The 56,215-nt window shown below is 70.8% G+C and carries 56 protein-coding genes and 1 riboswitch (2 of these 57 running past the window's edge); of the genes, 32 read left to right on the top strand and 24 right to left on the bottom strand.

What is annotated here, in order from left to right; all coding sequences use genetic code 11:
* Both JOD51_RS12680 and JOD51_RS12675 read right to left on the bottom strand, forming a co-directional pair.
* A protein-coding gene (locus JOD51_RS12680) for a GntR family transcriptional regulator (protein ID WP_204609036.1) crosses the window boundary here: on the bottom strand, positions 1-359 show its 5' end (the start). 400 nt of this gene lie to the left of the window's left edge; 359 of the gene's 759 nt are visible here — the first part of the coding sequence; its start codon is at positions 357-359; its stop codon lies beyond the left edge, outside the window.
* A 154-nt stretch (positions 360-513) separates the two neighbouring features.
* The gene (locus JOD51_RS12675) at positions 514-1,176 is read right to left on the bottom strand and encodes an exonuclease domain-containing protein (protein ID WP_204609033.1); all 663 of its coding nucleotides are present in this window, start codon (positions 1,174-1,176) and stop codon (positions 514-516) included.
* Between the two features lie 47 nt (positions 1,177-1,223).
* Here JOD51_RS12675 and JOD51_RS12670 point away from each other — a divergent pair, with 47 nt between their 5' ends.
* From JOD51_RS12670 to JOD51_RS12655, 4 genes are all read left to right on the top strand, one after another.
* A complete protein-coding gene (locus tag JOD51_RS12670) occupies positions 1,224-1,778 on the top strand; it encodes a hypothetical protein (RefSeq protein WP_204609031.1) in 555 nt (184 codons plus the stop codon).
* 61 nt (positions 1,779-1,839) lie between these two features.
* Positions 1,840-2,913: a redox-regulated ATPase YchF gene (gene ychF, locus JOD51_RS12665; protein ID WP_204609029.1), complete on the top strand. Its 1,074-nt coding sequence runs from the start codon at positions 1,840-1,842 to the stop codon at positions 2,911-2,913.
* Between the two features lie 36 nt (positions 2,914-2,949).
* Positions 2,950-3,243 (top strand): hypothetical protein, encoded by a 294-nt coding sequence (locus JOD51_RS12660; protein WP_204609027.1) that lies wholly within the window; start codon positions 2,950-2,952, stop codon positions 3,241-3,243.
* 141 nt (positions 3,244-3,384) lie between these two features.
* Positions 3,385-4,278: an Abi family protein gene (locus tag JOD51_RS12655; protein ID WP_204609025.1), complete on the top strand. Its 894-nt coding sequence runs from the start codon at positions 3,385-3,387 to the stop codon at positions 4,276-4,278.
* Between the two features lie 23 nt (positions 4,279-4,301).
* On the opposite strand, the gene JOD51_RS12650 is transcribed toward JOD51_RS12655, so the two are convergent.
* The gene (locus JOD51_RS12650; RefSeq protein WP_204609023.1) at positions 4,302-4,766 is read right to left on the bottom strand and encodes a nucleotidyltransferase domain-containing protein; all 465 of its coding nucleotides are present in this window, start codon (positions 4,764-4,766) and stop codon (positions 4,302-4,304) included.
* A 185-nt stretch (positions 4,767-4,951) separates the two neighbouring features.
* Between JOD51_RS12650 and JOD51_RS12645 the strand changes: the two genes are divergently transcribed.
* Positions 4,952-5,293 carry a hypothetical protein gene (locus JOD51_RS12645; protein ID WP_204609021.1) on the top strand — a complete coding sequence of 114 codons (342 nt, stop codon included), beginning with the start codon at positions 4,952-4,954 and terminating at the stop codon, positions 5,291-5,293.
* 62 nt (positions 5,294-5,355) lie between these two features.
* Here JOD51_RS12645 and JOD51_RS12640 read toward each other — a convergent pair whose 3' ends face one another.
* Both JOD51_RS12640 and JOD51_RS12635 read right to left on the bottom strand, forming a co-directional pair.
* The gene (locus tag JOD51_RS12640; RefSeq protein ID WP_204609018.1) at positions 5,356-5,643 is read right to left on the bottom strand and encodes a hypothetical protein; all 288 of its coding nucleotides are present in this window, start codon (positions 5,641-5,643) and stop codon (positions 5,356-5,358) included.
* Positions 5,644-6,005: 362 nt separating this feature from the next.
* Entirely contained in the window at positions 6,006-6,782 is a 777-nt protein-coding gene (locus tag JOD51_RS12635; protein ID WP_204609016.1) for an isocitrate lyase/PEP mutase family protein, read from the bottom strand.
* A 190-nt stretch (positions 6,783-6,972) separates the two neighbouring features.
* Between JOD51_RS12635 and JOD51_RS12630 the strand changes: the two genes are divergently transcribed.
* The 3 genes from JOD51_RS12630 (at position 6,973) to JOD51_RS12620 (ending at position 8,822) form a co-directional block, all read left to right on the top strand.
* Positions 6,973-8,160, top strand: coding sequence for a MalY/PatB family protein (locus tag JOD51_RS12630; protein WP_239539873.1), 1,188 nt, complete (start codon positions 6,973-6,975; stop codon positions 8,158-8,160).
* Positions 8,161-8,241: 81 nt separating this feature from the next.
* The gene (locus JOD51_RS12625; RefSeq protein WP_204609012.1) at positions 8,242-8,445 is read left to right on the top strand and encodes a hypothetical protein; all 204 of its coding nucleotides are present in this window, start codon (positions 8,242-8,244) and stop codon (positions 8,443-8,445) included.
* Positions 8,442-8,822 (top strand): hypothetical protein, encoded by a 381-nt coding sequence (locus tag JOD51_RS12620; protein ID WP_204609010.1) that lies wholly within the window; start codon positions 8,442-8,444, stop codon positions 8,820-8,822. The genes JOD51_RS12625 and JOD51_RS12620 overlap by 4 nt, the downstream gene beginning before the upstream one ends.
* A 36-nt stretch (positions 8,823-8,858) precedes the next feature.
* On the opposite strand, the gene JOD51_RS12615 is transcribed toward JOD51_RS12620, so the two are convergent.
* The 3 genes from JOD51_RS12615 to JOD51_RS12605 form a co-directional block, all read right to left on the bottom strand.
* Entirely contained in the window at positions 8,859-9,065 is a 207-nt protein-coding gene (locus tag JOD51_RS12615; RefSeq protein WP_110823655.1) for a hypothetical protein, read from the bottom strand.
* A 44-nt stretch (positions 9,066-9,109) separates the two neighbouring features.
* A complete protein-coding gene (locus JOD51_RS12610; protein ID WP_204609008.1) occupies positions 9,110-10,009 on the bottom strand; it encodes an SDR family oxidoreductase in 900 nt (299 codons plus the stop codon).
* Positions 10,010-10,222: 213 nt separating this feature from the next.
* Positions 10,223-10,720: a GNAT family N-acetyltransferase gene (locus JOD51_RS12605; protein ID WP_204609006.1), complete on the bottom strand. Its 498-nt coding sequence runs from the start codon at positions 10,718-10,720 to the stop codon at positions 10,223-10,225.
* A gap of 69 nt (positions 10,721-10,789) precedes the next feature.
* On the opposite strand from JOD51_RS12605, the gene JOD51_RS12600 reads away from it, so the two are divergent.
* A complete protein-coding gene (locus JOD51_RS12600; protein ID WP_204609003.1) occupies positions 10,790-11,674 on the top strand; it encodes a LysR substrate-binding domain-containing protein in 885 nt (294 codons plus the stop codon).
* Between the two features lie 86 nt (positions 11,675-11,760).
* Here the strand turns inward: JOD51_RS12600 and JOD51_RS12595 are convergent, their stop codons facing one another.
* The 4 genes from JOD51_RS12595 to JOD51_RS12580 all read right to left on the bottom strand — a co-directional run bounded on the left by JOD51_RS12595 (position 11,761) and on the right by JOD51_RS12580 (position 13,715).
* Positions 11,761-12,030, bottom strand: a complete 270-nt coding sequence (locus JOD51_RS12595; protein ID WP_204609001.1) for a hypothetical protein — start codon at positions 12,028-12,030, stop codon at positions 11,761-11,763.
* Positions 12,027-12,509, bottom strand: a complete 483-nt coding sequence (locus JOD51_RS12590) for an FBP domain-containing protein (protein WP_111075686.1) — start codon at positions 12,507-12,509, stop codon at positions 12,027-12,029. The genes JOD51_RS12595 and JOD51_RS12590 overlap by 4 nt, the downstream gene beginning before the upstream one ends.
* A gap of 80 nt (positions 12,510-12,589) precedes the next feature.
* Positions 12,590-13,327, bottom strand: a complete 738-nt coding sequence (locus tag JOD51_RS12585) for a M56 family metallopeptidase (RefSeq protein ID WP_204608999.1) — start codon at positions 13,325-13,327, stop codon at positions 12,590-12,592.
* 13 nt (positions 13,328-13,340) lie between these two features.
* Complete coding sequence (locus tag JOD51_RS12580; protein ID WP_166779676.1) at positions 13,341-13,715, bottom strand: BlaI/MecI/CopY family transcriptional regulator; 375 nt, start codon at positions 13,713-13,715, stop codon at positions 13,341-13,343.
* 112 nt (positions 13,716-13,827) lie between these two features.
* Positions 13,828-13,935: riboswitch (glycine riboswitch) on the top strand.
* Positions 13,936-14,112: 177 nt separating this feature from the next.
* Here JOD51_RS12580 and gcvT point away from each other — a divergent pair.
* The 7 genes from gcvT to JOD51_RS12545 all read left to right on the top strand — a co-directional run bounded on the left by gcvT (position 14,113) and on the right by JOD51_RS12545 (position 24,404).
* On the top strand, positions 14,113-15,228 hold the full coding sequence (gene gcvT, locus JOD51_RS12575; protein WP_204608997.1) for a glycine cleavage system aminomethyltransferase GcvT: 1,116 nt from the start codon (positions 14,113-14,115) through the stop codon (positions 15,226-15,228).
* A gap of 5 nt (positions 15,229-15,233) precedes the next feature.
* Complete coding sequence (gene gcvH, locus JOD51_RS12570) at positions 15,234-15,611, top strand: glycine cleavage system protein GcvH (RefSeq protein WP_204608995.1); 378 nt, start codon at positions 15,234-15,236, stop codon at positions 15,609-15,611.
* On the top strand, positions 15,608-18,541 hold the full coding sequence (gene gcvP, locus JOD51_RS12565; RefSeq protein WP_204608993.1) for an aminomethyl-transferring glycine dehydrogenase: 2,934 nt from the start codon (positions 15,608-15,610) through the stop codon (positions 18,539-18,541). Before gcvH ends, gcvP begins: the two co-directional genes overlap by 4 nt.
* 389 nt (positions 18,542-18,930) lie before the next feature.
* Positions 18,931-20,565, top strand: coding sequence for a peptide ABC transporter substrate-binding protein (locus JOD51_RS12560; protein WP_204608990.1), 1,635 nt, complete (start codon positions 18,931-18,933; stop codon positions 20,563-20,565).
* A 230-nt stretch (positions 20,566-20,795) separates the two neighbouring features.
* Positions 20,796-21,725 (top strand): ABC transporter permease, encoded by a 930-nt coding sequence (locus JOD51_RS12555; RefSeq protein ID WP_204608988.1) that lies wholly within the window; start codon positions 20,796-20,798, stop codon positions 21,723-21,725.
* Positions 21,715-22,665, top strand: coding sequence for an ABC transporter permease (locus JOD51_RS12550; RefSeq protein WP_204608985.1), 951 nt, complete (start codon positions 21,715-21,717; stop codon positions 22,663-22,665). Before JOD51_RS12555 ends, JOD51_RS12550 begins: the two co-directional genes overlap by 11 nt.
* Entirely contained in the window at positions 22,662-24,404 is a 1,743-nt protein-coding gene (locus JOD51_RS12545) for a dipeptide ABC transporter ATP-binding protein (RefSeq protein ID WP_204608983.1), read from the top strand. Before JOD51_RS12550 ends, JOD51_RS12545 begins: the two co-directional genes overlap by 4 nt.
* 179 nt (positions 24,405-24,583) lie before the next feature.
* Here JOD51_RS12545 and JOD51_RS12540 read toward each other — a convergent pair whose 3' ends face one another.
* The 3 genes from JOD51_RS12540 to JOD51_RS12530 all read right to left on the bottom strand — a co-directional run bounded on the left by JOD51_RS12540 (position 24,584) and on the right by JOD51_RS12530 (position 27,683).
* Entirely contained in the window at positions 24,584-25,165 is a 582-nt protein-coding gene (locus JOD51_RS12540) for a PH domain-containing protein (RefSeq protein WP_204608981.1), read from the bottom strand.
* Positions 25,166-25,344: 179 nt separating this feature from the next.
* Positions 25,345-25,824, bottom strand: coding sequence for a peroxiredoxin (locus tag JOD51_RS12535; RefSeq protein ID WP_204608979.1), 480 nt, complete (start codon positions 25,822-25,824; stop codon positions 25,345-25,347).
* A 179-nt stretch (positions 25,825-26,003) separates the two neighbouring features.
* Positions 26,004-27,683: an ABC transporter family substrate-binding protein gene (locus tag JOD51_RS12530; RefSeq protein WP_204608977.1), complete on the bottom strand. Its 1,680-nt coding sequence runs from the start codon at positions 27,681-27,683 to the stop codon at positions 26,004-26,006.
* A 144-nt stretch (positions 27,684-27,827) separates the two neighbouring features.
* On the opposite strand from JOD51_RS12530, the gene JOD51_RS12525 reads away from it, so the two are divergent.
* Genes JOD51_RS12525 through JOD51_RS12515 form a run of 3 tightly spaced genes read left to right on the top strand, consistent with a single transcriptional unit; the run spans position 27,828 to position 32,059 of the window.
* On the top strand, positions 27,828-28,811 hold the full coding sequence (locus JOD51_RS12525) for an ABC transporter permease (RefSeq protein ID WP_204608975.1): 984 nt from the start codon (positions 27,828-27,830) through the stop codon (positions 28,809-28,811).
* Position 28,812: 1 nt separating this feature from the next.
* Positions 28,813-29,823 carry an ABC transporter permease gene (locus JOD51_RS12520; RefSeq protein ID WP_204608973.1) on the top strand — a complete coding sequence of 337 codons (1,011 nt, stop codon included), beginning with the start codon at positions 28,813-28,815 and terminating at the stop codon, positions 29,821-29,823.
* Positions 29,824-29,851: 28 nt separating this feature from the next.
* Positions 29,852-32,059, top strand: coding sequence for a dipeptide ABC transporter ATP-binding protein (locus tag JOD51_RS12515; RefSeq protein ID WP_204608971.1), 2,208 nt, complete (start codon positions 29,852-29,854; stop codon positions 32,057-32,059).
* A 126-nt stretch (positions 32,060-32,185) separates the two neighbouring features.
* Here the strand turns inward: JOD51_RS12515 and JOD51_RS12510 are convergent, their stop codons facing one another.
* The 3 genes from JOD51_RS12510 to JOD51_RS12500 form a co-directional block, all read right to left on the bottom strand.
* Positions 32,186-32,863, bottom strand: a complete 678-nt coding sequence (locus JOD51_RS12510; RefSeq protein ID WP_204608968.1) for a hypothetical protein — start codon at positions 32,861-32,863, stop codon at positions 32,186-32,188.
* Positions 32,860-34,692, bottom strand: coding sequence for an alpha/beta hydrolase (locus JOD51_RS12505; protein WP_204608965.1), 1,833 nt, complete (start codon positions 34,690-34,692; stop codon positions 32,860-32,862). Before JOD51_RS12505 ends, JOD51_RS12510 begins: the two co-directional genes overlap by 4 nt.
* A 98-nt stretch (positions 34,693-34,790) precedes the next feature.
* On the bottom strand, positions 34,791-35,540 hold the full coding sequence (locus tag JOD51_RS12500) for a CPBP family intramembrane glutamic endopeptidase (protein WP_204608963.1): 750 nt from the start codon (positions 35,538-35,540) through the stop codon (positions 34,791-34,793).
* A gap of 150 nt (positions 35,541-35,690) precedes the next feature.
* Between JOD51_RS12500 and typA the strand changes: the two genes are divergently transcribed.
* The 7 genes from typA (at position 35,691) to JOD51_RS12465 (ending at position 43,829) form a co-directional block, all read left to right on the top strand.
* Positions 35,691-37,613 (top strand): translational GTPase TypA, encoded by a 1,923-nt coding sequence (gene typA, locus JOD51_RS12495; RefSeq protein ID WP_111075669.1) that lies wholly within the window; start codon positions 35,691-35,693, stop codon positions 37,611-37,613.
* A 105-nt stretch (positions 37,614-37,718) separates the two neighbouring features.
* Positions 37,719-38,912 carry an amidohydrolase gene (locus JOD51_RS12490; protein WP_204608961.1) on the top strand — a complete coding sequence of 398 codons (1,194 nt, stop codon included), beginning with the start codon at positions 37,719-37,721 and terminating at the stop codon, positions 38,910-38,912.
* Positions 38,913-39,030: 118 nt separating this feature from the next.
* Positions 39,031-39,579 carry a hypothetical protein gene (locus tag JOD51_RS12485; protein ID WP_204608958.1) on the top strand — a complete coding sequence of 183 codons (549 nt, stop codon included), beginning with the start codon at positions 39,031-39,033 and terminating at the stop codon, positions 39,577-39,579.
* 39 nt (positions 39,580-39,618) lie between these two features.
* Positions 39,619-40,875, top strand: a complete 1,257-nt coding sequence (locus JOD51_RS12480) for a PIG-L family deacetylase (RefSeq protein WP_204608956.1) — start codon at positions 39,619-39,621, stop codon at positions 40,873-40,875.
* A gap of 39 nt (positions 40,876-40,914) precedes the next feature.
* Complete coding sequence (gene fdxA / locus JOD51_RS12475; RefSeq protein ID WP_110903275.1) at positions 40,915-41,229, top strand: ferredoxin; 315 nt, start codon at positions 40,915-40,917, stop codon at positions 41,227-41,229.
* 3 nt (positions 41,230-41,232) lie between these two features.
* Positions 41,233-42,351, top strand: a complete 1,119-nt coding sequence (dapC, locus tag JOD51_RS12470; protein WP_204608954.1) for a succinyldiaminopimelate transaminase — start codon at positions 41,233-41,235, stop codon at positions 42,349-42,351.
* Between the two features lie 179 nt (positions 42,352-42,530).
* Positions 42,531-43,829: a citrate synthase gene (locus JOD51_RS12465; protein WP_204611206.1), complete on the top strand. Its 1,299-nt coding sequence runs from the start codon at positions 42,531-42,533 to the stop codon at positions 43,827-43,829.
* A gap of 171 nt (positions 43,830-44,000) precedes the next feature.
* On the opposite strand, the gene JOD51_RS12460 is transcribed toward JOD51_RS12465, so the two are convergent.
* Together JOD51_RS12460 and dapD are read right to left on the bottom strand one after the other, a co-directional pair.
* A complete protein-coding gene (locus tag JOD51_RS12460) occupies positions 44,001-45,884 on the bottom strand; it encodes a M60 family metallopeptidase (protein ID WP_204608951.1) in 1,884 nt (627 codons plus the stop codon).
* 833 nt (positions 45,885-46,717) lie between these two features.
* Positions 46,718-47,701 carry a 2,3,4,5-tetrahydropyridine-2,6-dicarboxylate N-succinyltransferase gene (gene dapD / locus JOD51_RS12455; RefSeq protein WP_204608949.1) on the bottom strand — a complete coding sequence of 328 codons (984 nt, stop codon included), beginning with the start codon at positions 47,699-47,701 and terminating at the stop codon, positions 46,718-46,720.
* A 172-nt stretch (positions 47,702-47,873) separates the two neighbouring features.
* Between dapD and dapE the strand changes: the two genes are divergently transcribed.
* From dapE to JOD51_RS12435, 4 genes are all read left to right on the top strand, one after another.
* Positions 47,874-48,956 (top strand): succinyl-diaminopimelate desuccinylase, encoded by a 1,083-nt coding sequence (gene dapE / locus JOD51_RS12450; RefSeq protein ID WP_204608947.1) that lies wholly within the window; start codon positions 47,874-47,876, stop codon positions 48,954-48,956.
* The gene (locus JOD51_RS12445) at positions 48,953-50,200 is read left to right on the top strand and encodes a putative hexosyltransferase (RefSeq protein ID WP_259557689.1); all 1,248 of its coding nucleotides are present in this window, start codon (positions 48,953-48,955) and stop codon (positions 50,198-50,200) included. Before dapE ends, JOD51_RS12445 begins: the two co-directional genes overlap by 4 nt.
* A gap of 106 nt (positions 50,201-50,306) precedes the next feature.
* Positions 50,307-50,477 (top strand): DUF3117 domain-containing protein, encoded by a 171-nt coding sequence (locus tag JOD51_RS12440; RefSeq protein WP_017887054.1) that lies wholly within the window; start codon positions 50,307-50,309, stop codon positions 50,475-50,477.
* 229 nt (positions 50,478-50,706) lie between these two features.
* A complete protein-coding gene (locus JOD51_RS12435; protein WP_204611197.1) occupies positions 50,707-51,378 on the top strand; it encodes an AAA family ATPase in 672 nt (223 codons plus the stop codon).
* A 2-nt stretch (positions 51,379-51,380) separates the two neighbouring features.
* Here the strand turns inward: JOD51_RS12435 and JOD51_RS12430 are convergent, their stop codons facing one another.
* A complete protein-coding gene (locus tag JOD51_RS12430; RefSeq protein ID WP_204608945.1) occupies positions 51,381-52,013 on the bottom strand; it encodes an O-methyltransferase in 633 nt (210 codons plus the stop codon).
* 63 nt (positions 52,014-52,076) lie between these two features.
* Here JOD51_RS12430 and JOD51_RS12425 point away from each other — a divergent pair, with 63 nt between their 5' ends.
* Complete coding sequence (locus JOD51_RS12425) at positions 52,077-52,451, top strand: twin-arginine translocase TatA/TatE family subunit (RefSeq protein ID WP_204608943.1); 375 nt, start codon at positions 52,077-52,079, stop codon at positions 52,449-52,451.
* A 45-nt stretch (positions 52,452-52,496) separates the two neighbouring features.
* On the opposite strand, the gene JOD51_RS12420 is transcribed toward JOD51_RS12425, so the two are convergent.
* The 3 genes from JOD51_RS12420 to JOD51_RS12410 are packed head-to-tail and all read right to left on the bottom strand — an operon-like array spanning position 52,497 to position 55,588.
* Positions 52,497-53,657 carry an Mrp/NBP35 family ATP-binding protein gene (locus JOD51_RS12420; RefSeq protein ID WP_204608941.1) on the bottom strand — a complete coding sequence of 387 codons (1,161 nt, stop codon included), beginning with the start codon at positions 53,655-53,657 and terminating at the stop codon, positions 52,497-52,499.
* Positions 53,650-54,210 (bottom strand): DUF1003 domain-containing protein, encoded by a 561-nt coding sequence (locus JOD51_RS12415; RefSeq protein ID WP_239540524.1) that lies wholly within the window; start codon positions 54,208-54,210, stop codon positions 53,650-53,652. Before JOD51_RS12415 ends, JOD51_RS12420 begins: the two co-directional genes overlap by 8 nt.
* Positions 54,211-54,256: 46 nt before the next feature.
* Positions 54,257-55,588 carry a magnesium transporter MgtE N-terminal domain-containing protein gene (locus JOD51_RS12410; protein ID WP_204608939.1) on the bottom strand — a complete coding sequence of 444 codons (1,332 nt, stop codon included), beginning with the start codon at positions 55,586-55,588 and terminating at the stop codon, positions 54,257-54,259.
* A gap of 92 nt (positions 55,589-55,680) precedes the next feature.
* Between JOD51_RS12410 and JOD51_RS12405 the strand changes: the two genes are divergently transcribed.
* Positions 55,681-56,215 carry the start of a YflT domain-containing protein gene (locus JOD51_RS12405; RefSeq protein WP_204608931.1) on the top strand. It continues 590 nt past the right edge of the window, so only the first 535 of its 1,125 coding nucleotides appear in the window; the start codon lies at positions 55,681-55,683; its stop codon lies off the right edge, out of view.

Here is a 56,215-nt window from a genome sequence, read left to right as displayed (position 1 = left end):
TCGGTCCGGTCGAGCAGCTTCGTCGTCGGCTGCTGCGACCCCTGCGTCAGATCGTCGTACAGGCTGGTCAGCTCGACCTTGCGGGTGACGGGTCCGTGCACGACCTGCGTGCCGATGCCGCGGCGGCGGACGAGGAGGCCCTTGTCGACCAGGTCCTGGATGGCCCGACGGATCGTGGGGCGGGACAGACCGAGGCGCTCACCGAGGGCGATCTCGTTCTCCAGGCGTGCGCCGGGCGGCATCGCGCCGTTGCGGATCGACTCCTCGATGCGCGAGGCGACCTGGTGGTACAGGGGCATCGGACCCGACCGGTCCAGGTCCATGAACAGGTCGGACGGCAGCTGGCCATCGTTGGTCATCGCGGTCCTTCGGAGGGGAGTACGAGCCCGAGGACGGGTGCCGGGCAGGTTGTCGTGACAATACCACCGGGCGCGGCGGCACCACCGGCCGCGCCGGCATCGGCCGCGCCGTCATCGACTGAGGCGGTGACCACGACGCGCCTGCGGGACTGCGTCAGTCGGAGAAGACCATCGGACGACGGGACAGCCGAGGCTGCGCTGCCGCCTTCGGCTTCTCGACGCGGGCGCGCACGGGGTTGATCGTCACCCGGGTCGCGGCACCGAGGGCCTCGACCGTCGGCACCCCGTGGAACCCGGCGGCGTGCACGACGATCGCGGCGCAGGCCTCGGCATCGGCAGCGGCGTCGTGGTGCTGGAAGCCCGAGAACCCGGCGGCCATCGCGGCCATCGGCAGGCGGTACGAGTCGAGCGTGTAGGTCTTGCGGGCGACCTGCAGCGAGCACATCGAGTGGTGCTCGGCGATCTCGATGCCCGTCGCCGCACACCCGCCCGCGATCACGCCCATGTCGAACCGGGCGTTGTGCGCGACGAGCACGTCACCCTCCGCGAAGGCCACGAGGTCCGGGTACTGCTGCTCCCACGACTTCGCGTGCGTGACGTCCGTCTGGACGATCCCGTGGATGCGGGTGTTCCACTCCAGGAAGTCGTCGTGGCCGGCCGGCGGACGGATGAACCAGGAGGCCCGGTCGACGACGCGACCGCCGCGCACCTTGACGAGTCCGACGGAACACGCGCTGGCGGGCGAGTTGTTCGCGGTCTCGAAGTCGATGGCGGTGAAGTTCAGCACGCCGTCGATCGTTGCACGGAGAACCGACATCACCGGAACCGGGCGCGGCGTGGTGCCCCCGCTCCTACCCTGAACAGATGGAGAACCCCGCGCAGATGGAGAACCCCGCGCCGCACAGCCCGCTCGTCCTGGTCCTCGCGGGTACGGGATACGGCCAGCAGGCGCCCCTGCTCTGGTGGACGGACGCCATCGTCCGGCAGGCCGGCTGCACCGTCGTCGCACCTCGGTGGACGGTCGACGACATCGCCGCAGCCGACCCGGTCCGCTTCGTCGAGCACGAACTGACGAGCGCGCTCGCGGGGCGCCGACCGGACCTCGTCGTCGCCAAGTCGTTCGGCTGCGCCGCCCTGCCGTGGGCGCTCGCCGAGGCGGTGCCCGGCGTCTGGCTCACGCCGGTCCTCACCAACGACGCCGTCCGCCAGGCGCTCGCCGCAGCCGACGACACCCACGTCGCGCTCGGCGGCGCCGCGGATCCCGTCTGGCGGCCGGACCTGGTGCGGGGGACGCGGGCGCGCCTCCAGACCATCGACCAGGCCGACCACGCGCTCGAGGTGTCGGGTGACTGGCGGGCGTCCCAGCGCCTCCAGGCCGACGTCCTGGCCGTCGTCGAGGAGCGCGTCGCCGCCATCTGAGCGTGCCGGCCTGGAGGCGCAGGTCGGCCCCGCCGGGCTGCCGCCGGTAGGCTGTCCTCCCGTGGCTCTCACCATCGGAATCGTCGGTCTCCCGAACGTCGGCAAGTCGACCCTGTTCAACGCCCTGACAAAGAACCAGGTGCTCGCGGCCAACTACCCGTTCGCCACCATCGAGCCCAACGTCGGCGTGGTGAACCTGCCCGACCCGCGCCTCGACCAGCTCGCCGAGCTGTTCCACTCCGAGAAGACCGTGCCCGCGCCGGTGTCGTTCGTCGACATCGCCGGCATCGTCAAGGGTGCGAGCGAGGGCGAGGGGCTCGGCAACAAGTTCCTCGCCAACATCCGCGAAGCCGACGCCATCGCGCAGGTCGTCCGCGGGTTCACCGACGACGACGTCGTGCACGTGGCGAACAAGGTCTCGCCGAAGGACGACCTCGAGGTCATCAACACCGAGCTGATCCTCGCCGACCTCGAGACCATCGAGAAGGCACTGCCCCGCTACGAGAAGATGCTCAAGCTGAAGCAGGCCGAGCCCGCCGTCCTCGAGGCGGCGACCGCCGCGAAGGCCGAGCTCGAGAAGGGTGTCCTGCTCTCGGCGAGCAAGGTCGACCTCGAGCCGATCAAGGAGCTCGGGCTGCTCAGCGCCAAGCCCTTCATCTTCGTCTTCAACGTCGACGAGGCGATCCTGACCGACGAGTCGCGGAAGGCCGAGCTCGCAGCGCTCGTCGCACCGGCGCAGGCCGTGTTCCTCGACGCCCAGGTCGAGTCCGAGCTCATCGACCTCGACGCGGAGGACGCCAAGGAGCTCCTCGAGTCGACGGGTCAGACCGAGTCCGGCCTCGACCAGCTCGCGCGCATCGGGTTCGAGACCCTCGGGCTGCAGACCTACCTGACGGCAGGGCCGAAGGAGTCCCGCGCGTGGACGATCGGCAAGGGGTGGAAGGCTCCCCAGGCTGCCGGCGTCATCCACACGGACTTCGAGAAGGGCTTCATCAAGGCCGAGGTCATCTCGTTCGACGACCTCGTCGCCACCGGCTCCATCGCCGAGGCGCGGTCGCAGGGCAAGGCCCGCATCGAGGGCAAGGAGTACGTCATGCAGGACGGCGACGTGGTGGAGTTCCGCTTCAACAACTGATGCTCGAGCACGCGTCGCCCTCCTAGGATCACGTGGGTGGGGGAACGCAGAACTGCAGCCGAGCGGTCAGACCAGGCGGATGAGTTGCCGACGGTCTTTCGTGCCGTCGCGGAGACCCGTCCCCCGCAATGGCTGCGGCGGCCGAAGCGTGCCATCCGCTACGAGGCCCGCTGGCCCGGCGGCCATGTCGAGACGGACGTCCACCTCGTCACGCTGATGTACCGCCGTGCTCCGGCGGACTACTCGGTGGTCACGCGGGTGATGGACGAGCACTGCCCCGAGACTGGTATTGGCCCCTGGGTCCTCTACCCGACGGGCGACCTGCTCTGACGTCAGACGGACCCCAAAACCGAGTACTCTTGCCACCCTCGCAGGACGGTGCTTCGGCTAGAGTGGAAGCAATCGACCCCCTCCCAAGCCTCTCGACGATGCTCAAATGGGAGGGGCCTTTTCGTTCGCGGGGGGATGCGCGTGAAGCCGAGTCTGTCTTGGGACGAGCAGGTTGCCCTTCTGCTCCGACGGGGGCTCGCGATCGGCGACGAGGCAGCTTGTCGTCGATTCCTGGCGGCATCGAACTACTACCGCTTCTCCGGCTACGCGCGGTACTTCCAGGTTGCCCCGCACCTCGGGAACAACGACTTCCACCCCGGCACGACGTTCGAGCAGGTCCGCGCTGTCTACGACGCCGACCAAGCCGTCCGGATCGCTCTCGTCCGACCGCTTGCGGAGGTAGAGCTGCTCCTCCGATCGCACACGGCTCGAGTCATCGCTGACCAGCATGGGCCGTACGTCCGCTACCTCGAGCGGGACTTCTACACAGACGTCCCCGGCCGGGAGCCGACCGTTGCATCCTGTCGTCGGGACATCGCTCGGAGCAGAGACCGCCACATCCTGCGCTATCGCCTCGAGACGGGCGAGCACTCCGACTACAGCAAGCTCCCCGTCTGGTCGGCAGTCGAAGCCCTGTCCTTCGGGACGCTGTCAAAGACCATCGAACGAGGTGGTCGAGGAACACTAGCCGGCGCGGTCGCCTCGAGTATCGGGATCGCGAAGTCGGGATTCGCTGCGCGCGTGAAGGCGCTCGTCTACCTCCGCAACCGTTGCGCGCACCAAAGCCGGATGTGGCATCACTCGGTGGTCGATGCAGGGCCCACCCCGAACAACGTCCGAAGCCGCGCCAAGAAGCTTGCCGGGCAGTTCGGTCCGAGATCTGTACTGGACGTCGTCGTGTCGCTCGACGACCTGACCAGCCGGACCGGCACCTCGGCGCCGATGTTGCCAGTGCTCGTCGAGCAGAACGCGTGTGAGTCTGATTTCTGGCGCGGTCTCACCGCTCCGGAGCGATCGCGCGACCATCGGAGTTGAGCAGCCGAACGGTACGGTCGCGGTCACAACGGGACGGCGTCGTCCCGCACGTGCGCGAAGTACTCATCGTCGAGCTGCTCCTCAGTCATCACATCGACGGGGAACCCGGTGAGCCTTTCGACGGCGACGACGAAGCCGCCGAGGTCGAACAGGTCCGCGCCCGGCTCGGTCCCGACGACCAGGTCGACGTCGCTCCGTGCGGTGTCGGTCCCGCGGACGACCGATCCGAACACCCGCACGTCGTGAAGACGATGACGTGTGGCTTCGGCTCGGATCCGGTCGGCGTGGACGACGAGCGGGATGCTCGGCCGCATCTCGGTCGCCGCGGTGATCAGTTGCAGTGTCTCGGGGTCTGGTGTCTCGGAACCGGCCTCGTGGGCCGCGATCGACGACGCCGCCGCACCGACGACGGCAGCCAGCGCCTCCTGGCTCATGCCGACGTCCTCACGCGCAAGCCGGATCAGCCGCGCGATGTGCTCGTGCTGCATGGCAACTCCTCACCGCTCGACGATCGCCGCTTGACGATCGACGATCGACGATCGACGATCGACGCTACCGGGCTGTGGATGAGGCGAGCGCACACGGCCAGTTGTCCACCGCCCGCGCCTCGTGCCCGATCCTGTACTGCGTGCCCCACCCCGGTGCCTACCGTCGGCACGAGGGAGGGCGACACGTGAAGTTCATCCACTACGACAGCACGGACATCCTGACGGGGGACCTGATCGCCGACGCCATCGCGGACTACGCGGCGGTCCTCGGTGCGAACATCCGGACGGACACGATCGCGGTGCCGACGGTCGGCGAGGACGGCGCCGTGCAACGGACGACGATGCTGATCGGCCCGGCGAGCGAGATCGTGGTGCGGGAGGCACCGGACGACGAGCTCGAGCCGGAAGACGCCGCGTTCATCCGCCGACTGCGGGACGCTGCGGCGACGTGCGGTGGGCAGCAGCCCGTGGACGCGGACGGCCGCCCGCGGTTCGTCGGCGCAGCCGAGGGCGACCAGGCGAGGTAGGCCGACCTCGGAACGACGGAACGCCGCCCCCGGAGGGACGGCGTTCCGACGTGCTGCGGTGCTCAGGCGGCCAGCGCCAGCTCCGGAGCCTGTACGGCGCGAGCCTGCAGGATGGTCCGGCTGGCCTCGCCGCGCCAGGAGCGGCCGGGCACGACCCAGCCCGCTTCGCCGTCGACGGCGACACGGACGCCGGGCGTCAGGAACAGCCCGAGGTCGTCGACCGGCATGCGCACGAGGTACTCGCGCTGCGAGCGGTCCTCGCGGACGGGGAACTCGGCGATGCGGTCGGGGGAGACGATGGGGGCCGCGATGGCGGTCCCGGTGATGATGGTGCGTTCGTTCGTGGTCATGGTGCTGTCTTTCTTCAGTCATTCGGCGTCGCGCGGGGCCGGACGGACTCCATGGTCTCGTCGGCCGCAGGAGCGCGGACGCGCACGTCGGCATTCGACGTGCATGCTCGCCAGTCGGGGAGCGTTGGTCTCGCTGGAATGCGACCCAGGGGGATCGGTTCGAGACGGTCGGTGTGCGCGAGTCAGATGGGTTCGCTGCAATGCACCAACAAGCAACAGTACGCCACGATCGCCGTTCTGTCCACCTGACGTCGACGCAGACGGCCCGACAACGGAGGCGGCACGACGACGGACGGGAGGCCCGGTACCAGCTGGTACCGGGCCTCCCGTCCGTCAGGTGGCGGGGTCTCCGACCCCGTCGCTCAGTTGAGCGTCGGGGTGTCCTCCGGCACGACGCCACCGAGGTACAGGTCCGCGGCGAGGTCGCGGAGTGCGCGCAGGGCGACACGCTGGGTGAGCGGGCCGTAGGAGATGCGGGCGACGCCGAGGGCCTCGTACTCGGACGCGGGCAGGGCGCCCGGCAGGCCGATCACGCTGAGCTTGCCGCGGCCGAGGCCCTCGACGAGCTGCTCGACGACCTCGCGCTGGTGGCCGCCCGGGACGAACACGAGCGGTGCACCGGCGTCGAGGAACGCCTTGCCGCGTGCGATGGCGTCCGCGATGCTCTCCTGGATCGGACGGTCCCCGCCGCGGGCGATCGCGTCGGTGCGGGCGTTCAGCTGGAACGCGACGCCCTCCTGCTCGGCGGCGCGCACGATCGCGGCCACGCGGGCGACGGACTCGTCGAACGGGCGCAGGCGGTCCTCCACGTTCGCGCCGACCACGCCGATGCCGATCGCGCGGCGGATGGTCTCGGCCGGGTCCTCGTAGCCGTCGTCCAGGTCGGCGGTCACCGGCAGGTCCACCGCGTCGACGACGGTCTTCGCGCCGGCGAGGGCGAGGCCGAGCGACATGCCGCCGTCCTCGTAGCCGTACATCGCGGCGATCGAGTGCCCGGCGGTGGCGATCGCGCGGGTCTCGGGCAGCGCGGCGACGGTCTTCGCGCTGATCGCGTCCCAGACGTTCACGACGCGCAGGATCTCGGGGGCGGAGTGCAGGGACTGGAGGGTCGTTGCCTTCTCGGCGGTGCTCGTGGTCATGCCGCCGACAGTAGGCGGGTGCGCGCTGCCCGGTCCGCCCGCGGTCGGCCGAGGCTCGGCTGCGCGGACACCCTGCGCCAGGTGGCGGGGGCAAAGTGTCCGCCCGGGCGAGGCTCGGCGGCGGGCGCAGACGACGCAGGATGACGTGCGGACTCGCCCCGAGCCTCCCGGCCGAGGCATGCTGGGATGCATGGCGAGCGACGAACAGGACCCGGTCGGCACGCTCCGCGGGGTCCGCACGAGCATCAAGTGGACGCGGTACGCGCCCGACGTGCTGCCCCTGTTCGTCGCCGAGATGGACCACGAGGTCGCGCCGGAGATCCGACAGGCCCTCATCGAGCGGGTGCAGCAGTCGGACCTCGGGTACCTCGACGGGCCCGGGCCGCTCGCTCCCGCGTTCGCCGGGTTCGCCCGTGACCGCTGGGGCTGGGACGTCGATCCGGCGCGTGTGTACCTGGCGACGGACGTCAGTGTGGGGATCGTCGAGACGCTGCGCCTCGCGCTGCCCGACGGCGGCCGGGTCGCGATCACGCCGCCGGTGTACCCGCCGTTCTTCGAGCTGGTGGAGGAGGCCCGATGTCAGGTCGAGGAGGTCCCACTCCGCGAGCAGTGGGGCGTCTACCGGCTGGACCTCGACGGCCTCGAGCGGGCCTTCGCCGACGGTGTCCGCGTCTTCCTGCTCTGCAACCCGCACAACCCGATCGGCCTGGTGCACGACCGTGCCGACCTCACCGCACTGGCGGAACTCGCGGCCCGGTACGACGTCCTGGTCATCAGCGACGAGATCCACGCACCGTTGACGCACCCCGGCGTGCAGTTCACGCCGTTCGCGATGATCGCCGAACCACTCGGTGCGCGGAGCGTGTGCGTGACGTCGGCGAGCAAGGGCTGGAACCTGGCCGGCGTGAAGTGCTCCGTGATCGTCGCCGGGGACGCCCGGACGGCCGCGCTCCTCGACACGCTGTGGGAGGAGGTCGCCTGCCGGACGAGCATCCTCGGGCTGCACGCCAACCTGGCGGCGTTCAGCCTGGCTGTCAGCTGGCTCGACGACGTCATCGACCGGATCGTCGCCAACGACCGGCTCCTCGCGAAGCTCCTGGCCGAGCACCTGCCCGGTGTCGTCTACTCCCGGCCACGTGCGGGCTACCTGGCGTGGCTCGACTTCCGGGGGCTCGGCCTCGGCGACGACCCGGCGGTGCCGCTCCGGGAGCACGCGTTCGTCGCACTGAACTCGGGGCTGCCGTTCGGTGCCGAGGGCAAGGGGTTCGCCCGCATCAACCTGGCGTGCTCGCCGGAGACCCTGCGCGAGGCGGTGTTCCGCATCGCCGCGGCCTACCCGTCGAGTGCGCAGGAGGGGGTCGTCTGGCACGTGGCCTGACGGGTGCCCCACCGAACACGATCGCGTCCCACCGTCCAACGCCGCTGGACAAACTTGTCCAATCCGAGTTGGACTTCTATCGTGAAGCGTGCGGACCTCATCCGCGACCTCCGTCAGCGAGCAGATCGACTCGGCGTTCCCTTCGTGTTCCTGCGGCACGGCGGACGACACGACGTCTTCCTCTTCGGAGGGGAACGCATCGAGATCCCACGGCACCGGGAGGTCCGGGAGATGCTCGCTCGCGCGATCATCCGCGCGTGCGACGACGGGAAGGACGGACGATGACGACGACACACACCGTGCGGGCACAGCGGGACGGACGCTACTGGCTCGTCTGGATCGACGGTGCGCTGCGGACCCAGGCGCGGCGACAGCGCGAGATCGAGCCGATGGCACGCGACTGGTTGGCGAACATGCACGATCGGCCAGCGGCCGACTTCACGGTGCGGATCGAGATCGTGCTGCCCGACTCCGTTCGGGCGCACCTGGACCGGGCGAGCGAACTCCGCGCCGAGGCGGACCGCGCTCGACGGGCGGCCGGGCGCGAGACCGCGGCCGCTGCGAAGGAACTCCACGACGCCGGTCTGACGCTCCGCGAGATCGGACCGCTGCTGGACGTGTCGTACCAGCGGGCGCAGCAGCTGGTGGCAGCGGCGGACTGACCGCTCCGGTCAGAGCTGCGCAGTCGGAACCCGCCCTCAGGCGACCGGAGCGAAGTGGTTGCGGCCGATGACGGTCACGTGCAGGTCGACCTCACGCGAGGGCACCTGGTCGGTCAACGAGATCCACTCCCGCGCCACGAACGCGACCGACGGCCACCGCCGGACCTCGGTCACGGGGAACCCGTCGATGAACACCTGCCACATGCCCTGCTCGCGGACGGCCTGGACCTCGTGCGTCGCCATGCCGTGAGCGTAGCAACGCGACGCACGAGGGACACCCGAGCAGGTCAGGGTGTGACCATGCCGCCGTTCACGTTGAGGGTCTCGCCGGCGACGAAGCTCGACTCGTGCGACGCCAGGAACACGTACGCGGGCGCGAGTTCGGCGGGCTGTCCAGGCCGGCCCATCGGCGACTCGCTGGACCCGAAGTCGGGCAGGGTCTCTGGGTCGACCCCGGCGGACACCTGCAGCACGGACCAGGTCGGGCCGGGAGCGACGACGTTGACCCGGATGCCGCGGCCGATGAGCTGCTGCGCCAGACCCTTCGAGAAGTTGTTGATCGCGGCCTTCGAGGCGGCGTAGTCCAGGCGGTCGGGGGCCGGCTGGTACGCCTCCATCGACGCGGTGGTGATGATCGTCGACCCGGGCTGCAGGTGGGGGAGTGCGGCCTGGACGAGGCGGAAGAGCGAGAGGACGTTCACCGTGAAGGTGTCGACGAGCTGCTCGTCGCTGATGTCGGTGATCTCGGCCTGCCAGTGCTGCTTGCCGGCGCAGGCGACGATGGCATCGAGGCCGCCGAGTTCCGCGACGGCGCGCTCGACGAGCACGGCGGGGTAGTTCCGGGCGGTCAGGTCGCCGGGGATGGTGACGGCCTTCCGTCCCTCGGCCTCGATGAGGGCGACGATCCGCTGCGCGTCCTCTTCCTCGTCGGGCAGGTAGGCGAGTGCGATGTCCGCACCTTCCCGTGCGTACGCGATGGCGACGGCTGCGCCGATGCCGGAGTCCGCGCCGGTGATCAGCGCACGGCGCCCGGTGAGCCGTCCGGTGCCGCGGTACGAGTCCTCGCCGTGGTCCGGCTTCGGGTCCATCCGCGACTCCAGGCCCGGTTCGGGCTGCTGCTGCGGCTCGGGGCTGGTGTTCGGGTACCGGGTGGTCGGGTCGCTGAACTCGTACTGGTCGCGGGGCATGCGACGGACGCTACGCGGACCGGCCGGGAGGCCCGTCGAGCGTTGCGCACTCCGGCCTGGCCCGACCGGTGGTCGCGTCCAGGGCCTCCCGGCCTCCCGGCCTCCCGGCCGCCCCGCGGAGCGGCGACGGCGACGGCGACCGCCGCCGGCGACCGGTGACCGGTGACCGACGACCGGTGACCGACGACCGACGACCGACGACCACGCCGCTCGTCAGAGGTCGAGCGCCATCGCCACGTCCGCCCGGACGTAGGGGCTCGGCGGGTGCTCGTCGGCGCCGAGGTGCCGGAACCCGGTCGTCTCGTACAGGTGGATCGCGCTCGTGAGCGAGCTGTTCGTCTCGAGCAGCACGCGGCGCGCGCCGAGCTCCCGCGCCCGGTCGATCACGGCGTGGATGAGTGCCCGGCCGGTGCCGTGGCCCTGGTGGTCGGGGTCGACGGCCATCTTGACGAGCTCGAACTCGTCGGTGCCGTGCGGGGCGAGGCCGACGCAGCCGACGACCTCGTTGCCCATCCGGGCGACGAGGACGACGCCGCCCGGCTCGACGATGTGCCGGACCGGGTCGCCGAGCAGTCGACGGTCCTCGTCCTCGAGGGTGAAGAACGTCGTGATCCACCGCTCGTTGAGGGACCGGAACGCGGCGGCGTCGGCATCGGAGGACAGGTCGTCGACGACGATCGGGTCGCCGGTGGTGCGGGTGGTGGCGGGCATGGGTCCATCCTCGGGACACCGATGCAGTGCTGTCCAATACTCGTTCGGACGGATCGATACCATCGGCGCATGGATCGTGCACCCGAGGTCGACCTCCGCCAGCTCCGGGCGTTCCTGGCGCTCGCCGACGAGCTGCACTTCGGCCGGGCGGCGGCGGACCTCGGCATCGCGCAGCCGGCCCTGTCGCAGCTCATCCGGCGGGTCGAGGTCGCCCTGGGCGTCGACCTGTTCGCCCGGACGTCCCGGAGCGTCGCCCTCACGCCGGCCGGTCGGGTGCTGCAGGGACGGGCGCGCTCGCTGCTCGCCCAGGCACGGCGGGACCTCGACGAGACCGTCCGCGTCGGCCGGGGCGAGGCGGGTCGGCTCGACGTCGGGTTCGTGGTGTCGGCGCTGCCGCTCGGGCCGATCGAGCGGGTGCAGCGGTTCCGGCAGCGCTACCCGCTGGTCCGGGTGGAACTGACGGAGGGGTTCTCCTCCCGACTCGTCGTCGCCGTGCAGCGTGGGGAGCTCGACCTGGCGGTGGTGCGCGATCCGGACCCGGTCGACGGGGTGCGCTTCGCCCGGTTCCGCAGCGAGCCGTTCGTCGCCGCCGTGCCCCGGGACCACCGGTTCGCCGGCCGCCCGTCGGTGCGCGGACCGGAGCTGCTCGACGACCCGTTCGTGTTCTTCCCCGCCGAGGCCGGCACGCTCGCGACCGAACGGAACACCGCACCCGTGGCCGAGGGGGGTCGACGGCCGCGCATCGTGCAGGAGGCGACGACCTGGGCGACCGTGCTGCACCTGGTCGGTGTCGGCCTCGGGGTGACGGTCCTGCCGGAGAGCGCGGCGCTCGCGGCCCCGGACAGCGTGGTGCTCCTGCCGCTCAAGGGCAGCGCACACCGCAGCGAGCTGGTCTGGGCGTCGCGGGCGGACGACGACCGTGCGGTCCTCCGCAACTTCGCGGCCGCAGACTGAACGCCGACCAGTCGTCAGCGCAGGAGCGCCGCGGTCAGCGCACGAGCGCCGTCAGCCCACCGGTGCCAGCGGCAGCACCGGCGCCGTCAGCCCACCGGTGCCAGCGGCAGCACCGGCGCCCGCTGGTCACCGAGCTCGTCCTCGCGCCACGGCCGCGCACCGGTCAGCGCCAGCCCGATCTGCGTGAGCACGAAGCCCACGTGCGGTTCGACGTCCGGGTCCCACGGCCCCTCGACGCCCAGCCCGAAGGAGCCGAGTTCGTCGTCCGCTTCGTCCCGGATCGTCAGGCGCCAGCGGCCGTCACCGAGTTCCTCGACGACGGCCCAGCGCGCAGAGCGGAACCGGTCCGAGCTCACGCCGTCTTCATGATGTCGGCCGTGAAGTTGTGCAGCCGTGCCAGCAGCGACTCGGAGCGCATCGCGATCGTCGCCGGCGGGTTGAGGTGCGGCGGCGCCGTGCGGATGAGCATCGGGCAGCCGAGGTCCTCGCAGATGTACGAGCCGATGGTGTTGCCGTTCCGTCCGGCCTCACCGGCGCGGGCGGCCGAGAACAGGCGCACCTGCGTGGCCGGCTGCGGGGAGTGGCAGAACGAGCACATCGCGGCGATGCCCGGGCGGAGGGACCCGCCGGCCGCGCGGACGACGATGCCGACCGGCTTGTCGTCCATCCACGACACCATGTAGCCGCGGCGGGCGGCCTGCGGGTCGCGCCAGCCCAGGAACTCGCGTTCGTTCCACAGGGTCTCGTGCAGCCCCGGGATCGGGAGCTGGGCGAGTTCGTCGGGCATCGCGTTGACGAAGGACGATCGGATGTCGGATTCAGTGAGCGGCTGCACGGTTCCCCTCGTGGTGGCGGACCGGACCAGGCTAGCCCCGTGCGCCGACAGGCGGACGCAGGGCGGGCCTCCCGTCCGGTTCAGGACAGCCGGGAGGCCCGGACCGCGCCGAGCGCACCCGTCCCGTCCGCCACCAGGACCGCCCGGCGCAGCGCGTCGCGGCCGACCCGGCGTGCAGCGGCGTCGTCCGCGGCGAACTCGACGAGGACCCGCGTCGACCGTGCCATCGCCCGCGCTCCCGGGACCCACGGGACGGCGCGCTCGACGGACTCGGCGAAGCCGACGACGGCCGCGTGGTGCTGCCGGAGGTGGGCGCGCTCGTGGGCGACCACGGCCTCCAGCTCGTCGGTCCGCAGCTGTTCCGCGAGCCCGGTGCTGACGAGGACCCCGCCGGAGCGGCCGGGGACCGCGCAGGCCAGGGCGGTGTCCGCCTGCAGGACGGCGACCAGGGTGCCGTCGACCTCGCGGTGCGGGGCGGCGCCGGTGCGGATCGCCTCGCGGACGGCCTCGTGCTCGGGGCCGGGGCGGACGCGCACGGCGACGGCGAACGCGACGACGGCCAGGACGGCGACGCCGACGTTCAGGCCGTGGCTGGGGGAGGCGTCGATGCCGAACGGGTCGGTCAGCGGCCGGCCGGCGAGGACGACCAGGGCGATCCCGACGACGAAGCCGGCGACCCCGACGACGACGGCTGCCTGCCAGGCGGCGATGGCGGTCAGCGGGCGGTCGATCGTCCAGGCGGCACGGGTCAGCACCCGTGGGGCGAACGCCACGACGGCGAGGGCGAGGACGACGAGGCAGGCGCCGGTGACGACCACGGGGTCGGTCCGGTCAGGGACGCGTTCGGGAGTCGATCGCGCGGCGGAGGACCTCGAGGTCCCCGGAGGCGAGCGAACCGGTGAACTGCAGGAGCGCTGCCTCGCGGTCGGAGGACGCGGCCAGCGCGTTCGCCATCAGGGAGGCGGTGTGGTCCTCCCGCGAGTGCGCGGCGTGGAAGGTGAGCGGGGCGTCGTCGTGCTGCTCGCGGACCACGGTGCCCTTGCGGCCGAGCCGGTCGAGCACGGTGAGGACCGTCGTCAGGGCGGGGCGCGGTTCGTCGAAGACCTCGAGGACCTGGCGGGCGGTGAGGCCGGCGTCAGCGGTCCAGAGCGCCTCGAGCACCGCCTGCTCGAGCTGCCCACGAGGGCGCGATCGCTGTCCTGCCACGGCGCCACTCTACGTGATGTCGAAGGACGGCCTGGTCGTTGCCCGCAACCGCGACACATGCCCGTAACGCGGGCTCGGTATGCTCACCGGACAACAGAACACGTTCGGCCGACCACCCGCCGCGGGAGAGCCCTGTGACCCGGACGCAGTCCATCCGGGTCCGGGCACCGAAGGAGCAAGCTCCCCGCCAATCTCTCAGGTCCAACACCGCAGCGGGCAGGCCACTCTGAAAAGCAGACACGAGCCGTGGGCGCATCCCACGGAACCGTCGTCTCGCCCACGGTGAAAGCCGACGGACCTCACGGGCCGCGGTGAAACTCTCAGGCCCATGACAGAGGGGGAGTTCCGCACCCGACGATCGCCGTCGGGCCCTGCCGATGCCAGGAGAACTCCGTCCATGTCAGAACCGCTGCGTTCGTCGCCGCTCGAAGCCGCGCACGAAGCCGCCGGTGCCACGTTCACCGACTTCGCCGGCCACCGCATGCCGGTCCGCTACTCGTCCGACCTCGCCGAACACCACGCGGTGCGCGACGCAGCGGGTGTGTTCGACCTCTCGCACATGGCCGAGATCGGCGTGCAGGGTCCGGACGCCGTCGCGTACCTCGACACCGCGCTCGCCGGGTCCTTCGGCGCGATGCCGGTCGGCCGGGCCAAGTACTCACTGCTCCTGACCCCGGACGGCGGGATCCTCGACGACCTCGTCGTGTACCGCACCGGTGACGACGTCTTCCTCGTCGTGGCGAACGCCGGCAACCGGGACGTCGCCGTCCAGGCCATGCAGGAGCGGGCCGCCGGCCACGACGTCACCGTCACGGACGACTCCGACCGGACCGCCCTCGTCGCGATCCAGGGTCCGGCCGCCGCCGGCACGCTCGACGACCTGGTCGTCACGGACCGCCTGCAGCCGGAGACCCCGCTCGACGAACTCCGCTACTACCGGGTCCTGCACGCGCTCTTCGACGGCAGCGAGGTCCTGATCGCCCGCACCGGCTACACCGGCGAGGACGGCTTCGAGCTGTACAGCGACACCGACACCGCGCCGGCGATCTGGGACGCCCTGCTCGCCGCCGGTGCCGAACGCGGAGTCGTGCCCGCCGGACTCGCGGCACGTGACACCCTCCGGCTCGAAGCGGGCATGCCGCTGTACGGGCACGAGCTCGACACCTCGGTGCGCCCGGCACAGGCCGGACTCGGCCGGGTCGTCGCCACCTCGGGCTCCTTCGTCGGCGACGCCGGGGTCGAGCCCGCACCGGACGCCCGCGTGCTCGTCGGCATCACGATGGACGGCCGCCGTGCCGCACGCGCCGGGTACGCCGTGCTCCGTGACGGCGTCGTCGTCGGCAGCGTCACGTCCGGCGCGCTCTCGCCCACCCTCGGGCACCCCGTCGCGATGGCCTTCGTCGACCCGGACTGCGCCGACGGGGGACAGGTCCTCCACATCGACGTCCGCGGTACCGCCATCCCCGGAACCGTCACCGCTCTCCCCTTCTACCGTCGCGCTTCGAGAGGCTGATCCCCATGACCGACCAGACCGCACTGCAGTACACCAAGGACCACGAGTGGATCCTCGTCGAGGGCGACGTCGTCACGGTCGGGATCACCGACCACGCGGCCGAACAGCTCGGTGACGTCGTCTACGTCGAGCTCCCCGCCGTCGGCACCACCACGACCGCGGGCGAGCAGCTCGGCGAGATCGAGTCCACCAAGAGCGTCGGCGAGCTCTTCGCGCCGATCGAGGGCGAGGTCGTCGAGGTCAACGACGCCGTCGTCGCGACGCCCGACACGGTCAACCAGGACCCGTTCGGCGCCGGCTGGCTCGTCAAGCTCCGCGTCGACGGCACCTCGTTCCCCGAGGACCTGATGGACCACGACACCTACCGGGCGTCCATCGCATGACCAGCATCCTGCGGCAGGACGACAACCTGCAGACCACGTTCGCCGACCGGCACATCGGGACGACCCCGGCCGACCAGCGCGCCATGCTCGACGTCGTCGGGCAGCCCTCGCTCGACGCCCTCGTCCGTGCGGCCATCCCGGAGTCCATCCACGCCGCCCCGGTGACCGACTCGTCGATCCCGACCGCAGTGGGGGAGACCGAGGCGCTCGCCGAACTCCGCGCCGTCGCCGGACGCAACACGGTCCGCCGCGCGATGATCGGCCTGGGCTACGCGGACACCCACACGCCCGCCGTCATCCAGCGGAACGTGCTCGAGAACCCGAGCTGGTACACGGCCTACACGCCCTACCAGCCCGAGATCTCCCAGGGCCGACTCGAAGCGCTGATCAACTTCCAGACCATGGTCTCCGACCTCACTGGCATGGCCACCGCCGGCGCGTCGATGCTCGACGAGGGCACCGCCGTGGTCGAGGGCATGCTCCTGGCCCGCCGTGCCTCGAAGGTCACGGGCGACGCGTTCCTGGTGGACGCCGACCTGCTGCCCCAGACGGCCGCGCTCCTCGGCCACCGCGCCGAGGCGGTCGGCATCACCCTGCGCGGCTTCGACGCGGCCGACGGCCCCACCGACGAGCAGCTCGACGGCGCGTTCGGCGTGGTCCTGCAGTACCCCGGTGCCTCCGGTCGCATCGTCGACCCCACCCGCACCATCGAGCGCGTCCACGCCGGTGGCGGCATCGCCGTCGTCGCGGCCGACCTGCTCGCGATGACCCTGCTCGCCAGCCCCGGCGACCTGGGCGCCGACGTCGCGGTGGGCACCAGCCAGCGCTTCGGCGTCCCGCTCGGCTTCGGCGGCCCGCACGCCGGGTACCTCGCCGTCCGGGCCGGCCTCGAGCGCCAGCTGCCCGGTCGTCTCGTCGGGGTGTCCTTCGACGCCGACGGCAGCATGGCGTACCGCCTCAGCCTGCAGACCCGCGAGCAGCACATCCGCCGCGAGAAGGCGACGAGCAACATCTGCACCGCGCAGGTGCTCCTCGCCGTGATGGCCTCGATGTACGCGGTGTACCACGGCCCCGAGGGCCTGCGCTTCATCGCGCACCGGGTCGCCCGGACGACGACGGCGCTCGCCGACGTCGCCCGTGCCGCCGGTGCCGAGGTCGTGCACGACGGCTTCTTCGACACCCTGACGCTCCGGTTCGCCGGCCGCGCCGAGTCCGTCGTCACCGCCGCTCACGAGGCCGGGTACCTGCTCCACCTCGTCGACGCCGACACCCTGCAGGTCTCCGTCGACGAGACCACCGTGCCGGAGGACGTCGTCGCACTGGCCGCCGTCCTCGGCGCCGTGGACGTGACCGTCCCGGGGACCGAGACCGCCGTGCGGGACGCGGGAACGGGCCTCCCGTCCGGCCTCGAGCGCACGAGCGCGTTCCTGTCCCACCCGGTCTTCTCCGCGCACCGCAGCGAGACCCGGATGATGCGCTACCTCAAGCACCTGTCCGACAAGGACTACGCGCTCGACCGCGGCATGATCCCGCTGGGCAGCTGCACCATGAAGCTCAACGCGGCGACCGAGATGGCCGCCGTCACCTGGCCCGAGTTCGCGCGTCTGCACCCGTTCGCCCCGCGCGAGGACGTGCAGGGCTACCTCGACATGATCGGCGACCTCGAGACCTGGCTCGCCGAGGTCACCGGGTACGACACCGTGTCGGTCCAGCCGAACGCCGGCAGCCAGGGCGAGCTCGCCGGCCTGCTGGCGATCCGCGGGTACCACCGCTCGCGGGGTGACGAGGCCCGCACGGTCTGCCTCATCCCGTCGAGCGCCCACGGCACGAACGCGGCGTCGGCGGTCCTCGCCGGCATGCGGGTCGTCGTCGTGGCGTGCGACGAGGACGGCAACGTCGACCTCGACGACCTCCGCGCGAAGACGACCGCGCACGCCGACGCCCTCGCCGCGCTGATGATCACGTACCCGTCGACCCACGGCGTGTACGAGCACGACATCACCGCGATCTGCGACGCCGTGCACGACGCCGGCGGGCAGGTCTACGTCGACGGCGCCAACCTCAACGCGCTCCTCGGGCACGCCCGCTTCGGTGACTTCGGCGGGGACGTCTCGCACCTCAACCTGCACAAGACGTTCTGCATCCCGCACGGCGGCGGCGGTCCGGGTGTCGGACCGGTCGCGGCCAAGGCACACCTCGCACCGTTCCTGCCCGGGCACCCGATGGCGCAGGAGCCCGACCGTCGCACCGGTGCGGCCGCGAACGCCGACGACGACCGCCCCGCCCACGCCGGCGGTCCGGTCTCGGCAGCGCCCTACGGCAGCCCGAGCATCCTGCCGATCACCTGGACCTACGTCCGGATGATGGGCGTCGAGGGGCTCACCCGTGCGACCGAGGTGGCCGTGCTCGGTGCGAACTACCTGGCGGCACGCCTGCGTGAGGCGTTCCCGGTCCTCTACACGGGCGAGTCCGGTCTGGTCGCTCACGAGTGCATCCTCGACCTCCGGCCCCTGCGCGAAGCCACCGGCATCACGGTCGACGACGTCGCGAAGCGGCTCGTCGACCACGGCTTCCACGCGCCGACGATGTCGTTCCCGGTCGCAGGCACGCTCATGGTCGAACCGACCGAGAGTGAAGACCTCGCCGAACTCGACCGGTTCGTCGACGCGATGCTCGCCATCCGGGCCGAGGCGGACGCCGTCGCCCGTGGTGACTGGCCCGCCGAGGACAACCCGCTCGTCAACGCGCCGCACACGGCCGCGTCGGTGATCACGGGGGAGTGGCAGCACGCCTACACGCGCGAGCAGGCGGTGTACCCGGCTGCCGGGCAGGCCGGACGGAAGTACTGGCCGCCGGTCCGCCGGATCGACCAGGCGTACGGGGACCGCAACCTCGTGTGCGCCTGCCCGCCGGTGGAGGCGTTCGCGTAGGACGCCAGTGCGGCACGACGGACGGGAGGCACGTGGCGGGATCGCCACGTGCCTCCCGTCCGTCCGTGGACCGGTCGTCAGGCCGTCGCGGGCGGATCATCCAGGGTGGAGCGCTCCGAATGCAAGCGGTTGCGGGCAACACCTGTGGTTCACCCGGGCGTCACCTCCACGCTGCACGGACGTTGATGCAAACGCAATGGATCCGCGGCGCTCGGGCGCAGACGCGCGGATGTTGCATCTTGCCGCAACGATCGTGCGACTTGGTTTCAGGCGTGTAACCGATGTCTCCAGGGTTTGGTCGGTCCTCTCTGTACTGCCTACAGTTCAGGAGTCAAACGTGCCGGGAGGGACCTCTGTGCCCGGCGCGTCCCATGCACCAGGAGGAACTCTTGATCAAGAAGCGCGCTGGGCTCACTGCCCTCGCCGTGCTCGGGGCCACAGCAATTGCCCTGACCGGCTGCTCCGGCAACGGTGGCGGAAGCGGCTCGGGCTCCGGCTCTGGCACTGCCAACGCCGCCGGCATCGTCACCACGAACGGCAGCGAACCGCAGAACCCGCTCATCCCGTCGAACACCACCGAGACCGGTGGCGGCAAGATCATCACGTCGCTGTTCGATGGTCTGTTCACGTACGACGCCGACGGCAAGCCGGTGAAGGAACTCGCCAAGAACGTCGAGACCACCGACTCGAAGACCTTCGACATCACGATCAACTCGGGGTGGAAGTTCACCAACGGCGAGGCGATCACCGCCGAGTCCTTCACGAAGGCGTGGAACTGGGCAGCCCAGAAGTCCAACGCACAGGGCGCGAGCTACTTCTTCGAGAACATCGAGGGCTACGACGCCGACAAGGACTCCGAGCTCACCGGCCTCAAGGTCAAGAGCGACGACGAGTTCACGGTCACGCTGAAGTCGGCGCAGTCGGACTTCCCGCTGTCCCTCGGCTACAACGCCTTCGTGCCGCTCCCCTCGGTCTTCTACAAGGACACCAAGGCCTTCGGTGAGAACCCGATCGGCAACGGTCCGTACAAGCTCGCGAGCAAGAGCGCCTGGACGCACAACCAGGACATCAAGCTCGTCACGAACAAGGACTACCAGGGCAAGCGCAAGCCGAAGAACGGTGGTCTGACGATCACGTTCTACACGTCCCAGGACACCGCGTACTCCGACGCCCAGGGCGGCAACCTCGACGTCCTCGACGCCGTGCCGGACGCGGCGTTCGCGACCTACAAGTCGGACTTCCCCGACTCGAACGTCAACCAGGCCGCCGCGATCTTCCAGGCGATCTACCTGCCCTACTACCTCGACCACTGGAAGGGCGAAGAGGGCCAGCTCCGTCGCGAGGCGATCTCGCTGTCGATCAACCGCAAGCAGATCACCAACAAGATCTTCCAGGGCACCCGCACCCCGGCCAAGGACTTCACCTCCCCGGTGATCGACGGCTGGACCGGCGACCTCAAGGGCTCCGACGTCCTCGAGTACAACAAGTCGGAGGCCAAGAAGCTGTGGAAGCAGGCCGACGACATCTCGCCGTACAACGACACGCTCACCATCGCGTACAACGCTGACGGTGGACACGAGGCCTGGGTCACCGCGGTGACCAACTCGATCTCCAGCACGCTGGGCATCAAGGCCGAGGGCAAGGCACTCCCGACGTTCGCCGAGGCGCTCGCGCTGCAGACGGACGACAAGCTCACGGGCGGCAGCCGCACCGGTTGGCAGGCCGACTACCCGTCGCTGTACAACTTCCTCGGCCCGACCATGGGCAAGGGCTCGTCGAACAACTACTCGCGCTACGACTCGGCCGAGTACAACGAGCTGCTCGCCAAGGGACGTTCGGCCTCGTCCGTCGAAGCCGGCAACAAGTTCTTCGACCAGGCTCAGGAGCTGCTGCTCAAGGACCTGCCCGAGATCCCGCTCTGGTACGCCAACGTGACCGGTGTCTGGTCCGCAGACAACGTGAAGAACGTCAAGTTCGGTTGGGACTCCGTCCCGCTGTACTACGACGTCGAGGTCACCAAGTAACACGCGGTCTCCTCGGAGACACATCGCGGGCAGGTATCCTGCTCCGCGGCCAACCGGACGGGGGTTCGGGGACCACGGTCCCCGAACCCCCGTACCACGGCGGTCAACACCTTCCCCCACGAACGCGGGCGCCGCCGCCCGCACCGGACACCCGTGCCGACCCTCGGACCGTCCACCCCTCACGACATGAACCTGAACGACATGCGCGCTGTGAACCAGGCAGGGATCTGATGCTCTGGTACCTCGGCAAGCGCCTCCTGCAGCTCATCCCCGTCTTCTTCGGGGCCACGTTCCTCATCTACTTCATGGTGTTCTCGCTGCCCGGGGACCCGGTCGCCGCACTGTTCGGTGACCGCCAGCCGTCGCCGCAGGTGATCGAAGCGATCCGGCAGCAGTACAACCTCGACAAGCCCTTCTTCGTCCAGTACCTGCTCTGGATCGGCGGCCTGTTCCGCGGTGACCTCGGCACGACGTTCTCGGGCCTGCCGGTCAGCCAGCAGCTCGCGGCGGCGTTCCCGATCACCGCGCGCCTGGCGATCCTGTCGCTCGTCTTCGAGGCCGTCGCCGGCATCGTCGTCGGCGTCATCGCCGGTCTCCGCAAGGGCAAGCTGTTCGACGCGACGGCCCTCGTCGTCTCGCTGCTGCTCATCTCGGTGCCGACCTTCGTCGTCGGCTTCCTGCTGCAGTACGTCCTCGGCATCAACCTCGGGCTGTTCCGCGTGACGGTCTCCGGCCAGGCGCCGTGGTCCGAGCTCGTGCTGCCGGCCATCGTGCTGGCATCGGTGTCGTTCGCGTACATCGTGCGACTGACCCGTGCGAGCGTCGCCGAGAACATGAGCGCCGACTTCGTGCGGACCGCCACCGCGAAGGGTCTGTCCCGCCGCCGCGTCGTCGGGGTGCACATCTTCCGCAACTCGCTGATCCCGGTCGTGACCTACCTGGGTGTCGACATCGGCAACCTGATGGTCGGCGCGATCGTGACCGAGGGCATCTTCAACATCCACGGTGTGGGTGGCACGGTGTTCCAGGCCGTCAAGCTCGGCGAGGGCCCCACGGTGGTCTCCTTCGTCGCCGTGATGGTCATCATCTTCATGCTCGCCAACCTCCTGGTCGACCTGCTCTACGCCGTCCTGGACCCGAGGATCCGTTATGCCAAGTAACACCGAACCCCGCTCGGCGACGCACTACGTCGCGCCGATCGAGGAGACTCCGCTCCTGGCGGTCGACCAGGTCAACGAGGACGAGAAGACCCGTTCGCTGTGGACCGACGCATGGGAGTCCATGCGCCGCCGTCCCACGTTCTGGATCTCGTCGATCCTCATCCTGCTGATCATCGTCGTCGCGGTCGCACCCGGACTGTTCACGCACCTGGACCCGCGCGCCGCGAACCTCAACGACAGCAACGAGGGTCCGCGCGCCGGCCACCTGCTCGGCTTCACGCGCCAGGGCTACGACGTGTACGCCCGCGTCATCTGGGGCGCGCAGAACTCGCTCATCGTGGGGCTGCTCGCGACCGTGCTCGTCACGATCGTCGGCATCGTGATCGGTGCCCTTGCCGGGTTCTACGGCGGCTGGCTCGACACGATCGTCTCCCGCATCGGTGACGTGTTCTTCTCGATCCCGACCGTCCTCGGTGCGATCGTGATCATGTCGGTCGTGCCGGCGCGGAACGCCGTGACCGTGTCGCTCGTGCTCGCGGTGTTCGCCTGGCCGCAGATCGCCCGCATCATGCGCGGCGCCGTGCTCAGCGCGAAGCAGGCCGACTACGTCACCGCATCTGCCGCGCTCGGCGTCAGCCGGTTCACGACGCTCGTGCGCCACGTGATCCCGAACTCGCTCGCACCGGTCATCGTCGTCGCGACGGTCTCGCTCGGCACGTTCATCGTGGCGGAGGCCACCCTGTCGTTCCTCGGCATCGGTCTGCCGCCGTCGGCCCTGAGCTGGGGCCTGGACATCGGCGCCGCACAGTCGTCGATCCGCACCAGCCCGTCGACGATCTTCTGGCCGTCCGCCGCCCTGTCCATCACCGTGCTCGCGTTCCTCCTCCTCGGTGACGTGGTCCGCGACGCGCTCGACCCGAAGGCGAGGGCCCGCCGATGAGCGACACACTCACCTCGCCGAACGCCAAGGCGTCCGGCACCTCCGGCGCCCCGCTGCTGGAGATCACCGACCTGCACGTCGGCTTCCGGACCCAGAGCGGCCTCGTGCAGGCCGTCCGCGGCGTGAACATGACCCTCGAGCAGGGCGAGCGTCTGGCGATCGTGGGGGAGTCCGGTTCGGGCAAGTCCACCAGCGCCCAGGCGATCATCAAGCTCCTCCCCGGCACCGGCCAGATCACCGGCGGCTCGATCAAGCTGAACGGGCGCGAGCTCGTCGGCCTGAACGAGAAGCAGATGGCCGAGATCCGCGGCACCGAGATCGGCTACGTCCCCCAGGACCCGATGTCGAACCTCAACCCGCTCTGGAAGATCGGGTTCCAGGTCGAAGAGGCCATCAAGGCGAACGGCATGGCGACCGGCAAGTCCGCGATCCGTGCCCGGGCCATCGAGGTCCTGCAGGAGGCCGGACTCGGTGACGCCGAGAGCCGCCTCAAGCAGTACCCGCACGAGTTCTCCGGCGGCATGCGCCAGCGCGTGCTCATCGGCATCGGCCTGTCGAGCCGCCCGAAGCTGCTCATCGCCGACGAGCCGACCTCGGCCCTCGACGTCACCGTGCAGCGCGTCATCCTCGACCACCTCGAGAGCCTGACGCGCGACTTCGGCACCTCGGTCCTGTTCATCACCCACGACCTCGGTCTCGCGGCCGAGCGCGCCGAGAAGCTCGTGGTGATGTACAAGGGCCAGGTCGTCGAGGCCGGTCCGTCGAAGGAGATCCTGGCGAACCCGCAGCACCCGTACACGCAGCGCCTCGTCGCCGCGGCACCGTCGCTCGCGAGCCGTCGCATCCAGTCGAAGGTGCAGCACCAGTCCGTCGCGATCGCCGACACCGGCAGCGAGGACGACGAGCTCCTGGCCCGTGCCCACGCGCGTGAGAGCGCGCCGGCGAAGGACCTGATCGTCGTCAAGGACCTGCAAAAGGTCTACAAGCTGCGTGGTCAGGGCATCGCCACCCGCGAGCTGAAGGCCGTCGACGGCGTCTCGTTCGCGATCCCGAAGGGCACCACCACCGCGCTCGTCGGCGAGTCCGGTTCGGGCAAGTCCACCGTCGCGAAGCTCGTGCTGCAGCTCGAGTCGATCACGTCCGGTTCGGTGCAGTTCGACGGCATCGACATCGGCGCGCTCAAGGGCAAGGACCTGTTCGACTTCCGTCGTCGCGTCCAGCCCGTGTTCCAGGACCCGTACGGCTCGCTGGACCCGATGTACAACGTCGGCAACACGATCGCCGAGCCGCTCAGCACGCACAAGGTCGGCGACAAGGCCTCCCGCCGTGCCCGGGTCCTCGAGCTGCTCGACCAGGTGGCACTGCCGAAGTCGATGGTCAACCGGTACCCGAGCGAGCTGTCCGGCGGACAGCGACAGCGCATCGCCGTCGCGCGTGCCCTGGCGCTCAAGCCCGAGGTCATCGTCCTCGACGAGGCGGTCTCCGCCCTCGACGTGCTCGTGCAGGGCCAGATCCTGGACCTGCTCACCGAGCTGCAGTCCGAGCTCGGCCTGACCTACCTGTTCATCACCCACGACCTGGCGGTCGTCCGCCTCGTCGCGGACAACGTGTGTGTGATGCGCAAGGGCCAGATCGTCGAGAAGGCGACGACCGACGAGGTCTTCGCCAACCCGCGCGAGCAGTACACGAAGGACCTGCTGGCCGCCATCCCCGGCGCCGGCTTCGAGTTCGGTCGCTGACCCGCACCTGCTGCGACACACGGAACGCGCCGCCCCGGCTCCGGGACGGCGCGTTCCGTCGTTCCGGGCGCCGGACGGGAGGCCCGCCCCACCTCGCGCAGGCCGGGCCCGGACGGGTGCCGGCCAGGCCCGGACCGGTGTCCGGCCAGGCCCGGTACCGGGCCTCGGTCAGTCCGGGCTCAGAGGCGTGCGCCGGCCATGCTGCCGGCGATCCCGAGCACGACGAGGGCGACGATCGCCCAACCGTGGACACGGTGCACGATGGGCGCGGCCGTCACGGTCGCCGGAGGTGCGCCGTCGTACTCGACGGGGGCGGGCACCCGCGCACGCATCTCGTCGGCCGCAGCGGCGACGGTGACCGGCACCGTGCCTCCCGGCCGTTCGAGGGCGAGCCGTGCCGTCGGCCGCGGCGCGATCCAGACCCGCTGCTCACCCTGGTCGGTGACGACCTCGAGGCCGTACTTCGACCGAACGTCCTGCACGCGCCGCCAGGCGAAGCGCGTGGTCCGGCGGACGTCGACCACGACCAGCTCGTCCTCGGTCAGTTCGATGCGCGGACGCCAGAGGACCACCCAGGCGAACCAGGCGGTGAAGAGGGACGGCGCCGGCACCAGCAACGCGGCGCGGAGGCCGTTCGTGAGGAGCCCGATGACGACGAGGGCGACCGCCACGACCCAGAGGGCGACGGCGAAGCGGCGCAGGTTCGTCGCGACGATCCGGACGGGCTCGGTCGGCCGGACGGGCGCGGTCGGTTCGGGCATGGTGGCAAGCCTAGGAGACGGCAGGTCGGCGATCGACGAGAGCGCCTCCCCGGGACCACCCACCGAGCGGACCAGACAGGCCGAGCACGTACCGGCAGGAGACCCGATGTCCCGGGGAGGCGAGCCCGGAGGTCTGCAGGGCCACCATCGTCACCCCGGCGGTCGCGTCTGTCAATGCTTCAGTCGACGAGCAGCTCGATCTGGTCGCGGATGACCTCGGCGCGCGGGAAGCGGAGGCCGACCAGGCCGACGTGTCGCCACCGCACCAGGCCGTCCGGGCCGATCACGAAGACCGACCGTCGCAGACCCAACCCGGGGACGTGTACGCCGTAGGCACGGATGACGTCGCCGGCGACGTCGGAGAGGAGGGGGAACGACAGCGATGCGTTCCGGGCGAAGCCCTCGTGCGAGTCGAGGCCCTGCGGGCTGATGCCCCAGACGACGGCGCCGAGGTCGCGGAAGTCGTCGAGCTCCTGCTGGTACGAGCAGAGCTGGGCGGTGCAGACGGGGGTGGCGTCGCCCGGGTAGAAGGCGAGGACCACCGGACGGCCGACCTGGGCCGCGAGCGAGTACTCCGCATCGGTGCGGACGCCGTCACGGACGACCATGCCGGGGAGGGTGAAGCCCGGTGCCGCAGTGCCCGTGTCGGGGATGGCCATGGGGCAACAGTACGGTCCGGGCAGTGGATGTGACGGGGACCGCACCGTGCATGTCCTGCGAGAGCGCACACCGGCTGGTCCGCCACGCTCGGCGGCTCGGCCGCTCCGATGCGCGCGAGGCCGGAAACAGGAGGGGCCGGACGCAGTGCGTCCGGCCCCTCGTGTCTGTCGGTCGGTGGCTACTTGGTGAAGCCGACCTTCGTCCAGTCGATGTTCTGCGCACCCGCGAACGCGCCGTAGTTGGCGAGCTTCGGGTTCTGCGCGACCAGCGCGGGCTTCGCGGTGATCGGCATCGAGTGGCCGATCGCCCAGACCTGCTTGTCGATCTTGTTCCAGATGACGTTGGCCTTGTCCGAGTCCGGCTCGGACAGCGCCTGCTTCGTCAGCTTGTCGATCGCATCCGAGCTGACACGGCCGTAGTTCTGGCCGGTGGCACCCGAGGTGTAGATCGTCGCCGAGCTGGAGTGGAAGCCGGTGCCGGCCCAGACGAAGATCGTCATGTCGTAGTTGCCCGGGGTGACGTACTGCTCGAAGAAGTCGTCGGTGGCGACCGTCTTCAGGGTGAGCTTGACGCCGATCTCCTTCAGCTGCTGCTGCATGACCTGCGCCAGCTGCTGCGAGGTCGGGGCACCGGACGGGATCGTGATGGCGATGGCCAGCTGCTTGCCGCCCTTCGAGCGGTAGGTGCCGTCCGTCTTCCAGCCGTCGTCGTCCAGCAGCTTCTTCGCCTTCTCGACGTCGAAGTCGCCGTTCGGCTTGGTGTTCGACTTGTAGCCCTTGTCCGTGGACAGGAACAGGTGGTTGTCGAGCGTGCCGAGCTTGTAGGGCAGCGTGCCGCCGATGACCTGGGCCAGGGCGTCACGGTTCACCGCGTGCTGGATCGCCAGCCGCAGCTGCTTGTCCTTGAGCAGACCGTTCGTCGAGAAGTCGACGTGCGTGTACTGCGCGGACGTCGAGGCCAGGATCTTCGTGTTCTTCGCGTTCTTCACCCGGTCGAAGCGTTCCGACGTCGTGGTGAGGACGGAGTCGATCTCCTTGTTCAGGTAGGCGTCGACGTCGGCGTTGCCGTCCAGCGAGCGGAAGATCACCTGGTCGAGCTTGGGCTTGTCGCCCCACCAGTTCTCGTCCGGCTTCATGGTGACGGTGCCTGCGGTCTCGTTCAGGTCCGTGATCTTGTACGGACCGGACGACACCGGGACCTTGCCCTTGTAGCCGTTGTTGAACTGGTCCGGCGTGCTGGTCTGGCTGGCCGGGTAGAGCGGGCTGAACAGGGACTTCCAGTCCGAGAACGGCGTGGCGAACTTCACCACGACGTCCTTGTCGGTCGCGCCCTTGGTGACGGAGGAGATGTCCTCGTAGCCGGTCGAGCCGGCGATCAGGTAGGCCTTGTCCGTGCCGTTGGTGGTCTTCCACTCGTTCTCGAAGTCACGCCAGGTGATCTCGGAGCCGTCGTTCCACTTGGCCTTGTCGTTGATCGTGTACGAGATCGTGAGCGGGTCGTTGCTCGTGACCTCGGCCTTCGACACGTAGTCGGTGTCCAGGGTGGGGGCACCCTTGTCGTCGATCGTGTAGATGTACGGCATCGTCGCCTGTTCGATCGTCGACGCGTCGACGAGCGGGCCGTCGACCTCGTTGTAGTTCCACTGCGAGACCCACTGCGAGATCGGCAGACGGAGCGTCCCGCCGTCTTCGAGGTCGGAGACCGGCTTCGGGTTGATCTGTGCCGAGGTCGGCAGGGTCTTCTTGCCCGAGTCGTCCGAGGACCCGTTCGACCCACCTGAGCCGCCCGAGCAACCGGTCACGGCGAGCGCGATGCCGGCGAGGGCCGCCGTCACCGCGAGGACTTTCCTGTGCTTCATTTCGTTCCCCTCTGGAAGATGTCGCTGAGCCTAGGGGCACCGCACGGGGGTCGAGGGCATTTTTCGTATCCGACGTGGTTTCGTTACGAGCCCGGCTGGGGCACGACATGTTCCGGAAACAAACGAGGCCCTATGGTGGCCTCCATGATCCGCTTCCTGGCGCGTCGATTCGTGTACTACGTCGTGCTCGTGTTCCTCGCGACCTCGCTGACCTACTTCCTCGCGTCAGCGACGTTCAGCCCCCGCTCCGTCTACGCGCAGCGGAACCCCGCGCCGTCGGCACAGGTGATCGACGACAAGCTCGACGACATCGGTGTCAACGACAAGACCCCCGTGGTGATCCGGTACGGGCACTGGCTCGACGGGGTCGTGCACGGTGACCTCGGGCAGACGATCCAGGACCGCTCGGTGAACCAGCAGTTCTTCCCGCGGCTGGGGGTGAGTCTCCGGCTGCTGCTCGTCGGGTCGATCGGGGGCATCGTGCTCGGGGTGCTCGTCGGCGTGTGGAACGCGATCCGCCAGTACAAGATCTCGGACCGGGTCAGCGCCGCGATATCGATCGTCCTGTTCTCGACACCGGTGTTCCTGACCGCCGTCATCCTGAAGATCGGTGCAACAAAGCTGAACCAGGACGCCGGCAGCCAGCTCATCAACTTCACCGGCGAGGCGACCCCCGGGCTCGACGGGTCGGCCTGGACGCTGCTCGTGGACCGCGGCGCCCACCTGCTGCTGCCGACGATCTCGATCGCGGTGGGCCTGATCGCCATCTACAGCCGGTACCAGCGCGCGACCATGCTCGACGTCCTGGGTTCGGACTTCCTCCGGACCGCCCGGGCCAAGGGACTGACGCGGGGCCGGGCCACGTTCAAGCACGGCCTGCGCACCGCGCTCATCCCGATGACGACGCTCTTCGCCTACGGGTTCCTCGGCATCCTGACCGGCGCGACCCTGACCGAGAAGATCTTCGCGTGGAACGGGCTCGGCTCGTGGTTCATCGACGCGGTGAACGGCAACGACGTCAACGTCGTGACGGCGTACACACTCTTCGCCGCGGTGGTGGTGCTCATCGCCGGGTTCCTCGCCGACGTCGCGACCGCCGCGCTGGACCCGCGCGTCAGGAGGGCATGACATGACCGACACCCGGATCGAACCCGTCGACCCGTCGCTCATCGCGAAGAGCGACATCCCGGCCCGCCCGAAGCGGCAGGGCAACCGGTTCCTGCAGACCACGCGGCGCCTCTTCATGAACCGTGGCGCCGGCGTGGGCCTGATCGTCATCGTGCTGCTGTTCGCCTTCGCGTTCCTCGGCCCGCTCGTCAGCCCCTGGCAGTACTCGCAGATCGACTACACGTCGTTCACCCGGCCGCCGAGCGCCGCGCACTGGTTCGGCACGAACGGCATCGGCCAGGACGTCTTCGCCCAGACCGCCCGGGGCATGCAGAAGAGCCTGCTCATCGGCCTGCTCGTCGCCGTGTTCTCGACCGCCATCGCCGCGATCACGGGGGCCGCCGCCGGGTACTTCGGCGGCTGGGTCGACCGCATCGTGATGTTCTTCGTCGACATGCTGCTCGTGCTGCCGTCGTTCCTCATCATCGCGATCATCAGCCCGCGCATCCAGAACGCCGGGTGGATCGTGCTGGTCGTGCTCATCACGCTGTTCGGCTGGATGATCACCGCCCGCGTGGTCCGCGCGATGACGCTGTCCGTCAAGGAGCGCGAGTTCGTCCGCGCCGCCCGCTACATGGGGATCGGCCCGTTCCGGATCATCTTCCGGCACGTCCTGCCGAACGTGGCGTCGTTCCTCATCATCGACGGCACGATCCAGGTCGCGACCGCGGTGCTCGGTGAGACAACGCTCAGCTACTTCGGCTTCGGCGTGCAGCCGCCGGACGTCTCCCTCGGCACGCTGATCGCGCAGAACCAGGACAACGCGCTGGTCAGCCCGTGGCTGTTCTACTTCGCCGCCGGTGCGCTCGTCATCTTCGCGATCGCCGCGAACCTGATCGGCGACGGTCTCCGCGACGCACTCGACCCGACCTCGACGACCGGCAAGCGCGAGAAGCGCAACCGACGTCGTGACCAGAACCAGGCGGCCGTGGACGTGGCCGCGTTGACCACACAGGCCGGTTCCGGCGCATGACCGCCGCACTGACGACCGGGGAAGCAGCATGAGCACCATCACGAACGGGTCGGCCGCGACGCCGACGACCAGCACCGAGCCGATCCTCCGGGTCCGCGACCTGCACGTCCGCTTCCCGACGCCGCGGGGGACCGTGCACGCGGTCCGCGGCGTCGACCTGGAACTCCGACGCGGCGAGGTCCTGGGCATCGTGGGGGAGTCCGGCTCCGGCAAGTCGGTGACGAGCATGGCCGTGCTCGGTCTGCTGCCCGACACCACGAAGGTCACCGGCTCCGTCGAGCTCGACGGCGAGGAGCTGCTCGGCCGTTCGGACAAGCAGATGAGCCGCCTGCGCGGCGACAAGGTCGCGATGGTCTTCCAGGACCCGCTGTCCGCGTTCACGCCGGTGTACACGATCGGCGACCAGATCGCGGAGACCGTCCGACTGCACCGCGGTGCCTCGAAGGCGGAGGCCCGTGACCGCGCGATCGAGCTCCTCGAGCTCGTCGGGATCCCCGAGGCCGCCCGCCGCGTCGACGCCTTCCCGCACGAGTTCTCCGGCGGCATGCGGCAGCGCGCCATGATCGCGATGGCGATGGCCAACGACCCCGACGTGATCCTGGCGGACGAGCCCACCACGGCACTCGACGTCACGATCCAGGCGCAGATCATCGAGGTGCTCCGGACCGCCCAGCGCGAGACCGGTGCCGCCCTGGTGTTCGTCAGCCACGACCTCGGGGTCATCGCGGGCATCGCCGACCGGATCGCTGTCATGTACGCGGGCCGGATCGTCGAGACCGCCACCGCCGAGGAACTGTTCGCCCGGCCGCGCATGCCCTACACGATCGGGCTCATCGGGGCGCTCCCGCGGCTCGACGCCACCGACCGGTCGCCGCTCGTGCCGATCCCCGGGTCGCCGCCGTCGCTCATCGGCCTGTCGGACGCCTGCCCGTTCGCCGCACGCTGCCCGCTCGTCACCGAGGTCTGCCGGTCGACCGAGCCGGCCCTCGCGCCGCCGGTCGGCATCGGGGTCGCAGCCGTCGACGCCGCCGCGGGCATCGACGTCGACACCGCGAGCACCGCGCTCCCGCCGCACGCTGCCGGCCACACCGCCGCGTGCCACCGCACCGCCGAGGTCGCTGCCGCCCACGCCGACGCCGGCCGGATCTTCTCGCTGCCGGTCATCCCCGAACACCCCGCCGCGGTCCAGGCGTCGCGCACCGACCGCGAGCCCGTCGTGCTCGTCGAGGGCCTGACGAAGACGTTCCCGCTCGTCAAGGGCGCCGTCTTCCGTCGCAAGGTCGGCGAGGTGTTCGCCGTCGACGGGGTCGACCTCGACATCCGCCGGGGCGAGACCCTGGGCCTGGTCGGCGAGTCCGGCTCCGGCAAGTCGACGACCCTGCACCAGCTGATGGACCTCGAGCGTCCCGAGTCGGGCACCGTCGAGCTGTTCGGTGAGTCCCTCGCCGAGGCCACCGCACGTGGCGCCGCCGGCACGCGGGCACTCCGCCAGCGCATCTCGATGGTGTTCCAGGACCCGTCCGCCAGCCTCGACCCGCGCATGTCGGTCTACGACGTCGTCGCCGAACCGCTCCGTGCGATCGGCGCTCCGGCGTCGCGGATCGACGAGCGCGTGCCGGAACTGCTCGGCCTGGTCGGACTGCAGGCCGCCGAGGCCGACCGCTACCCGCACGAGTTCTCCGGCGGGCAGCGGCAGCGCATCTCCATCGCCCGAGCACTCGCGGTGGAGCCCGACCTGGTCGTCCTCGACGAACCGGTCTCAGCCCTCGACGTGTCGATCCAGGCCGGCGTGCTCAACCTGCTCGCCGAGCTCAAGGCCCGCCTCGGGCTGTCGTACCTGTTCGTCTCGCACGACCTGTCGGTGATCCGGCACGTCGCCGACCGCGTCAGTGTCATGTACCTCGGCCGCACGGTCGAGGAGGGCGCCGTCGACGAGGTCTTCGAGCGCCCGATGCACCCCTACACGGCAGCCCTCATGTCCGCCGTCCCGGTGCCGGACCCCGTCGTCGAGCGCTCCCGGACGACGATCCTGCTGCCGGGGGACCCGCCGAGCCCGACCGAGCGGCTCACCGGCTGCCGGTTCCGGTCGCGCTGCCCGCTCTACGCGATCCTCCCCGAGGCGGAACGTCGCCGCTGCGAGACGGAAGCGCCGGAGAAGGCGCCCCGCCGTGGCGAGGACGTCGACCACCGGGGGGCCTGCCACTACCCGGAGAAGGTCGCCACGATCGCGGCGTAGCCGGCGACGGACGGGAGGCGGTGCGCACGACGTGCGCACCGCCTCCCGTCCGTCCGTGGTCGGGGACCGTGCGTCCGTGGCGCTGCTGGGTCTTCGGTGGGCTGCTCAGATCTTCGGGGGAGCTGATCAGATCTTCGGTGGGCTGATGATCGGCGACTCCCACGTCGGCGGTTCCGGGTACTCGCCGGGTCGGGAGGACGACGGGTGCCGTCCGCCGGCGCGGCCGCCCACGGCTTCGGAGAGTGCGTCGGCGTCGTTCGTCCAGAACAGGCCGCTGACGACGTCGAGCGAGTAGTGACCACTCGGTTGGACGAGGTACTGGATGCGCCAGCCGTCGTCGGTGTACCCGTCGAGGTAGTAGGTGTCCGTGATCCGCTCGACGTGGTGTCTCCAGCCGTTCGCTGCGAAGTAGTCGATCAGCGGCTCGAGATCGGACCGGGATCCGTGTGCACCCTCCGGGTCCCAGGACCGGCTCGACTCCAGCGCGTACGTGTTGTGCGTGTCGGCTCCGGCCAACGGGCGCATCCCGACCCCACCGATCTGCGGGATGTCATCGCCGCCGTTCCAGTGCCACTCGCCGTCGGAGAGCTGCCGTTGCGCGTCCGCGAGGACCTGCTGCATCGTCCGGTAGTGCTCGCGGTACCGGTCGAACTCGTCCTGCAACGACAGCGCGGCGACCTCCTGCCGCGTCAGTCCGGCTGCGTCGTGCTCCACGGTTCCCTCTCCGGACGTGCAACCGGCCGTCAGCCCGACCGTCAGGAGGACGGCGCCGATCGCACGGAGCGTCCTGGTCCAGGCGGTCATCCCGGCCTCCCGGTTGCGATGATCTCGGCGATGTGCCGCTGCGCTGTGGCGTCGGGCGACAGGTACCCCACGCCGGTCGACGGGTACATGTCGTGCCCGGTGACCGCTTCCGTCCCCGGCCCCGCCTCGGCCGAGAAGACGTGGACGCCCGGGAGGTCACGAGGGTCGGTCCGACCGATCCGGCCGAGGCGAGCCGTGTGGTCCCGATCGCCCTCCGTGGCGAACACCGCACCGACGTTCAGGTGCTCGGGCCGCGTGTCGTCCGTGAACCCGACCGAGCCGTAGGTGACGACGGCGTCGATCCGGTACCGCGTCTGCGCAGCCGCCTCGACCGCCACCGCAGAACCGTACGAGTGTCCGAGCACCGTGAGGCGTCCCGGAGCGTTGCCGTCCCGGCTGTCGTGGACCCCGTCGAGGAACGAGGCGAGCGCCGCCCCGCCGACGATCGCGCGTCGTTGCGCGGGGACCTCGACGAGTTCCGGTGCTCGGTAACCGATCCAGGAGACGACGGCGAAGGACGACGCCGGGGCGAGTCGCGCCGCCGCGTGCGCCAGGTCCTTCGCGGCGCGGACCTGCCCGTCCGTGCTGTCGAGGGTCGTGGTCGCGCCCGGCACGTTCACCGTCACGTTCGAGGCCGTGTCGAGGTCTCCGAGCGACACCGCGGCCACGAGGGCCCCGTCCGATGCACCGAAGCCGACGACCTGCGCCACGGCGGCGGTCGGGGCGTCCAGCCCCTGGGCCAGTCGGTCCGCCCGACGGACGCCCTTCCACAGCGCCGCCACCTGCTGCCGGAACTCGTCCACCGTCACCGCGCCGTACGTGTACGGCAGGCCGAGCATCCGGTACACCCGCTCCGGGTTCCCGAGTGCGGCCTGCAGCACCGCCCGCGATGCGATGTCCCGCGCCGCGGCGGGGACGCCGTCCAGGTTCGCGATCTGCAGCGTCGTCGTCAGGGGGAGTGCGCGCAGGTCGTGTTCGGAGAGCCCGAGCACCGACCAGGCCGCGGCGACCTCGGCCGAGGTGGCTGCCGGGTCGAACAGCCGCTGCAGTCCGGCCGGCAGCGTCGACGCCCCGGCGACGTCGAGCACGCCGTCCGCCAGGGACACCCCGCTGCCCGCGGCGGTGAAGGCGCTCGCGATCCGGCCCACCCAGGCGGTGTCCTCGACGTTCTCGGCGAGGTAGTCACCGAATCCGGCGAGGAGTGTGGCCTCGTCCACCGGCACCCACCCGCACCGGTCGGTGAAGCCCGCCCACGCGTTCCGGACCCGGTGGAGGTCCTGTTCGGTCGCGGCGTCCTGGGCGCCGGCGGAGCCGCTGAACTGCCGGAGTCGCCGCGGATCGGCCCCGCTCCGACCCGCGGTGCTGCCACCGCCTCCGCTGCTGCGCTGCCGCGACCGCGCGCGGAACGCCGCGGACACCGGGGTCGGGAGGACCGGGGCGTCCGACGGCTCGGGGTCCCACGCGGCGCTCGCCCAGTCCAGGGCCGGCCCGAGCGGCGCACCGACGGCGACCAACGCGTGGTCTCGTTCGCGTTCCCGGTGCTGCCAGGCCGTGTGGGCCTCCAGTCTCCGGCGTTCCTCGTCCGCCTGGCGGGTGACGACGTGCAGCTGGACCGTCAGGTCCTCGAGCGCCCTCGTCAACCGGCCCCGGTCCTCCGACTCGACGGTGCACGCGGCGGCGAACAGCCGCGCGTACGCACCGTGGAAGTCCTGCAGCGCGGTCTCCGCGCGCGCTCGTCGGCCAGCGCCGCTGGCCCGCAGGCGCAGCGCCACCTCGGTCAGGCAGGCGGCCAGCCGTGCCGCGGCCACCTCGTCGAACTCGATCCCCATCGTTCCCCACATCGCTCGTAGCAGTGTGTGGAACGTAGCATTTCAGCCGGCGGGATCGGGAACTCTCGGTATCCCTGTGGAGAAGTGGGCTCCGGGTGTCACGAGAAGAGCCCGGGGAAGGCCCGTGCGACGAAGGGGTAGCCGACGAACACGGTCGCGTCGAGGAGCACGTGGGTGATCACGAGGGGCAGCAGGCGGCCCCACCTCGTGTAGACCCAGCCGAAGACGACGCCCATCACCGCGTTGCCGACGAACGCCCCGAAGCCCTGGTACAGGTGGTAGCTGCCGCGGAGGAGCGCCGTGGACAGGATGACCTGCCATCGCCCCCACCCGAGGTCGCCGAGTCGCGAGTACAGGTAGCCGACGACGATCACCTCCTCCTGCAGCCCGGACCGGACGGCGGACAGCAGGAGCACCGGGATCGTCCACCAGTACGACCCGAGGGCGGCCGGGTCGACGGCGACCGTGATGCCGAGTGCCCGGCCCGTGAAGTACAGGGCGAGCCCGGGGATCCCGATGCCGAGTGCCATCAGGGCCGCGCCACCGAGGTCCGGGCGGACGCGGAAGCGGTCGATGCCGAGCCGGCCGAGGTGCGGACGCGAGCTGCTCCACAGCAGCATGCACACCAGCGCCACGGGGGCCAGGTCGACCGCGATGCCGAGCAGCTGGCGGGCGAGGTCCACGTACTGCACGGTCGTCGTCGAGGTGTTCAGCGCCGTGGACTGCTTCCCGAGCGGCGTCGTCTGGGACAGGTCGTCGATGATCTGCAGCACCGAGTAGAGCGCGCTGGAACCCAGTGAGAGCATGAGGACGACGGTGATCTCGGTCCACGTTCGCCGACGGCTCATGCGCTGTACTCCCTCTGCTTGCGAACTACCGGTAGACTGGCGAGTCGGGCATGGTCCCGAAAACCGTCGGGCACGGTCCCGCACCCTCGGGAACGGCCCGAAACCCGGGCACTCGCCCGATCATCTTCCGAACACAAAAGGATGTCCTGTATGGCGCTCGCCACTCGGTCCGACCTGCGCAACGTCGCCATCGTGGCACACGTCGACCACGGCAAGACCACCCTCGTCGACGCGATGCTGACGCAGACCAACTCGTTCGACGCCCACTTCGAGGGCGAAGACCGGATGATGGACTCGAACGACCTCGAGCGCGAGAAGGGCATCACCATCCTCGCGAAGAACACGTCGGTCCTCTACAACGGCAAGCACGCCGCAGAGTTCGGCGCGGGCGGTCCCATCACCATCAACGTGATCGACACCCCGGGCCACGCCGACTTCGGTGGTGAGGTCGAGCGCGGCCTCTCCATGGTCGACGGTGTCGTCCTGCTCGTCGACGCGTCCGAGGGCCCGCTGCCCCAGACGCGCTTCGTGCTCCGCAAGGCGCTCGCCGCCAAGCTCCCGGTGATCCTGCTCGTCAACAAGACGGACCGCCCGGACTCCCGCATCGACGAGGTCGTCTCGGAGAGCCAGGACCTGCTCCTCGGTCTCGCCTCCGACATGTCGGACGAGGTCGACGACCTCGACCTCGACGCGATCCTCGACGTGCCGGTGGTCTACGCCTCCGGCCGCAACGGTGCCGCGTCGCGCAACAAGCCCGAGGACGGCACGCTGCCCGACAACGACGACCTCGAGCCGCTCTTCGAAGCGATCCTCCAGCACGTCCCGGCCCCGACGTACGACGACGAGCACCCGCTGCAGGCGCACGTCACGAACCTCGACGCCTCGCCGTTCCTCGGTCGCCTGGCCCTCCTCCGCATCTTCCACGGTGAGATGAAGAAGGGGCAGACGGTCGCCTGGGTCAAGCACGACGGCACCGTCGTCAACGCCCGCATCACCGAGCTCCTCATCACCAAGGCACTCAACCGCTTCCCGGCCGAGTCCGCGGGCCCCGGTGACATCGTGGCCGTCGCCGGCTTCGACACGATCACCATCGGTGAGACCCTGAGCGACCCCGAGGACGTCCGTCCGCTGCCGACCATCACGGTCGACGCGCCGGCGATCTCGATGACGATCGGGACCAACACCTCGCCGCTCGTCGGCAAGGTCAAGGGCCACAAGCTCACCGCCCGCATGGTCAAGGAGCGCCTGGACCGCGAGCTGGTCGGCAACGTCTCGCTCAAGGTCGTCGACATCGGCCGCCCGGACGCCTGGGAGGTCCAGGGTCGTGGTGAGCTCGCACTCGCCATCCTGGTCGAGCAGATGCGTCGCGAGGGCTTCGAGCTCACCGTCGGCAAGCCGCAGGTCGTCACCAAGCGTGACGAGAACGGCAAGCTGCAGGAGCCGTACGAGCACATGACGATCGACACGCCGGAGGAGCACCTCGGCGCCATCACCCAGCTCATGGCTGCCCGCAAGGGCCGCATGGAGAACATGGTGAACCACGGCACCGGGTGGATCCGCATGGAGTTCATCGTGCCGTCGCGTGGCCTCATCGGCTTCCGCACGTCCTTCCTCACGGAGACCCGCGGCACCGGCATCGCGAACGCGATCTTCCACGGCTACGACGAGTGGGCCGGCGCGATCCAGACCCGCATCAACGGCTCGATCGTCTCCGACCGCTCCGGTGTGGTCACCCCGTTCGCCATCACGAACCTCCAGGAGCGCATGTCGTTCTTCGTCCAGCCGACGGAAGAGGTCTACGAGGGCATGGTCATCGGCGAGAACTCGCGCGCCGACGACATGGACGTGAACATCACCAAGGAGAAGAAGCTCACCAACATGCGGTCGGCCAACGCCGACACGTTCGAGTCGATGACGCCGTCCCGGCAGCTGTCGCTCGAGGAGTGCCTCGAGTTCGCCCGCGAGGACGAGTGCGTCGAGGTCACCCCGGACGCTGTCCGCATTCGCAAGGTCGAGCTGGACGCCTCGGCTCGCCAGCGCTCCTACGCGCGCCTCAAGCGCCAGGACGCGTAAGTCACACACCCTGGAGGCCCGTCCTCCGTCCCACGGCCCGGTCACCGCTCGCAGGTGGCCGGGCCGTCGGCGTCGGGAGACACGGTCGGGAGATACGGTGGACGGGTGACTCTCGACCTGCTCTCCATCTACCAGGACCTGCACGCCCACCCGGAACTCGGCTTCCAGGAGCACCGCACCGCGGGCGTCGTCGTCGACCGCCTGACCGAGATCGGCGGCATCACCGTCACCACTGGCGTCGGTGGGACGGGTGTCGTCGGGGTCCTCGAGAACGGTGACGGTCCGGTCGTCTGGCTCCGCGCCGACATGGACGGGCTGCCCGTGCAGGAGCGCACCGGCCTGCCCTACGCCAGCACCGCCCGCGCGACGGACGAGGACGGCAACGAGGGCCCGACCATGCACGCCTGCGGGCACGACATCCACGTGACGTGGCTGCTCGGCACCCTCGAGCGCCTGGTCGCGACCCGCGCCGACTGGAGCGGCACCGTCGTCGCGGTGTTCCAGCCGGCGGAAGAGGTCATCTCCGGTGCCCGCGCGATGATCGACGACGGCCTCGTGGAGCGCTTCCCGACGCCCACCGTGGTCCTCGGGCAGCACTCGGCCCCGGCACCGGTCGGCGTCGTGGCCGTGGGGTCCGGCGCCGTGATGGCGTCGAGCGACCGGTTCACCGTGACGTTCAACGGCCGCGGAGCCCACGGCTCGGCACCGCAGGCGTCCCTCGACCCGATCGTCACGGCGGCCTCCGCGGTGGTGCGACTGCAGACGATCGTGTCGCGTGAGGTCGGTCCGAGCGACGCCGGTGTCGTCACGGTGGGCTCGTTCCACGCCGGCACGCGGCCGAACATCATCCCGGACACGGCGGTCATCGAGATCTCCACCCGGGCGCGCAACGAGGAGACCCGTGCGGCGATCATCGCCTCGATCGAGCGGATCGTCCGGGCCGAGAGCGAGGCCGGGGGACTGGCCGCGCCGACGATCGAGCGGGCTCCGGGCGCCGACGTGCTGGTGAACGACGCCGACCAGGCCGCGGTCGTGCTCGAGGCCGTCCGCGCTGCCGTGCCGCACGCCGTCGACATGGAGTCCGGGCTGGCGATGGCGTCCGAGGACGTCGGCCAGCTCGCCACCGCCGCAGGGGCCCCGATCGTCTACTGGTTCACCGGCATCACCGACCCGGAGCTGTTCCGCCGCGGCGAGGACATCCCGAGCAACCACTCGCCGTTCTACGCCCCGCAGGCCGACACCGCGATCCCGGTCGGGGTCGACGCCCTGGTCGCGGCAGCCCGGGCGACGCTCGACTGACACGCGCGGTGCCCGGCTGCCCCTCGGTGTTGATGTCCCCGGTGCTGATGCCCCCAGTGCGGGTGATCACCCAGCGGATGCTCGACCACTTCGAGGGCGGGGCGGTTACGGTACCCGCATGCGTCACCCGATCCGCACCTCCCTGACCGCTGCCGTCGCTGCCGGTGTCGCCCTCGCCGGCCTCAGCGGTTGCTCCACCGCGAGCCTGGACCAGGCGACCGACCTCGGGTCGTCGGTGGCGTCGAGCGTGTCCGACACCGTGCAGGGCATCGACGGCGCAGCGATCCAGCAGGGGATGGCGAAGGTCGCGGGCGGGATCGACGGCGCGCTCGACACCGCCCTCAAGGGCACCAGGGTGACGAGCGACGGGCAGGTGCCCGCGGGCTTCCCGTCCGCGGCCGTCCCGCTCGTCGACGGCACCGTGCTCGGCGGTGGTGCGGGCCCGGCCGGCTCCGGGTGGGTCGTGCAGGTGCACACGTCCTCGGTCGACGACTTCGCCGGCGCCGCGCAGCAGCTCGCGGACGCCGGCTTCACGAAGTCGGCCGAGCGTGCCGACTCCTCGAGCGCCTTCGGGCTGTTCCGGAGCGACGACCACCGGGTGGTCGTCACCTTCTCGTCCGACCACGACGGTGGCGCCACCGCGACGTACATCGTCACGCCCCGCTGACACCCGCCGCCCCGACGGCGTCCCGTACGCTTGCAGGCGATGTCCACGGTCACACGCCCCGAGCGCGTCCTCTTCGTCCACGCGCACCCCGACGACGAGACGCTCGCGTCCGGCGGCACCATCGCGACGCTGCTCGAGCTCGGCGCCCACGTGACCGTCCTGACGGCCACCCGGGGTGAGCGCGGCGAGATGCTCACCGAGGAGCTCGCGCCGCTGGCCGGGGACGGCCTCCGGGTCGCTGCGCACCGCGAGACCGAGATCGCCGCCGCGCTGGCTGCCCTGGGCGGACCCGCGCACCTCTGGCTCGGCGGTCCCGGAGCCCGGCCCACGGACCTCCCGGCCCGGCGGTACACGGACTCGGGCATGCAGTGGGGCCCGGACGGGCGAGCCACCTCGGCCGGTGACGCCCCGGCCGACTCGTTGACCCACGCGGACCTCGGCGAGGTCGTCGACGACGTCCGCGCCGCCATCCGCTCGACCGGTGCCGACGCCGTCGTCAGCTACGGCGACGACGGCGGCTACGGACACCCCGACCACCTCCGCATCCACGCCGCCGCCCGGTACGCCGCGCAGGCCGAGGAGGTCCCGTTCTCGATGATCGTGGACCCCGACTCCGGGCTGGCGGACCTCACCGTCGACGTCCTGCCGGTTCGGGGCCGGGTCCGCGCGGCACTCGAGCAGTACCGCAGCCAGGTCGCGGTCGACCCCGCCGACCCGCAGGACCCCGTGTCACTGTCGTACGTCATGCCGCACGGTGTCCGGCACCAGGTGCCCGCGGTCGAGGCCTTCCGGCACGACACACCCCCGGCACCGGCCGCTCCGCAGACCTACGCCGAGATGTCCGGTCAGGGCAAGGCCACCGCGGTCGTCGTGGCCGCCGTCGTCGGGGTCCTCGTCGGCGCCCTCGGCACGATCACGCACCAGCAGACCATCGCGATCGGCTCGTGGAGCACCGCCCCGCTCGGCATGGTCCTGACCACCCTCATCGTGGTCGGCATCGTCGTCGGCATCCGCCTGCTGTACCGGTCGCGGCTGCTCGTCGCGGCGGTCGGCATCGGGATCATCCTGGCCACGCAGGTGCTGGTCGCGGTGGCCGGAGACGCCTCCCCGCTGGTGCCGGCGAACCCCGCCGGCTACGTGTGGACGTTCGGACCGGCGGTCGTCGCGATGCTCGTCCTCGCCTGGCCCGACCTCACCGGGCTCCGCGCCCAGCAGCCGGGGAACGGGCAGCAGCCGACGAACGGACAGCGGCCGACGGACGAGCCGCGGTCCGTGGTCGCAGCCCCGCACGAGTAGGCTGGCAGTCGCTCAACCCCCGGAAGGGAGCACTCGCTCGTGACCTACGTGATCGCCCAGCCCTGTGTCGACGTCAAGGACCGCGCGTGCATCGACGAATGCCCCGTGGACTGCATCTACGAGGGTGACCGATCGCTGTACATCCACCCCGACGAATGCGTCGACTGTGGTGCCTGCGAGCCGGTCTGCCCGGTCGAGGCCATCTACTACGAGGACGACCTCCCCGAGCAGTGGGCCGACTACTACAAGGCCAACGTCGAGTTCTTCTCCGAGATCGGGTCGCCCGGTGGCGCGGCCAAGGTCGGCGTGATCCACGCGGACCACCCGGTCGTCATGGCGCAGCCGCGGGCCTGACCCGTGCCGCTCGACCTGCCCGACTTCCCCTGGGACCAGCTCGCTCCGTACAAGCAGCGCGCCACGGCCTACGACGGCGGCATCGTCGACCTCAGCGTCGGATCGCCGGTCGACCCCACACCGGAGATCGTCCGACGGGCCCTTGCCGACGCCACCGACGCGCACGCCTACCCGCAGGTCGCCGGCACCCCGGCCCTCCGTGACGCCATCGCTGCCTGGTACGGCCGACGGCAGGGCGTCCAGCTCACCGCCGACCACGTCCTGCCGACCATCGGGTCGAAGGAGTTCATCGCGGGCCTGGCGCTCTGGATGGGGCTCGGACCCGGTGACACGGTCGTGTTCCCGGAAGCGGCGTACCCGACCTACGAGCTCGGTGCCGCCCTGGTGCGTGCCGACGCCCTGGCCGCCGACGACCCCGCCTCGTGGCCGTCGAGCACGAAGCTCGTCTGGCTGAACTCGCCGGGCAACCCCGACGGACGCGTCCTCTCGATCGAGCAGCTCCGCGCCGCCGTCGACCGCGCACGCGAACTCGGCGCCGTGATCGTGGGGGACGAGTGTTACGCCGAACTCGGCTGGGACGCTCCGTACGACACCACGCCGACCCCGACGATCCTCGACCCCCGTGTCGTGGGCGACTCGTTCGACGGCGTCCTCAGTGTGTACTCGCTGTCGAAGCAGTCGAACCTCGCTGGGTACCGCGCGGCCTTCGTCGCCGGCGACCCGGCCCTGCTCGCCGACGTCCTGGCGATCCGCAAGCACACCGGCATGATGCCGCCGTTGCCCGTCCAGCACGCGATGATCGTCGCGCTCCAGGACACCACCCACGTCCAGCAGCAGAAGACCCGGTACCGCAACCGGCGGAACGTGCTCCGGACGGCATTCGAACGCGCCGGCTTCCGCATCGACGCCAGCGGCGCCGGGCTCTACCTCTGGGCGACCCGTGACGAGCCCGCGCTCGACACCGTGGCCTGGCTCGCCGAACGCGGCATCCTCGTCGCCCCGGGCACGTTCTACGGGGCTGCCGGCGCCCGCCACGTGCGCGTCGCTCTGACCGCGACGGACGACCGGATCGCCGCCGCAGCCCAGCGCCTCGCCAGCGCAGGCCGGGTCGCGAACGGCTGACGGGCCTCCCGTCCGGCCGTCCGCCCACCGGCGACGCGTCTGCGCAACAGCGGTTCCACACCAACTCCCGAGCCGTTGCATGTACCGGAGCGACAGTCGCCGCGATTAGGCTGTCCAGCGTGACTGACACTGCCAACGACGCTCAGAAGACGGCCACACCGCCCACGACGCCCGTCCCCGTGAGCCCCGGCGCCGACCAGGCGACCGAGACGGCCACGCTGACGTACCCGGGGGGCACGGCGGAGTTCCCGATCCTGCAGAGCGTCGACGGCGCCTCCACGATCGACATCTCGACGCTCAAGAAGCAGACCGGGCTGAACACGCTCGACTACGGCTTCGTGAACACCGGGGCCACCAAGAGCGCCATCACCTACATCGACGGCGACCAGGGGATCCTGCGCTACCGCGGGTACCCGATCGACCAGGTCGCCGCGAACTGCACGTTCCTCGAGGTGGCCTGGCTCCTCATCTACGGCGAACTGCCGACGCCGAGCGAACTCGAGGCGTTCGACAGCCGCATCCGCAGGCACACGCTGCTGCACGAGGACCTCCGCCGGCTGTTCGACGCGCTGCCGCACTCCGCGCACCCGATGTCGGTGCTGTCCAGCGCGGTGAGTGCCCTGTCGACCTACTACGAGGACGACATGGACGTCGACGACCCCGAGAAGGTCGAACTGCAGACCGTCCGGCTGCTCGCGAAGCTCCCCGTCATCGCCGCGTACGCGCACAAGAAGGCGATCGGCCAGGCGTTCCTGTACCCGGACAACAACCTGTCGTTCGTCGACAACTTCCTGCGCCTGAACTTCGGCACGATGGCCGAGGCGTACCAGCCGAACCCGGTGCTCTCGAAGGCCCTCGAACGGCTGCTCATCCTGCACGAGGACCACGAGCAGAACGCCTCCACCTCGACCGTCCGGCTCGTCGGCTCGACGAAGGCGAACATGTTCGCCTCGATCTCCGCCGGCATCAACGCCCTCTACGGTCCGCTGCACGGCGGCGCGAACGAGGCCGTCCTCGAGATGCTGCAGCAGATCAAGGACTCCGGTGAACCCGTCACGCGGTTCGTCGAGCGGGTGAAGAACAAGGAGCGCGGCGTGAAGCTCATGGGCTTCGGGCACCGCGTCTACAAGAACTACGACCCCCGCGCGAAGCTCGTCAAGGAGTCCGCGGACGAGGTCCTCGAGGCCCTCGGTGTGCAGGACGACCTGCTCGACATCGCGAAGGAGCTCGAGCAGATCGCGCTCGAGGACGAGTACTTCGTCAGCCGCAAGCTCTACCCGAACGTCGACTTCTACACGGGCATCATCTACAAGGCGATGGGCTTCCCGCCACGGATGTTCACGGTGCTGTTCGCCATCGGTCGCCTGCCGGGCTGGATCGCGCAGTGGCGCGAGCTGAACAACGACCCGCTCAACAAGATCGGGCGGCCGCAGCAGCTGTACGTCGGGTACCCCGAGCGGGACCTGCCGCAGCGCTGACGCCGGTCGCGCGCGAGTGCGCGCTGGCGCCGGTCGCGCGAGCGCGCGCGGACGGGAGGCCCGGGGCCGGTCACACAGACCGGCCCCGGGCCTCCCGTCGTCCGGGGCCTGCCGTCGTGCCGGGGCTCCCGCTGTCCCGGGCCTGCCGTCGTCCTGTCGGATCCGCTCGGCTCAGTCCAGCGCGTCGAAGTCGTCCCAGATCGCCGTCTCGAGCGCCGGGTACTCCGCGAGGTGCGGGCGGAGGTCGTCCTCCACCTGGACGCCCCACTGCTCGAAGAACGGGGTGAGGTCGTGCCCCGCGACGTGCGTGGCCTGCAGGATGAAGGCGCGGCGGGCCTCCCGGTCGCTGCCGGCGGCGACGTCGGCGCGCGCCCGCGCGGCGACGGTGGACAGGAAGTCCTCGCCGTACGCGCGGCGCAGCTGGTCGAAGACCAGGTGCCGGGTCATGCCGTTCATCTGGTTCGACCAGAAGTCACGCTCGTCGACCGGCTGCTGGCGGAACCGGTCGAGCTTCGCGCGCCACGAGTCGAGCGGGTTGCGCTGGTGCACCTGCTCCTCGAGCACGAAGCTGGCGAGGTCCTGCGAGATCGTCCCGTCAGCCTGGCCGTGCTGGTTCGTCCAGCGCATCACGTCCTGCTGGAACACGCGGCCGAACGCGTTGCGGAGCGCCTGCTCACCGGCTGCCGAACCGTCGCTCGTGAACAGGTGGTGCGGGGACGCGTGGTCCGTCGGGAACGCCACCCAGCCCTGGTGGACGTTCGTCGGGGCGTTCGCGCCGGCGTCGCCGTAGCTCGGCGTGGTGATGTGCACACGGTGGCCGGTGTCGGCGACGCCCCACACCCGCTGGTTCGTCCGGACGGTCTCGTCCCAGCGCTCCATCCGGACGTCGAGGTCGTCGCCGGCGATCAGCGCCTCGTTCTGGTCGCTCTGCGGAGCCGTCCGGTCGGAGCGGAGGACGTCAGCCTGCACCTGCTCGCCGATCAGCGAGAAGAACGGCGAACGGTCCCAGTCGCGCAGCTGCGTGTCGAAGTCGGCGCGGTCGGTGACGCCCGCGATGTAGGTCGGGACGGGAGCGCCGCCGCGGACGACGACCGTGCCACTGTCGCTGGTGCTCCGGTCGATGATGCTGACGAGGCCGTCGTGCGGCGCGGTGATCGTGTTCTGGCCCGGGTGGAGCGCCTGCGTCGCGATGCCGACGTCGCCGCACCGGTTGATCCCGAAGTAGTTGCCGTGCTGGCCGATGGCGACCTCGGCGTCGGTCACGCCCTCGGGGACCTCGACCACGAAGGTCTGGTGGGCGCGGATCCACCGGCCGGCCTGGCGGAGGTCGCTCCGTGCCGCCTGCGTGCCGTCGTGCTCCTGGGCGGCGAGGGCGCTGCCGATCGGGCGGACTGGGACGTCGGTGTGGCCGCTGGTGACGGTCGGCCAGGTGTGCTCGGGGGTGGGGGACTGGGTGTCGCCGTCGTCGGGGGTTTCGGTGCCGGGCGTCCCGGTACCGGGGGTCTCGGTGCCGGGCGTTTCCGTGCCGGGGGTTTCGGTGCCGGGTGTCTCGGTGCCGGGCGTCTCCGTGCCGGGGGTTTCGGCGCCGGGCGTCTCCGTTCCGGGCGTCTCGGTGGCGTCGTCGGCCGAGCAGCCGGTCACGGCGGCGCCGTCGACGGAGCAGTGTTCCGGCAGGGCACCGGCGGCGTTCAGCAGGTAGAGCGGTACCTCGAACGTCGCACCCGGTTCGAGGAGGCCCGAGGGAGCGATCCGCACGTGGGTGCCGTCGGTCTGCACGTCGACGCGGGCACCGAGGCGGTTGTGCACCATGCCGGTCGGCAGGTCGAACTCGACGGCCGACGCGGCAGGCGTGCTGCCGGTGTTGTGGAACGTGAACACCGCATCCGTCACGGCATCGGTGACGACGGTGGTCCGGAGCGAGGCGGTGACGTCCGAGGAGGGCGCAGCCTGCGCGGCGGCGGGGACGAGGACCGTGCCGAACACGGTCGAGGCGAGGACGAGCCCACACGTGCCGAGGCGTGCGGCGCGACGGGCGGCGGGGGAGGGCGGGGTCATGACGGATCCTTCGATCGGGACAAGGTCGGCCGAAAGTATGTCATATATCGCGGACGGGATACCAATTGCATGCCTGCCTCGCGCGCTCGGCGTTCCGGCCCGGCCCGGGGGCGGGCCCGAAGCGCGCGAGCGGGCGGAACACCATGGTGCGGAGGTCCGGCGCCTCGCATTCGTGCCCGCTCGCGCGGTGGTCGCGGTCCGCCAGCTGCCGTTGCGGGCTGGGCACGTGCCTCCAGTCCCGCCGCGAACGGCGAACGGGCGGAATGCCACGGTCGGAGGGCGGGTGGCGGTGGTCTTCCGCCCGCTCGCGGGCCGGGAGGCTCGGCCCGCGCGTCGGCGCAGCGCGGCGGGTGCCGAGTGGGCGGAATGCCACGGTCGGAGGGCGGGTGGCGGTGGTCTTCCGCCCGCTCGCCGGTCGGGAGGCGTGGCCCGCGGGTCAGCGGAGTGCGGCGGGCGTCGAGTGGGCGAGATGCCACGTCCGCAGGGAGGACGGCCCTGGTGTTCCGCCCGCTCGCCGGTCGGGAGGCACAGCCCACCAGACCGATGCCGCCAGCGCCCGGCGGACGGGCGCCCCGGCGACGCCGAGCGGGCGGAACACCAGGTGGCGGGTGCGCCGCACCCTGGCATTTCGCCCGCTCGCGCCTGGTGCCCGCTCGCGCCCGCTCGAGGCTGGCGGGATGGTGCCCGGGCTCGGCGCCCGAGGCGCGCGGGTCAGGTGCGCGCCGAACTCCCGGCCGGCGGGAGGCACGGCCGGGCGCGAACGGACGGGAGGCCCGTCACCCGCCCGTCGGACGTGTGACGGGCCTCCCGTCGGTTGCGCTGCGGCGCCCTGGTCAGGTGTGCAACGCCGTGTTGAGCTGGATCCCCTCGCCCTTCCGCTGCAGCGCCTCGACCGCGCCGGTCATGGAGTTGCGGCGGAACAGGACGTTGGGCGCGTCCGAGAGCTCGGCGGCCTTCACGGTGCGCGGAGTGCCGTCGGGGTTCGGCGCGGCACCGACCAGGACGACCTTGGTGCCCGCGGTGACGTAGAGCCCGGCCTCGACCACGGAGTCGTCCCCGAGCGAGATGCCGAGTCCGGCGTTCGCACCGAGCAGGGCCCGCGCGCCGAGTCGGACGCGGTGGGTGCCGCCGCCGGAGAGCGTCCCCATGATCGACGAACCGCCGCCGACGTCGGTGCCCTCGCCGACGACGACGCCCTGCGAGACGCGGCCCTCGATCATCGCGTTGCCCAGGGTGCCGGCGTTGAAGTTGACGAAGCCCTCGTGCATGACCGTGGTGCCCGGCGCCAGGTGCGCACCGAGCCGGACCCGGTTGGCGTCGCCGATCCGGACGCGGTCGGGCACGACGTAGTCGACCAGGCGCGGGAACTTGTCGATCGCGTGCACGGCGATGCCCGCGCGCTGCAGGCCCGGACGGAGGCGGGTGAGGGACTCGGGGTGCACCGGGCCGGCGTTCGTCCACGCGACGATCGGCAGGTGGCCGAAGACGCCCTCGAGCGAGATATCGTTCGGCCGGACGTGCAGGTGGCTCAGCAGGTGCAGACGGAGGTAGGCGTCCGGCGTGCTGGCGGGAGCGTCGTCGATCACGATCTCGACGGTGGTCGTCTCGATCCGGACGTCCCGGCGCGGGTCGTCCCCCACGGCTGCGGTGAGCTCGGCCGGGACGGTGGCGTCCGCCGGCAGCGATCCGAGGTGGGTCGTCGGGAACCAGGTGTCGAGCACGGTGCCGTCGGCGGCGACCGTGGCGAGGCCGTGACCCCAGGCGTGCGTGGGGCGGGCCGGGGCGGGCGGGGCAGGCTGCGGAGTCGTCTCGGTCACCCTCCGAGGGTACCGAGCAGCCCGCGCGGGCGACCGTCCACCCGGACTCCTGTGGAGAACTGCGACCGGCGAACCGGAGAACCGCAACCGGCGAACCGGGGAACCACGACCGGCGATCTGTGGGACTGTGCAGAACCGCTGACCCGCGGGGAACGATCGGTAGGCTGCCCGCATGCCGCAGCCGCTCGACCTCTCTGCCTCGTCCATCGACATCACCCGCGCGATCTGCGACATCGAATCGGTGTCCGGCAACGAAGGCGCGCTCGCCGACGCGATCGAAGCCGCCCTCGCGCCGCTCGACCACCTCGACGTGGTCCGGGACGGGGACGCCATCGTCGCCCGCACCGACCTCGGCCGTGACCGCCGGGTGGTCATCGCGGGCCACATCGACACGGTGCCGCTCAACGACAACCTGCCGACGGAGTTCCGCACCACCGACGACGGCACCGAGATCCTGTGGGGCCGCGGGACGGTCGACATGAAGGCGGGCTGCGCGGTGCAGCTCAAGCTCGCCGTGGACCTCGTCGCGCCGAACGTCGACGTCACCTGGGTCTTCTACGACCACGAAGAGGTCAGCGACGCGCTGAACGGCCTCGGCCGCCTGGCCCGCACGCGGCCCGAGCTGCTCGCCGGTGACTTCGCGATCCTGGGGGAGCCGTCGGGGGCGCAGATCGAGGGCGGCTGCAACGGCAACCTGCGCGCCGAGGTCCGCACGTTCGGCAAGCGGTCGCACAGTGCACGCAGCTGGATCGGCGACAACGCGATCCACAAGACCGCCCCGATCCTGGCCACCCTCGCCGCGTACGAGCCGCGCACCGTGACGGTGGACGGGCTCGAGTACCGCGAAGGACTCAACGCCGTCGGCATCTCGGGTGGCATCGCCGGCAACGTGATCCCGGACGAGGCGATGGTCCACGTCAACTACCGCTTCGCGCCCTCCCGCTCCGCCGAGGAAGCGGTCGCGCACATCCGCGAGCTGTTCGACGGCTACGACGTCACGATCGTCGACCTGGCCGCCGGTGCCCGCCCGGGCCTCGACGCGCCGCTGGCGCAGCAGTTCGTCGCTGCGGTCGGCGGCCCCGCGCCGCGACCGAAGTACGGCTGGACCGACGTCGCACGCTTCTCGGCCCTCGGCGTGCCGGCGGTCAACTACGGCCCCGGCGAGCCGGTCTTCGCGCACCACGACGACGAGCAGGTCCCCGTCGCCCAGATCACCGCCGTCGAGGACGGACTGCGGCGGTGGCTGACGGCGTGACCACCGCCTCCTGGGCCGTGCAGCGCGCACGGTCGACGGGAGCGGCACTGATGTGGGTGGTCGTCCGGTGGCGACTGCTGCCCTGGTGGCTGCGGATCACCGTGGTCTACACGCTCTCGCGTGTGCTGACGACGGTGCTGCTGACCGGGTTCGCGCGGATCCAGACCGCGAACTCGTTCACGGTGCAGCACCCGTCGTACCTGTCCTTCGCGTCGATCTGGGACGGTGCCTGGTACCGGGTGATCGCGGCGTCCGGCTACCCCTCGACCCTGCCGGTGGACGCCGCCGGGCACGTGACCGAGAACGCGTGGGCGTTCATGCCCGCGTACCCGTTCACGATACGGGCGATCATGACGGTGACGGGCGGGTCGTTCGAGCTCGTCGCCGTCGGGGTGTCGCTGCTCGCCGGCTGGGGCGCGGCGCTGGTGTTCCGCCGCTTGATGGGACGTTTCCTCGACCCGGCCCGGGCGACGTTCGCCACGGTGCTGTTCTGCTTCGCGCCGGTGTCGGTGATGTTCCAGGTCGCCTACGCCGAGGCGATGGGGCTCCTGCTCCTGCTCGTGGCCCTGCTGCTCCTGGTGCAGCGGCGGTACTGGGCGATGCTCCCGGTGGTCCTGCTGCTCGGCATCACCCGTCCCACCGGTCTGGCGTTCGCGCTGCTGATGAGCCTGTTCGTGCTGGTCGGGGTGTGCCGCCCGGCCTGGCTGCGGATGCCCGAGCGCCTGACGCTGCGGACGGCGGTGCCCCCGGCGGTCGTCGCGGTGGTGTCCGGGATGGTCGGACTGGCCTGGCCCGCGATCGCCTGGGCCGCCACCGGTGTGCCCCGCGCCTACACCGACACCGAGCTGGCCTGGCGGTCGTCGTACATCGGCTGGGGTGAGCTCGTGCCGTTCACCCCGTGGGTGCAGGGCTTCGGGTGGTGGTTCCACCAGCCCGCGGGCACGATCCTGCTCATCGTGGTGCTGGTCGGCTTCGTGGCGGTGGTGTTCCAGCCGGCTGCCCGTCGCATCGGTCTCGAGCTCCGGCTGTGGGGTCTGGCGTACCTGGTCTACCTGCTGGCGGTGTTCTTCCCGCAGTCCAGCACGTGGCGGATCCTGTTGCCGATCGCCCCGTTGCTCGGCGTCGTCGCCCTGCCCCGGTCGCGGGTGTACCGGGTCGCGATGGTGGTCCTGGCGGTCGTCCTGCAGTGGACCTGGCTGTACTACTGCTGGTGGGTGGACGGGTACGACTGGACCCCGCCCTGACCCGTCCGGATGTCCACGGGGAACACCCCCGACCTGGGCGGTTTCGCAGTCGCGCCTGTCTACGGGATAATGGCCCCTGTTCGTACTGCACGAAAGGGGACATCTGATGGCAGCAATGAAGCCGAGGACCGGCGACGGGCCGATGGAGGCTGTCAAGGAGGGTCGACTCATCATCGTGCGGGTTCCGCTCGAAGGTGGAGGCCGCCTGGTGGTCTCGGTCAACGACGCCGAGGCCAAGGAACTCCACGACGCACTGGCAGAGGTCGTCTCGGCCTAGTTCGTCGACGCACCACCACGGAAGGCCCGGGACGCGTACGTCCCGGGCCTTCCGTGCGCCAGGAGGCCGTCCCCGCGCCCCTGCAGGCCGGTTCCGGTCTGCGGGGCGGTCGCGTTCCACGGCGGACTGGAGGCTGTCGGTCCCGCCCGGCATGATGGGTCACGTGCCCCGGGACCGCGTCCGCAACCAGCCGGTCCGCCGCATCGAGGAGTACCTCGACCCGGACCCGATGCCCCGCGACGAGTGGCCGGCGACCCTCGCGCCGGTGCGCCAGCTCCTGGACGACGGGCTCGAACTCGGCCCGGTCACGGTCCTGGTCGGCGAGAACGGCGTCGGCAAGTCGACCCTGGTCGAGGCCGTCGCGCTGGCGTTCGGCATGGCTCCGGAGGGCGGATCGACCGGTTCCGGGCACACGACACGCCCGTCGGAGTCCGATCTCTGGCAACACATCCGCCTGGTCCGCGACTTCGGTGCAGCGCGCAGTGGCTTCTTCCTGCGCGCCGAGACCATGCACGGCTTCTTCACCTACCTGGAGCAGAACCCGAACCCGAAGCGTCCCGAGCCGCAGTTCCACGAGCGCAGTCACGGCGAGTCGTTCCTGGACTTCGTCATCGACCGGGCGCGGTGGCCGGGGCTGTGGCTGCTCGACGAACCCGAGTCGGCGCTGTCGTTCTCGGGCTGCCTGGCGCTGATCGCGTTGCTGCAGTCCATCGTCGAGGACGGTGTCGGGCAGGTGATCCTGTCGACGCACTCGCCGGTGCTCGCCGCGTTCCCGGACGCGACCGTGCTGGAGGTCGGGGAGTGGGGCATCCGGCGGAGCGACTGGGCCGACCTGGACCTCGTGCGGAACCAGCGGGCGTTCCTGGAGGCCCCGGAGCGGTACCTGCGGCACCTGGAGTGAGGTCAGTCGGTGAGCTTCGTCATCTGCAGCAACCCGTCGCCCGCGGGGGACAGGGCGCTGCGGACCGCACCGGAGGTCGACACCTCGGTCAGGAGCAGCCGGAAGTCGGTGGTCGCGCGGTCCCGCTTGACCGGGTCCGCGACCCTGCCGCGCCACAGGGCGTGCGGGACGAGGACGGTGCCGCCGGTCTTCGCCAGCCGCAGGCCGTGCTCGACGTACTCGATGACGTGCTCCGGGTCGGCGTCGATGAGCACGACGTCGTACGAGGCGTCGTTCATCCGCGGCAGCACCTGCGCCGCTCGGCCGGGGATCAGGCGGACCCGTCCGGGTGCGGTGCCGGCGGCGATGAAGGCGTCGCGGGCGTCCTGCTGGTGGTCGATCTCGACGTCGATCGTGGTCAGCGTCGCATCCGGCGCACCCGCGAGCAGGTACAGGCCGGAGACGCCGAGCCCGGTGCCGATCTCGATGATGCTCGTCGCCCGCGAGGCCGCGGCGATCACGCTCATCTGCGCGCCGATGGCGGGTGAGACGGCTTCGACCCCGAGTTCGAGGGAGCGCTCACGGGCACGGGCGACACCCTCGGGTTCGGAGACGATGTCCTCCGCGAACTTCCAGTTCGAGTCTTTCTCTGACACGCACACTCCTCGTCGGTCAACTCTACGGGTGACTCGACGACTCCACGCGTTAGGCTCGCTCCCGTGAACATCCAGCTCGACAAGATCCTGCTCATCGGGATCATCGCCGTGCTGTTGCTCGGGCCGCAGCGGTTGCCGGTCTACGCCCAGAAGCTCGCCGACTTCGTCAAGGCGGTCCGCCGGTTCGCGGACACCGCGAAGGACCGGATGCGCGAGGAGATGGGCCCCGACTTCGACGACGTGGACTGGCAGAAGCTGGACCCGCGGCAGTACGACCCGCGTCGGATCATCCGGGACGCCCTGCTCGACTCGCCCTCCTCGGGCGACGACGTCGCAGCGGCCGCCGCGACCGTGACGGCCGCGAAGGTCCGGGCACCCGCGCCGATCGTGCCGCTGGCCGCCGGCGAAGCCGCGCCGTACGACGCCGAAGCGACCTGACGCCGAGGCGAAGCGATCTGACGGCGACCGTCAGGACAGCGACCGTCAGGACAGCGACAGCCCGAGCTTCCGCCCGGCCAGCCCGCGACCCATCGCGGTGAGCCGGTCCGCGACCGCGTCGAGCGCGACCGCTGCGGCGTCCGTCGGGTCACCCAGCACGACCGGGAGGCCCGCATCGCCCCCGGCACGCAGCGGCACCGAGAGCGGCACCCGGCCGAGCACCGGCACGGGGGAGTCCTGCCCGCGGGAGAGCCGCCGGGCGGTCTCGTCGCCACCGCCCTCACCGAAGAGGTGCAGCACGCTGCCGTCCGGCTGCACGAGCCCCGCCATGTTCTCGACGACGCCGATCACCCGCTGACCGGTCTGCCGGGCGACGATCCCGCTCCGCTCGGCGACGTCCGCCGCAGCAGCCTGCGGGGTGGTGACGACGAGGACCTCGGCGTGCGGCAGCAGCTGGCCGACCGAGATCGCCACGTCACCGGTGCCGGGCGGCATGTCGAGCAGGAGCACGTCGAGGTCGCCGAACCACACGTCGGACAGGAACTGGTTCACCGTCCGGTGCAGCATCGGGCCACGCCAGGACACCGCGGTGGAGACGTCGTCGACGAACATGCCGATCGAGACGACCTTCACCTCGTGCGCGACCGGCGGCAGGATCATGCTGTCGACCCGGGTCGGGCGTGGCGCCACACCGTGCTCGTCCGTCAGGCCCATCAGGCCCGGGATGCTGAAGCCGTGCACGTCGACGTCGACGATGCCGACGCGCTGCCCGCGGCGGGCGAGGGCGACCGCCAGGTTCGCCGTCACCGTGGACTTGCCGACACCGCCCTTGCCGCTCGTCACGGCGATCACGCGCGTCAGCGAGTCCGGCGTGAACTGCACGCCCTTCGGCCGCCCGGCCCGGAGCCGGTCGGTCAGGGCGGCCCGCTGCGCCGGGGACATCACGTCGACGTCGACCGCGACGCTCGTCACGCCGGGCACCGAGGCCGCGGCGTCGTGCACGTCGCGTTCGATGATGTCGGCGGCCGGGCACCCCACGATCGTGAGCTGCAGGTCGACGCGCACCGAGCCTCCCGGCTGGACGTCGACGCCACGGATCATGTCGAGCTCGGTGACGGGACGGCGGATCTCCGGGTCGATGACGCGGTCGAGCGCAGCGAGGACCGCCGTGCCGAGCGCGTCCTCCGGGTGGGAGACGTCAGCCACGCGTCACCGAACGGTCGTGGCCCCGGTCGTGGCCGCGGTCGTGCATCTGGCTGCGTGCGCGGTCGCGCTCACGGTCGTCGAGTTCGTCGAGGTCCTCGGGGCCGCCGTCACGACGGTCGAGCTCCTCGAGCAGGGACCGCAGCTCGGCGCGGATGAAGTCCTTCGACGCCATGTCGCGCATCGCCAGGCGGAGGGCGACGACCTCGCGGGCGAGGTACTCGGTGTCGGCCAGGTTCCGCTCGGCGCGCTGTCGGTCCTGCTCGAACTGCACGCGGTCGCGGTCGTCCTGCCGGTTCTGCGCGAGCAGGATCAGCGGCGCCGCGTACGAGGCCTGCAGCGACAGCACGAGGGTCAGCGCGGTGAAGCCGATCGCCGCGGAGTCGAACTGCCACGACTTCGGCGTCAGGATGTTCCACCCCATCCAGAGCACGCAGAAGAGCGTCAGGCCGATCAGGAACCAGGGGGTGCCCATCGCGCGTGCGATGCCCTCGGTCGCTCGGCCGAAGGCGTCACCGCGACCACGGCGTCGGGTCGGCAGGACACGGGTGCGCATGCCCTTGGGGGAATCGAGGCGTTCCTCGGGTCGTTCCCTGCGGTTCTCATCCGTGCGTGCCACGAGTCGTCCTCCTTCCCGGGGTGACCGGTGCTCTGCGGGTCAGTGAGCGTGGGCGCGAGACCGCGCCCGGGTTGGCGTCGGCCTCGTCCTGACTGCGCCAGTCGTCCGGCAGGACGTGGTCGAGGACGTCGTCGATGGTCACCACCCCGACGAGTCGGTGGGCGTCGTCGACCACGGGGACGGACAGGAGGTTGTAGGTCGCCATCACGCGGGTCACCTCGGCGGCACTCGCGTCGACCTTGACCGGTTCGGTCTGCTGGTCGATGAGCGTGCCGAGGCGCTCGTTCGGCGGGTACCGGAGCATCCGCTGGAAGTGCACCAGGCCGAGGAAGCGCCCGGTCGGCGGCTCGTACGGCGGCAGCGTCACGCAGACCGCGGCGCCGAGCACCGGGGCGAGTTCGTGGCGGCGGACCAGCGCGAGGCCCTCGGCCACGGTCGAGTCGGCGGACAGGATCACCGGCTCGGTCGTCATGAGCCCGCCGGCGGTGTCCGGCTCGTACTCGAGCAGCATCCGGACGTCCTGCGCCTCTTCCGGCTCCATGAGCTCGAGGAGGGCTTCACTGCGCTCGTCCGGCAGCTGGGCCAGCAGGTCGGCGGCGTCGTCGGGCTGCATCTGGTCGAGGACGTCGGCGGCCCGGGAGTCGCGGAGGGCGGAGAGGATCTCGATCCGCTCCTGGTCGGGCATCTCCTCGAGCACGTCGGCGAGACGGTTGTCCGGCAGCTCCTCGGCGACCTCGAACCGGCGCTCGGACGGCAGGTCCAGCAGGGTCGAGGCGAGGTCGGCGGGCAGCAGGTCCGAGTAGGCGGCGATCACGTGCTCGGCGGACTGGGACTCACCGGGCAGCTCGTCCTCGGTGACCTCGTTCCAGGTGGCGAACGTCGTCGGGCCCTTGCCGAACGGGGACGGCGTGGTCTTCGGCTTGCGGAGGAACAGCTGCGCGACGGACCAGTCACCCTGGCCGTGGTCCTCGATCGCGACGTCCTCGATGGTCGCGCGGATCTGCTCCTTCTTGATGAGCACCTTGCGACCGAGGATCTCGGCGATCACCCGGACCTCGCCACCGCGCTGCTCGAAGCGGCGCATGTTGACCAGGCCCGTCGTGATGACCTGGCCAGCGCCGATCGAGGTGATCCGGCCGATGCTGACGAAGATGCGGCGCTTGCCGGGGACCTCGACGATCAACCCGACGACCTGCGGGGCGTCGACCCGGCGGTACACGACCAGGACGTCCCGGACCCGACCCACCCGATCGCCCGCGGGGTCGAAGACGGAGCACCCGGCTAAGCGGGCGACGAAGACCTTCGAGGCGCTCACCCGTCCAGCGTAGTCGCTCGGCCCGGCCCACTCGCCGCGCCTTCCCTGGTGGTTCTCGTGTGATCGCAAGGAGCCCGGTGGATGATGACTGTGTGAGCACTCAGAGCCCCTTCGGCGGCCGCACGGCACAGGCGTTCCCCACGCTGCCCCGCGGTGACGTCCTCGGCACCTACGACAGCTACCCCGAAGCACAGCGCGTGGTCGCGAAGCTCGCCGAAGCGGACTTCCCGGTCGCGAAGCTCGCGATCGTCGGCAACGACCTGAAGACCGTCGAACGCGTCACCGGCAAGATGACCTACGGCCGCGCGGCCCTCGCCGGTGCCCTGTCCGGCCTCTGGCTCGGGTTCTTCTTCGGCGTCGTCCTGACGTTGTTCTCACCTTCGGCCGGTGGGCTCTTCGCCGCCGCCGCGGTCATCGGCGCGGGCTTCGGCATGCTCTACGGCATCGTCTCGTTCGCGATCACCAAGCGGCAGCGGGACTTCACGAGCGTGCACCAGGTCCTCGCCACGAACTACCAGATCGTCGTCGAGCCGCAGCTCTCGGGGCAGGCGCAGCGCATCCTCGGGCAGGCCGGTGCGATCCAGCACACCTCGTGGGACCAGCCGGGTGCGGGCAGCACGAAGCAGG

It is taken from the genome of Curtobacterium herbarum, from assembly GCF_016907335.1.
GTDB lineage: Bacteria > Actinomycetota > Actinomycetes > Actinomycetales > Microbacteriaceae > Curtobacterium > Curtobacterium herbarum.
This window is presented reverse-complemented; position numbering and strand designations above follow the sequence as displayed.

Bases quoted from the DNA above. Each gene is read 5' to 3' on its own strand.
- JOD51_RS12675 (WP_204609033.1), bottom strand. From the start codon at position 1,176: ATGTCGGTTCTCCGTGCAACGATCGACGGCGTGCTGAACTTCACCGCC.
- JOD51_RS12670 (WP_204609031.1), top strand. From the start codon at position 1,224: ATGGAGAACCCCGCGCAGATGGAGAACCCCGCGCCGCACAGCCCGCTC.
- JOD51_RS12650 (WP_204609023.1), bottom strand. From the start codon at position 4,766: ATGCAGCACGAGCACATCGCGCGGCTGATCCGGCTTGCGCGTGAGGAC.
- JOD51_RS12640 (WP_204609018.1), bottom strand. From the start codon at position 5,643: ATGACCACGAACGAACGCACCATCATCACCGGGACCGCCATCGCGGCC.
- JOD51_RS12635 (WP_204609016.1), bottom strand. From the start codon at position 6,782: ATGACCACGAGCACCGCCGAGAAGGCAACGACCCTCCAGTCCCTGCAC.
- JOD51_RS12630 (WP_239539873.1), top strand. From the start codon at position 6,973: ATGGCGAGCGACGAACAGGACCCGGTCGGCACGCTCCGCGGGGTCCGC.
- JOD51_RS12620 (WP_204609010.1), top strand. From the start codon at position 8,442: ATGACGACGACACACACCGTGCGGGCACAGCGGGACGGACGCTACTGG.
- JOD51_RS12615 (WP_110823655.1), bottom strand. From the start codon at position 9,065: ATGGCGACGCACGAGGTCCAGGCCGTCCGCGAGCAGGGCATGTGGCAG.
- JOD51_RS12610 (WP_204609008.1), bottom strand. From the start codon at position 10,009: ATGCCCCGCGACCAGTACGAGTTCAGCGACCCGACCACCCGGTACCCG.
- JOD51_RS12605 (WP_204609006.1), bottom strand. From the start codon at position 10,720: ATGCCCGCCACCACCCGCACCACCGGCGACCCGATCGTCGTCGACGAC.
- JOD51_RS12600 (WP_204609003.1), top strand. From the start codon at position 10,790: ATGGATCGTGCACCCGAGGTCGACCTCCGCCAGCTCCGGGCGTTCCTG.
- gcvT (WP_204608997.1), top strand. From the start codon at position 14,113: ATGTCAGAACCGCTGCGTTCGTCGCCGCTCGAAGCCGCGCACGAAGCC.
- gcvH (WP_204608995.1), top strand. From the start codon at position 15,234: ATGACCGACCAGACCGCACTGCAGTACACCAAGGACCACGAGTGGATC.
- gcvP (WP_204608993.1), top strand. From the start codon at position 15,608: ATGACCAGCATCCTGCGGCAGGACGACAACCTGCAGACCACGTTCGCC.
- JOD51_RS12555 (WP_204608988.1), top strand. From the start codon at position 20,796: ATGCTCTGGTACCTCGGCAAGCGCCTCCTGCAGCTCATCCCCGTCTTC.
- JOD51_RS12550 (WP_204608985.1), top strand. From the start codon at position 21,715: ATGCCAAGTAACACCGAACCCCGCTCGGCGACGCACTACGTCGCGCCG.
- JOD51_RS12545 (WP_204608983.1), top strand. From the start codon at position 22,662: ATGAGCGACACACTCACCTCGCCGAACGCCAAGGCGTCCGGCACCTCC.
- JOD51_RS12540 (WP_204608981.1), bottom strand. From the start codon at position 25,165: ATGCCCGAACCGACCGCGCCCGTCCGGCCGACCGAGCCCGTCCGGATC.
- JOD51_RS12535 (WP_204608979.1), bottom strand. From the start codon at position 25,824: ATGGCCATCCCCGACACGGGCACTGCGGCACCGGGCTTCACCCTCCCC.
- JOD51_RS12530 (WP_204608977.1), bottom strand. From the start codon at position 27,683: ATGAAGCACAGGAAAGTCCTCGCGGTGACGGCGGCCCTCGCCGGCATC.
- JOD51_RS12525 (WP_204608975.1), top strand. From the start codon at position 27,828: ATGATCCGCTTCCTGGCGCGTCGATTCGTGTACTACGTCGTGCTCGTG.
- JOD51_RS12520 (WP_204608973.1), top strand. From the start codon at position 28,813: ATGACCGACACCCGGATCGAACCCGTCGACCCGTCGCTCATCGCGAAG.
- JOD51_RS12515 (WP_204608971.1), top strand. From the start codon at position 29,852: ATGAGCACCATCACGAACGGGTCGGCCGCGACGCCGACGACCAGCACC.
- JOD51_RS12510 (WP_204608968.1), bottom strand. From the start codon at position 32,863: ATGACCGCCTGGACCAGGACGCTCCGTGCGATCGGCGCCGTCCTCCTG.
- JOD51_RS12505 (WP_204608965.1), bottom strand. From the start codon at position 34,692: ATGGGGATCGAGTTCGACGAGGTGGCCGCGGCACGGCTGGCCGCCTGC.
- JOD51_RS12500 (WP_204608963.1), bottom strand. From the start codon at position 35,540: ATGAGCCGTCGGCGAACGTGGACCGAGATCACCGTCGTCCTCATGCTC.
- typA (WP_111075669.1), top strand. From the start codon at position 35,691: ATGGCGCTCGCCACTCGGTCCGACCTGCGCAACGTCGCCATCGTGGCA.
- JOD51_RS12485 (WP_204608958.1), top strand. From the start codon at position 39,031: ATGCGTCACCCGATCCGCACCTCCCTGACCGCTGCCGTCGCTGCCGGT.
- JOD51_RS12480 (WP_204608956.1), top strand. From the start codon at position 39,619: ATGTCCACGGTCACACGCCCCGAGCGCGTCCTCTTCGTCCACGCGCAC.
- JOD51_RS12460 (WP_204608951.1), bottom strand. From the start codon at position 45,884: ATGACCCCGCCCTCCCCCGCCGCCCGTCGCGCCGCACGCCTCGGCACG.
- dapE (WP_204608947.1), top strand. From the start codon at position 47,874: ATGCCGCAGCCGCTCGACCTCTCTGCCTCGTCCATCGACATCACCCGC.
- JOD51_RS12440 (WP_017887054.1), top strand. From the start codon at position 50,307: ATGGCAGCAATGAAGCCGAGGACCGGCGACGGGCCGATGGAGGCTGTC.
- JOD51_RS12435 (WP_204611197.1), top strand. From the start codon at position 50,707: ATGCCCCGCGACGAGTGGCCGGCGACCCTCGCGCCGGTGCGCCAGCTC.
- JOD51_RS12415 (WP_239540524.1), bottom strand. From the start codon at position 54,210: ATGCGCACCCGTGTCCTGCCGACCCGACGCCGTGGTCGCGGTGACGCC.